The sequence below is a fragment of the Luteimonas sp. RIT-PG2_3 genome, assembly GCF_054902115.1.
In genome coordinates this window covers 1-57474 of sequence record NZ_JBUBPF010000016.1, presented here as the reverse complement: position 1 = coordinate 57474, position 57474 = coordinate 1, and the positions used below count along the sequence as shown (strand labels likewise).

General features: G+C 68.1%; 48 protein-coding genes (1 of these 48 only partly in view). 15 read left to right on the top strand and 33 right to left on the bottom strand.

Annotated features, from left to right (window positions below):
- The 4 genes in view from ACYX7E_RS17650 to ACYX7E_RS17635 are tightly spaced (at most 43 nt apart) and all read left to right on the top strand, a layout consistent with a single transcriptional unit that may run on beyond the window.
- A protein-coding gene (locus ACYX7E_RS17650) for a tRNA-binding protein (RefSeq protein WP_462081916.1) crosses the window boundary here: on the top strand, window positions 1-179 show its final stretch. It extends 202 nt beyond the left edge of the window; 179 of the gene's 381 nt are visible here — the last part of the coding sequence; the start codon falls outside the window, past its left edge; the stop codon is at window positions 177-179.
- A gap of 43 nt (window positions 180-222) precedes the next feature.
- Entirely contained in the window at window positions 223-1062 is an 840-nt protein-coding gene (rsmA, locus tag ACYX7E_RS17645; RefSeq protein ID WP_462081915.1) for a 16S rRNA (adenine(1518)-N(6)/adenine(1519)-N(6))-dimethyltransferase RsmA, read from the top strand.
- A 35-nt stretch (window positions 1063-1097) separates the two neighbouring features.
- Window positions 1098-1493 (top strand): Co2+/Mg2+ efflux protein ApaG, encoded by a 396-nt coding sequence (gene apaG / locus ACYX7E_RS17640; protein ID WP_462081914.1) that lies wholly within the window; start codon window positions 1098-1100, stop codon window positions 1491-1493.
- Window positions 1494-1507: 14 nt separating this feature from the next.
- Window positions 1508-2467 carry a symmetrical bis(5'-nucleosyl)-tetraphosphatase gene (locus ACYX7E_RS17635; RefSeq protein WP_462081913.1) on the top strand — a complete coding sequence of 320 codons (960 nt, stop codon included), beginning with the start codon at window positions 1508-1510 and terminating at the stop codon, window positions 2465-2467.
- 83 nt (window positions 2468-2550) lie between these two features.
- Here ACYX7E_RS17635 and ACYX7E_RS17630 read toward each other — a convergent pair whose 3' ends face one another.
- The 5 genes from ACYX7E_RS17630 to ACYX7E_RS17610 form a co-directional block, all read right to left on the bottom strand.
- Window positions 2551-3135 carry a dihydrofolate reductase gene (locus ACYX7E_RS17630; protein ID WP_462081930.1) on the bottom strand — a complete coding sequence of 195 codons (585 nt, stop codon included), beginning with the start codon at window positions 3133-3135 and terminating at the stop codon, window positions 2551-2553.
- Window positions 3136-3181: 46 nt separating this feature from the next.
- A complete protein-coding gene (locus ACYX7E_RS17625) occupies window positions 3182-3976 on the bottom strand; it encodes a thymidylate synthase (protein WP_462081912.1) in 795 nt (264 codons plus the stop codon).
- A gap of 74 nt (window positions 3977-4050) precedes the next feature.
- Window positions 4051-4959 (bottom strand): prolipoprotein diacylglyceryl transferase, encoded by a 909-nt coding sequence (lgt, locus tag ACYX7E_RS17620; RefSeq protein WP_462081911.1) that lies wholly within the window; start codon window positions 4957-4959, stop codon window positions 4051-4053.
- Window positions 4960-5013: 54 nt separating this feature from the next.
- A complete protein-coding gene (locus ACYX7E_RS17615; RefSeq protein WP_462081910.1) occupies window positions 5014-5754 on the bottom strand; it encodes a TerC family protein in 741 nt (246 codons plus the stop codon).
- A gap of 54 nt (window positions 5755-5808) precedes the next feature.
- On the bottom strand, window positions 5809-6189 hold the full coding sequence (locus ACYX7E_RS17610) for a diacylglycerol kinase (protein ID WP_462081909.1): 381 nt from the start codon (window positions 6187-6189) through the stop codon (window positions 5809-5811).
- Window positions 6190-6428: 239 nt separating this feature from the next.
- On the opposite strand from ACYX7E_RS17610, the gene ACYX7E_RS17605 reads away from it, so the two are divergent.
- Window positions 6429-7196 (top strand): SGNH/GDSL hydrolase family protein, encoded by a 768-nt coding sequence (locus ACYX7E_RS17605; protein WP_462081929.1) that lies wholly within the window; start codon window positions 6429-6431, stop codon window positions 7194-7196.
- A 77-nt stretch (window positions 7197-7273) separates the two neighbouring features.
- Here the strand turns inward: ACYX7E_RS17605 and ACYX7E_RS17600 are convergent, their stop codons facing one another.
- The 8 genes from ACYX7E_RS17600 to ACYX7E_RS17565 all read right to left on the bottom strand — a co-directional run bounded on the left by ACYX7E_RS17600 (window position 7274) and on the right by ACYX7E_RS17565 (window position 15156).
- Complete coding sequence (locus tag ACYX7E_RS17600; RefSeq protein ID WP_462081908.1) at window positions 7274-7651, bottom strand: VOC family protein; 378 nt, start codon at window positions 7649-7651, stop codon at window positions 7274-7276.
- Window positions 7652-7738: 87 nt separating this feature from the next.
- Entirely contained in the window at window positions 7739-8377 is a 639-nt protein-coding gene (locus ACYX7E_RS17595) for a sigma factor (protein ID WP_462081907.1), read from the bottom strand.
- Window positions 8378-8394: 17 nt separating this feature from the next.
- Window positions 8395-9408, bottom strand: coding sequence for an isoaspartyl peptidase/L-asparaginase family protein (locus ACYX7E_RS17590; protein ID WP_462081906.1), 1014 nt, complete (start codon window positions 9406-9408; stop codon window positions 8395-8397).
- A 157-nt stretch (window positions 9409-9565) separates the two neighbouring features.
- Entirely contained in the window at window positions 9566-10795 is a 1230-nt protein-coding gene (locus tag ACYX7E_RS17585; RefSeq protein ID WP_462081905.1) for an ABC transporter permease, read from the bottom strand.
- Entirely contained in the window at window positions 10792-11502 is a 711-nt protein-coding gene (locus tag ACYX7E_RS17580; RefSeq protein ID WP_462081904.1) for an ABC transporter ATP-binding protein, read from the bottom strand. The genes ACYX7E_RS17585 and ACYX7E_RS17580 overlap by 4 nt, the downstream gene beginning before the upstream one ends.
- Window positions 11499-13028 carry an efflux RND transporter periplasmic adaptor subunit gene (locus ACYX7E_RS17575; protein WP_462081903.1) on the bottom strand — a complete coding sequence of 510 codons (1530 nt, stop codon included), beginning with the start codon at window positions 13026-13028 and terminating at the stop codon, window positions 11499-11501. The genes ACYX7E_RS17580 and ACYX7E_RS17575 overlap by 4 nt, the downstream gene beginning before the upstream one ends.
- 106 nt (window positions 13029-13134) lie before the next feature.
- Window positions 13135-14421, bottom strand: a complete 1287-nt coding sequence (locus ACYX7E_RS17570) for a sensor histidine kinase (protein ID WP_462081902.1) — start codon at window positions 14419-14421, stop codon at window positions 13135-13137.
- A gap of 21 nt (window positions 14422-14442) precedes the next feature.
- On the bottom strand, window positions 14443-15156 hold the full coding sequence (locus ACYX7E_RS17565) for a response regulator transcription factor (protein WP_462081901.1): 714 nt from the start codon (window positions 15154-15156) through the stop codon (window positions 14443-14445).
- Window positions 15157-15373: 217 nt separating this feature from the next.
- On the opposite strand from ACYX7E_RS17565, the gene ACYX7E_RS17560 reads away from it, so the two are divergent.
- The gene (locus ACYX7E_RS17560) at window positions 15374-15721 is read left to right on the top strand and encodes a DMT family protein (RefSeq protein ID WP_462081900.1); all 348 of its coding nucleotides are present in this window, start codon (window positions 15374-15376) and stop codon (window positions 15719-15721) included.
- A 167-nt stretch (window positions 15722-15888) separates the two neighbouring features.
- Here ACYX7E_RS17560 and ACYX7E_RS17555 read toward each other — a convergent pair whose 3' ends face one another.
- The 5 genes from ACYX7E_RS17555 to nudE form a co-directional block, all read right to left on the bottom strand.
- Window positions 15889-16188, bottom strand: coding sequence for an Mpo1-like protein (locus tag ACYX7E_RS17555; RefSeq protein ID WP_462081899.1), 300 nt, complete (start codon window positions 16186-16188; stop codon window positions 15889-15891).
- Between the two features lie 109 nt (window positions 16189-16297).
- Window positions 16298-16621 carry a YnfA family protein gene (locus ACYX7E_RS17550; protein ID WP_462081898.1) on the bottom strand — a complete coding sequence of 108 codons (324 nt, stop codon included), beginning with the start codon at window positions 16619-16621 and terminating at the stop codon, window positions 16298-16300.
- Window positions 16618-17436 carry a nucleoside triphosphate pyrophosphohydrolase gene (gene mazG, locus ACYX7E_RS17545; protein WP_462081928.1) on the bottom strand — a complete coding sequence of 273 codons (819 nt, stop codon included), beginning with the start codon at window positions 17434-17436 and terminating at the stop codon, window positions 16618-16620. Before mazG ends, ACYX7E_RS17550 begins: the two co-directional genes overlap by 4 nt.
- Before the next feature lie 185 nt (window positions 17437-17621).
- A complete protein-coding gene (gene cysQ / locus ACYX7E_RS17540; RefSeq protein WP_462081897.1) occupies window positions 17622-18464 on the bottom strand; it encodes a 3'(2'),5'-bisphosphate nucleotidase CysQ in 843 nt (280 codons plus the stop codon).
- Window positions 18454-19005 (bottom strand): ADP compounds hydrolase NudE, encoded by a 552-nt coding sequence (gene nudE / locus ACYX7E_RS17535; protein ID WP_462081896.1) that lies wholly within the window; start codon window positions 19003-19005, stop codon window positions 18454-18456. Before nudE ends, cysQ begins: the two co-directional genes overlap by 11 nt.
- Before the next feature lie 110 nt (window positions 19006-19115).
- Between nudE and bioA the strand changes: the two genes are divergently transcribed.
- Together bioA and ACYX7E_RS17525 are read left to right on the top strand one after the other, a co-directional pair.
- On the top strand, window positions 19116-20519 hold the full coding sequence (bioA, locus tag ACYX7E_RS17530; protein ID WP_462081895.1) for an adenosylmethionine--8-amino-7-oxononanoate transaminase: 1404 nt from the start codon (window positions 19116-19118) through the stop codon (window positions 20517-20519).
- Window positions 20510-21247 (top strand): 16S rRNA (uracil(1498)-N(3))-methyltransferase, encoded by a 738-nt coding sequence (locus ACYX7E_RS17525; protein ID WP_462081894.1) that lies wholly within the window; start codon window positions 20510-20512, stop codon window positions 21245-21247. The genes bioA and ACYX7E_RS17525 overlap by 10 nt, the downstream gene beginning before the upstream one ends.
- Window positions 21248-21316: 69 nt before the next feature.
- Here ACYX7E_RS17525 and ACYX7E_RS17520 read toward each other — a convergent pair whose 3' ends face one another.
- The 7 genes from ACYX7E_RS17520 to pilG all read right to left on the bottom strand — a co-directional run bounded on the left by ACYX7E_RS17520 (window position 21317) and on the right by pilG (window position 34084).
- The gene (locus ACYX7E_RS17520) at window positions 21317-21799 is read right to left on the bottom strand and encodes a chemotaxis protein CheW (protein ID WP_462081893.1); all 483 of its coding nucleotides are present in this window, start codon (window positions 21797-21799) and stop codon (window positions 21317-21319) included.
- Window positions 21796-23991: a chemotaxis protein CheB gene (locus ACYX7E_RS17515; protein ID WP_462081892.1), complete on the bottom strand. Its 2196-nt coding sequence runs from the start codon at window positions 23989-23991 to the stop codon at window positions 21796-21798. Before ACYX7E_RS17515 ends, ACYX7E_RS17520 begins: the two co-directional genes overlap by 4 nt.
- Window positions 23984-30589: an Hpt domain-containing protein gene (locus tag ACYX7E_RS17510; protein WP_462081891.1), complete on the bottom strand. Its 6606-nt coding sequence runs from the start codon at window positions 30587-30589 to the stop codon at window positions 23984-23986. The genes ACYX7E_RS17515 and ACYX7E_RS17510 overlap by 8 nt, the downstream gene beginning before the upstream one ends.
- A 103-nt stretch (window positions 30590-30692) precedes the next feature.
- Window positions 30693-32714, bottom strand: coding sequence for a methyl-accepting chemotaxis protein (locus ACYX7E_RS17505; RefSeq protein WP_462081890.1), 2022 nt, complete (start codon window positions 32712-32714; stop codon window positions 30693-30695).
- A gap of 42 nt (window positions 32715-32756) precedes the next feature.
- Window positions 32757-33302, bottom strand: coding sequence for a chemotaxis protein CheW (locus ACYX7E_RS17500; protein ID WP_462081889.1), 546 nt, complete (start codon window positions 33300-33302; stop codon window positions 32757-32759).
- Window positions 33299-33670, bottom strand: a complete 372-nt coding sequence (locus ACYX7E_RS17495) for a response regulator (protein WP_462081888.1) — start codon at window positions 33668-33670, stop codon at window positions 33299-33301. The genes ACYX7E_RS17500 and ACYX7E_RS17495 overlap by 4 nt, the downstream gene beginning before the upstream one ends.
- A 12-nt stretch (window positions 33671-33682) precedes the next feature.
- Window positions 33683-34084: a twitching motility response regulator PilG gene (gene pilG / locus ACYX7E_RS17490; RefSeq protein WP_462081927.1), complete on the bottom strand. Its 402-nt coding sequence runs from the start codon at window positions 34082-34084 to the stop codon at window positions 33683-33685.
- Window positions 34085-34282: 198 nt separating this feature from the next.
- Here pilG and gshB point away from each other — a divergent pair, with 198 nt between their 5' ends.
- Both gshB and ACYX7E_RS17480 read left to right on the top strand, forming a co-directional pair.
- Window positions 34283-35245, top strand: a complete 963-nt coding sequence (gene gshB / locus ACYX7E_RS17485; RefSeq protein WP_462081887.1) for a glutathione synthase — start codon at window positions 34283-34285, stop codon at window positions 35243-35245.
- 34 nt (window positions 35246-35279) lie between these two features.
- Window positions 35280-36176 (top strand): energy transducer TonB, encoded by an 897-nt coding sequence (locus tag ACYX7E_RS17480; protein ID WP_462081886.1) that lies wholly within the window; start codon window positions 35280-35282, stop codon window positions 36174-36176.
- Window positions 36177-36236: 60 nt separating this feature from the next.
- On the opposite strand, the gene lepB is transcribed toward ACYX7E_RS17480, so the two are convergent.
- The 5 genes from lepB to mrcB form a co-directional block, all read right to left on the bottom strand.
- On the bottom strand, window positions 36237-36896 hold the full coding sequence (lepB, locus tag ACYX7E_RS17475; protein ID WP_462081885.1) for a signal peptidase I: 660 nt from the start codon (window positions 36894-36896) through the stop codon (window positions 36237-36239).
- A gap of 59 nt (window positions 36897-36955) precedes the next feature.
- On the bottom strand, window positions 36956-37675 hold the full coding sequence (tsaB, locus tag ACYX7E_RS17470) for a tRNA (adenosine(37)-N6)-threonylcarbamoyltransferase complex dimerization subunit type 1 TsaB (protein ID WP_462081884.1): 720 nt from the start codon (window positions 37673-37675) through the stop codon (window positions 36956-36958).
- A gap of 124 nt (window positions 37676-37799) precedes the next feature.
- Complete coding sequence (locus tag ACYX7E_RS17465; RefSeq protein WP_462081883.1) at window positions 37800-39878, bottom strand: ATP-dependent DNA helicase; 2079 nt, start codon at window positions 39876-39878, stop codon at window positions 37800-37802.
- A gap of 569 nt (window positions 39879-40447) precedes the next feature.
- Window positions 40448-41044: a tetratricopeptide repeat protein gene (locus ACYX7E_RS17460; RefSeq protein WP_462081882.1), complete on the bottom strand. Its 597-nt coding sequence runs from the start codon at window positions 41042-41044 to the stop codon at window positions 40448-40450.
- Window positions 41045-41057: 13 nt separating this feature from the next.
- Window positions 41058-43490 carry a penicillin-binding protein 1B gene (mrcB, locus tag ACYX7E_RS17455; protein WP_462081881.1) on the bottom strand — a complete coding sequence of 811 codons (2433 nt, stop codon included), beginning with the start codon at window positions 43488-43490 and terminating at the stop codon, window positions 41058-41060.
- A 125-nt stretch (window positions 43491-43615) separates the two neighbouring features.
- Here mrcB and ACYX7E_RS17450 point away from each other — a divergent pair, with 125 nt between their 5' ends.
- Window positions 43616-45718, top strand: coding sequence for a glycosyltransferase (locus ACYX7E_RS17450; protein WP_462081880.1), 2103 nt, complete (start codon window positions 43616-43618; stop codon window positions 45716-45718).
- A gap of 42 nt (window positions 45719-45760) precedes the next feature.
- On the opposite strand, the gene ACYX7E_RS17445 is transcribed toward ACYX7E_RS17450, so the two are convergent.
- Both ACYX7E_RS17445 and ACYX7E_RS17440 read right to left on the bottom strand, forming a co-directional pair.
- On the bottom strand, window positions 45761-47176 hold the full coding sequence (locus ACYX7E_RS17445) for a hypothetical protein (RefSeq protein ID WP_462081879.1): 1416 nt from the start codon (window positions 47174-47176) through the stop codon (window positions 45761-45763).
- 337 nt (window positions 47177-47513) lie between these two features.
- The gene (locus tag ACYX7E_RS17440) at window positions 47514-49682 is read right to left on the bottom strand and encodes a RelA/SpoT family protein (RefSeq protein WP_462081878.1); all 2169 of its coding nucleotides are present in this window, start codon (window positions 49680-49682) and stop codon (window positions 47514-47516) included.
- A 117-nt stretch (window positions 49683-49799) separates the two neighbouring features.
- Here ACYX7E_RS17440 and ACYX7E_RS17435 point away from each other — a divergent pair, with 117 nt between their 5' ends.
- Window positions 49800-50345 (top strand): hypothetical protein, encoded by a 546-nt coding sequence (locus tag ACYX7E_RS17435; protein WP_462081877.1) that lies wholly within the window; start codon window positions 49800-49802, stop codon window positions 50343-50345.
- A 62-nt stretch (window positions 50346-50407) separates the two neighbouring features.
- Here the strand turns inward: ACYX7E_RS17435 and hrpA are convergent, their stop codons facing one another.
- Entirely contained in the window at window positions 50408-54643 is a 4236-nt protein-coding gene (gene hrpA, locus ACYX7E_RS17430; RefSeq protein ID WP_462081876.1) for an ATP-dependent RNA helicase HrpA, read from the bottom strand.
- 89 nt (window positions 54644-54732) lie between these two features.
- On the opposite strand from hrpA, the gene ACYX7E_RS17425 reads away from it, so the two are divergent.
- The 3 genes from ACYX7E_RS17425 (at window position 54733) to ACYX7E_RS17415 (ending at window position 57447) form a co-directional block, all read left to right on the top strand.
- Complete coding sequence (locus ACYX7E_RS17425) at window positions 54733-55326, top strand: Dps family protein (protein WP_462081875.1); 594 nt, start codon at window positions 54733-54735, stop codon at window positions 55324-55326.
- A gap of 92 nt (window positions 55327-55418) precedes the next feature.
- The gene (gene recQ / locus ACYX7E_RS17420) at window positions 55419-57221 is read left to right on the top strand and encodes a DNA helicase RecQ (protein WP_462081874.1); all 1803 of its coding nucleotides are present in this window, start codon (window positions 55419-55421) and stop codon (window positions 57219-57221) included.
- The gene (locus ACYX7E_RS17415) at window positions 57181-57447 is read left to right on the top strand and encodes an ArsR/SmtB family transcription factor (protein WP_462081873.1); all 267 of its coding nucleotides are present in this window, start codon (window positions 57181-57183) and stop codon (window positions 57445-57447) included. The genes recQ and ACYX7E_RS17415 overlap by 41 nt, the downstream gene beginning before the upstream one ends.
- Window positions 57448-57474: the final 27 nt, after the last annotated feature.

Here is a 57474-nt window from a genome sequence, read left to right as displayed (position 1 = left end):
CGCTGTACACCCCCGAGCAACTGGTGGGACGACTGGTCGTGGCCGTGGTGAATTTTCCTAAGAAACAGATCGGCCCGCTGATGTCGGAATGCCTGGTGACCGGCTTCCACGATGCCAACGGACACGTCGCGCTGTGCATTCCCGAGCAGGACGTGCCGCTGGGCACGCGCCTGCTGTGACCCTTTGCCCGACAACGGCCGACAGCGGACAACAAGCAACCCGATGAAACGCAGCCCAGACACGCGCGCGACGCAGCCGGCAGGCACCGGTGGATTCAAGGATCCGCCGAAGAAATCGCTGGGCCAGCACTTCCTGCACGACCGCGGCGTCGTCGACATGATCGTGCAGGCGGTCGATCCCCGGTCCGGCGATCGCCTGGTCGAGATCGGCCCCGGCCAGGGCGCGATGACCTTCCCGCTGATGGATCGCCACGGCAGCCTGACCGCGATCGAGTTCGACCGCGACCTGCTGCAGCCGTTGCAGCACGCCGCCGCCGCGCACGGCGAGCTGACGCTGATCCACGCCAACGTACTGGACGTCGACCTCGGCGCGCTCGCGGGCGACACGCCGATCCGACTGGTCGGCAACCTGCCCTACAACCTGTCCTCGCCGATCCTGTTCCATGCGCTGGAACACGCCGCGGGCGGCGCCAGCATCCGCGACATGCACTTCATGCTGCAGAAGGAAGTGGTCGACCGCATGGCGGCCGGCCCGGGCAGCAAGGTCTACGGTCGCCTGAGCGTGATGCTGCAGGCCTGGTGCGAGGTGACGTCACTGTTCGACGTCGGGCCCGGCGCTTTCCGTCCACCGCCGAAAGTGGACTCGGCCGTGGTCCGGATGGTGCCGCGCGCCGCCGGCAGCGTGCAGATCCAGGACCGCACCCACTTCGCCGACATCGTGCGCGCCGCGTTCGGGCAGCGCCGCAAGACCCTGCGCAATGCACTGGGCAAGACCCTCGACAGCGCGGTCATCGTCGCCGCCGGCATCGATCCGCAATCGCGCGCAGAACAGCTGGATGTGGCCGATTTCATCCGCCTGTCGAACCAATCCGGCGCCTCGTAGTCGAAGCCTTCATGGCTTGGGCTTACACTGCGCATATGGACAGGACCATACAAGACGTCAGCGATTACACCATCGAGATCCAGATCTCGACCCGTTTCGTGGACGAGGAATCGACACCCGACGAAGACCGGTACGTGTTCGCCTACACCATCCGCATCCGCAACCTGGGTCGTCTGCCGGCGCAACTGGTCTCCCGTCACTGGATCATCACCGACGCCAACGGCAAGGTCGAAGAGGTGCGTGGCGACGGCGTGGTCGGCGAACAGCCGCGGCTGGAACCGGGCGAGCATTTCACCTATACCTCGGGCGCGGTGCTGGAAACCGTGGTCGGCACGATGCAGGGCAGCTACGACATGGTCGGCGACGACGGCGTGCGTTTCGCCGCCCCGATCCCGCCGTTCACGCTGTCCGTGCCGCGTACGCTGCATTGAGGCCGCACTGACGCATGGCCACCTGGGCAATCGGCGACCTGCAGGGCTGCTACGACGCGACGCGACGCCTGCTGGACCGCATCGCATTCGATCCCGCACGCGACCGCCTGTGGTTCTGCGGCGACCTGGTCAACCGCGGCGGCGAATCCGTGCAGACGCTGCGACTGGTGCATTCGTTGCGCGACAACGTCGCCTGCGTGCTGGGCAACCACGACCTGTCGTTGCTGGCGATCGCCGAACGCACCCCCGACGACCAGCGCAAGGTCAATGCCGACCTGCAGGGCGTGCTGTTCGCCGACGACCGTGACGTGCTGCTGGACTGGTTGCGCAACCAGCCGCTGCTGCACGTCGACCGTGCGCTGGGCTGGATGATGTGCCACGCCGGGCTCGCGCCGAAGTGGACCACGGCATTGGCCGAGAAGCACGCCGCCGAGATCGAGCAGAAGCTGCGCGGGAAGGCCTATCGCAAGTTGTTGAAGAACATGTACGGCGACCAGCCGGCCTGGTCGCCGAAGCTGACCGGCCCCGACCGCGATCGCGCGATCATCAACGTGTTCACGCGGATGCGCTACTGCTCACCGCGCGGACGGATCGCGTTCGAGGAAAAAGGCGCACCCGGCACCCAGCAGCCCGGCCTGTATCCCTGGTACGAAGTTCCCGGCCGCGCCGAGCGCGACCTCAAGATCGTCTGCGGACACTGGTCGACGCTCGGACTGTTCATCGGCAACGGCATCCACGCGCTCGACACCGGTGCGGTCTGGGGCGGCAAGCTGACCGCACTGCAGCTCGACAGCGAAGAGCTGCGGGTCGTGCAGGTGGTGGGACGCGACGTCCCACCGGGCTCGAAGCCGGGCAGCAAGTCCGGCGGCGCCCGGCGCCCCGCACACGGCAAGCCGCATCGCCATCCGCAGACCCCTGCCGTGACCGCGAACGCCGCCAGCACGCCCGACACGACCGGCACGCCAACGGGCTGATCTTGACGGACTGATCCAAGCGACTGATCGCAGTGGACTGATCCTCAGCCCGATCCGCACAGGTGGCCGCGTGTTCCGCCGTCTCAGGCCTGCAGGCTGTCCGTCGCTTGGCCGCCGGTGTTGGCAGCGCCACCGCCCGGCGCGAACCGCTGGTAGTCCACGAAAGTGAAGGCATGCGCATGCCGGTCATCGGCCGCATGCGGCTGGCGATCGACGACCGTCCATTGCGCGGAATCGAACAACGGGAACCAGGTATCGGCCTGCGCCACGGCGGCCTCGACATGGGTCAGGAACATCCGGGTCGCCAACGGCAGCGCCAAGGCGTAGATCTCGGCCCCCCCGATCACGCAGAGCTCGCAGATCCCATCGGTCCCAACCCCTGCCCCGGTGGCGATCGCATCCGCAGCCGCGAAGTCGATCGCCTGCTGCAACGACGACACCGCCTGCATGCCATCGAACGGCACCTGCCCCGAGCGGGTCATCACCAGGTTCCTGCGCTTGGGCAGCGCGCGCCCCAGCGACTGCGCGGTCTTGCGTCCCATCAGCACCGGCTTGCCCAGTGTCAGCGCCTTGAAGCGCTTCAGATCGTCGGGCAAATGCCACAACAGCGCATTGTCATGGCCGATCGCGCGTTGGCGGTCCAGCGCCGCCAGCAGGCTCAGTTGCACGGTCATGCGCGCGCGCCGCGTCCCGGACCGGATCGCCGCCGCCGGCTCAGACCGCCACCGGCGCCTTGATCGCCGGCCACGGATCGTAGCCTTCGATCGCGATGTCGTCGTAGGTGAATCCGAACAGGTCGGTGACCTCCGGATTCAGCCGCAGCCGCGGCAACGCGCGCGGCGCGCGCGACAACTGCTCGCGCGCCTGGTCGTAGTGGTTCGAATACAGGTGGGCATCGCCCAGCGTGTGCACGAAATCGCCGACGGCCAGGCCCGTGGCCTGCGCGACCATGTGCGTCAGCAGCGCGTAGCTGGCGATGTTGAACGGCACGCCCAGGAAGATGTCGCCGCTGCGCTGGTACAACTGGCAGCTGAGCTTGCCGTCGATCACGTAGAACTGGAACATCGTGTGGCACGGCATCAGCGCCATCTTCGACAGGTCGGCCACGTTCCAGGCCGACACGATCAGCCGCCGCGAGTCGGGATTGCGCTTGATCTCCTCGACCACCCACTTGATCTGGTCGATCTCGCCGCCGTCGCCGGTGGACCAGCGCCGCCATTGCTTGCCATAGACCGGCCCCAGCTCGCCGTCGGCATCGGCCCATTCGTCCCAGATGCTGACCTTGTTGTCCTTGAGGTAGGCGATGTTGGTGTCGCCTTTCAGGAACCACAGCAGTTCATGCACGATCGAGCGCAGGTGCAGCTTCTTGGTGGTCACCAGCGGGAAGCCGTCGGCCAGGTTGAAGCGCAACTGCCAGCCGAACACGCTGCGCGTGCCGGTCCCGGTGCGGTCGGCCTTCTCGGCGCCGTGTTCGAGCACGTGCTGCAGCAGATCAAGATACGGCTTCATCGTGGCATCCCGGGAAAGTAACGCGAGGGGGGAAATTTCAGGACAGGGGGTGGCGTATCGGTGGGGAACCCGGCTCAGGATGCCGCCGGCAGTCGCGGCTGCAGCGTCGGCTCGCGCTGCGAGCGCCACAACCAGTACAGGCCCAGCGCGATCAGCGGCAACGACAGCACCTGCCCCATCGTCAGCCAGCCGAAGGCCAGGTAACCGTTCTCGCCCATCTGCGCATCGGGCACGCGCACGAACTCGACGATGAAACGGAACACGCCATACAGCAGCGCGAACAGGCCGCTGACGGCATAGCGCGGCCGTGGCCGGCGCGAGAACCACCACAGCACGCAGAACATCACCAGGCCTTCCAGGAAGGCCTGGTAGAGTTGGGACGGATGCCGCGCGAAACGGTCGAGCGCACCGGACGCGAACTGCGCCTGCAACTGCTCAGCGCTCCAGCCGGCGAACGCCGGATCGGTGGGGAACACCACACCCCAACCGGCCTGCGTGTACTTGCCCCACAGCTCCGCACCGATGTAGTTGCCAAGCCGTCCAAAGCCCAGACCCGGCGGCACCCACGGCGCCACGAAGTCCATGACGTCGATGAAATGCAGGCCCTGCTTGCGCGCCCACAGCCAGGCGGCCACCAGCACGCCGAGCAGGCCGCCATGGAAGCTCATGCCGCCATCCCAGACCCGCACCAGCATCAGCGGGTTGGCCAGGAAATCGCCGAACGCATAGAACAGCACGTAGCCGATGCGACCGCCGAGGATCACGCCGAGCATGCCGTTGAACATCAGGTCGCCGAAACGCTCGACATCCACCCCCGGCAGGCGCCCGGCCAGGATGCGGCTGCGTCCCAGCCACCACGCGGTCAGGAAGGCCAGCGCATAGGCCAGGCCATACCAGTGGATCGCCGGCTGGAACTGGCGTCCGAAGAGTTCGAACGCCGGGAAATGAACCGCGATCGGATCGATCTGGTGCAGGCGGATCATGCCTTTACCCCGGTGTTCATGCAGTCACCCCGGTGCCGTTCCGATCGCGTTCGTTCACAGCGTTTCCCCGCGACGTGCGGCGTTGCGCTTCATCCACAGGTTCAAGGCCTCGACCAGCACCGAGAAACCCATCGAGCCGTAGATGTAGCCCTTCGGGATGTGCAGACCGAACCCGTCCAGCAGCAGGTAGGCACCGATCAGCAGGATGAAGGCCAGCGCCAGCATCTTGACCGTGGGGTTGGCGTCGATGAACTGGCCCAACGGACGCGCTGCCAGCAGCATCACGCTGACCGCGATCAGGATCGCCGCCACCATCACCGGCACGTAGTCGCCGGCCATGCCGACCGCGGCAATCACCGAGTCCAGCGAAAACACGATGTCGATGACCGCGATCTGCGCGATGACGCCGCCGAACGACACCGCCGCCTTGGTCGCGCCGGACGCGTCCTCGTCGTGGCCGCCGCCGACCATGTCGCGGATTTCCATCGCGCCCTTCACCAGCAGGAACAGGCCGCCGAGGATCAGCACCAGGTCGCGCACCGAGATGCCCTGGCCGAAGATCGTGAACAGGTCGTGCGTCAGCCCGGCCAACCAGGCCAGCGTCAGCAGCAGCAGGATGCGGGTGATGCAGGCGACTGCGATGCCGAACTTGCGCGCAAACTCGCGCTTGTCCGGCGGCAGCTTGCTGACCGCGATCGAAATGAACACCAGATTGTCGATACCCAGCACGATCTCGATCGCGCTCAACGTAAACAACAGGATCCACACCTGCGGATCGGTCAACAACTCAATCATTGGTCCACTTTCCTTTTCAAAATCAGGGAGACACCCGTGGCGATCGCCCGGGTGTTACCACCAGCGCGGGAGCAGGATCAGCCCCCAGACCAGCAGCACATTCATCATCAGCACGAACACCGCCGCCGACCCCATGTCCTTGGCGCGACCGGCCAGCTCATGGTGTTCCGGGCCATAGCGCTCGATTACCGCCTCGACCGCTGAGTTCAGCAACTCGGCCGACAGCACCAGCAGGCAACTGCCCAGCAGCAATGCACGTTCCACGCCATCGCTGCCCAGCCACAACGCCAACGGCGCCATCACTGCCAGCAGGTAGACCTCAAGCCGGAACGACGACTCGTGGCGCCATGCCGCGCACAGGCCCTGCCACGACCAGCGCGTGGCCAACAGGATACGTGCGGGACCGCGCGGAAGATGTCCGGTCTGGTCAGCCATCGTGGGTCAGCCCATCCCGCGCGAGGACGTCATGTCGGGTGGAAGACCTGCGGCACGGCCGAAGGAGAGCCACAACGGTGGGGATTGCATGGGAACCGGGCTGGGGCACGCGAAGTGCGGATAGCGCCAATTTTGCCACAGGCGCCGCCGGAATCCGTGCAGGCCGCGGATGCCCGGTTTGCACCCGGCCGGCACCTTTGCTTCACTGGGCCGCCCGCCCGGAGCAGCGCATGCCGTTCATGTTCGAGCGCCCCCTTTGCCTTCCCCGCCTGTTGGCCGCCCTGGCCACGACCACGCTGCTGGCCGCGCTGACGGCCTGCAACACGCCGCCTGCAGCCTCCTCACGAGCGCCCTCACCCGCGCCTGCCAGCGCCGGCTCCGCGCCCACGGCGACGGCGACGGCGGTCGATCCGGTGTCGCAGGACTGGCAGGCCGACATGGCCAGGTTCGCGGCGCTCGACGTCACCGAGCCGCCGCCCGCCAACCCGGTGGTGTTCACCGGCAGCTCCTCGGCCCGCATGTGGACGACCCTGGCCCAGGACTTCCCCGGGGTACCGGTGCTCAATCGCGGCTTTGGCGGCTCGCAGGTGCGCGACGCGCTCTGGCATGCCGACCAGGTCGCGATCCGCTATCGCCCGCGCCAGGTGGTCCTGTACGCCGGCGACAACGACATCGATGCCGGCCGTAGCCCGCAGCAGGTGCTGGCCGACCTGCAGGCGCTGGTGGCGCGCCTGCGCCAGGACCTGCCCTCGGTGCGCATCAGCTACCTGGCGATCAAGCCCAGCCCGCTGCGGATCGACCAGCTCGACCGCCAGCGCGAGGCCAATGCGCGGGTCCGGACCTGGCTGTCGACCCAGCCGGACACCGATTTCATCGACGTGGCCACGCCGATGCTCGACGCCCGGGGCCAACCCCACGAGGAGCTGTTCATCGGCGACCGCCTGCACATGAGTCCGGCCGGCTATGCGCTCTGGCGGCAGCTGGTCGCACCCTACCTCGTGCGTTGACGCCAGGAGAGGCAGGCGGTCACCTCATACGAGCCGCGCCTGACGAGACGAGCCTGGCCAGCCGCTGGCCGCCCCGCTCAGCGCCGGCGGGGCGCCTGGCCGGACTGGTGGACGCTCAGCACGTTGCGGTCGGGGTCGAGGAAATCGAAGGTCAGGCCGCCATCGGGCGCATCGCTGACCGGCGTGACGATCTCCACGCCCTTGGCCACCAGCGCATCCAGGCAATCGTCGATGCCGTCATCGATGCTGAACACCGGGATCGGACTGTCGCCGATGCGCGCAGGCTGCGGAATGAAGACCAGCGAGACCGCACCGGCCTGCGCGGTGGCGATCGGGCCGTCGTGGCTGTCGATCCTTTCGACCGCCAGCCCCAGCACATCGCGATAGAACGCGATGCTGCGATCGAGCGTTGAGACGAGAAAGACAAGGGTTTCGAGTCTGGCTTGGCCGAGCATGGGCAGTTCCCTGAGCGTGGATGGTCCCGGTCTGTTGCCGCGAGGGACGCAGGTGTGAGCAGTGGGAATAAACGATGGCTGCCCGGCTCAACGCCGCAGCAGCAGGGGATGTCCATCCGCGTCGTGCGTACCCAGGCCATCCATCCGGCGCGCGGACGCCAGCAGCGCACGACGCAGCACGCCGCGCTCCAGCACCATGTCGCGCGCCGGATCGATCCGCAGCGACAGCGGACGCAAGGCCTCGCGCACGCTGTCGGGCAGGGTCGCGACGCCACGCCGGACCACGGTCAGCCGTTGACGGAACGCAGCGGCGCGCAGTTGCAACAGCCATTGGATGTCCGCGGCCGACAGCCCGTGCAACACCAGCACCACGATCCGTCGCGCGGACGGCGGCAGGCACGCAAGCAACGACGCGAGCGCGGCGGATGACGGCGCATTGTCGTCGATCGATTGCCCGGGACAGCGGGACAACGCCCGCGAACCGTGCAGGTCGGCACCGAATCGGGTGTCGCGCTGCCGGCGCCGGCGAGCGCCACGGACCGCGAACGCCGCCTGTCGAGTCATCACCGCGTTGAGCCAGGCCGGTTCGCCCCGGCCCGCCTCCCAGGCGATCACCAGCACGTCCTGCAGCAGGTCCTCGGCCTCCTCGCGGCGCCGGGTCAGGCGCAGCGCGCGCGCGCGCAACTGCGCGACAAGTTCACCGCTGACGCCGGTGTACATCGGCATGCGGCCAAAGGTGCGGGTCAGTCGGTCTCGCCGAAGATCGCGGTGCCGCGGCTGCCATCGGGCTTGACCCAGCCCCGATACATGCCTGACGTGTTGAACGGCATCGCGATGTTGCCCTGGCGATCGAGCGCGATCGCGCCGCCGTCGCCGCCCAGCTCGGGCACGACCTTCATGATGACCTCGTCCGCGGCCACCTTCAGGCTGTCGCCGGCGTACTTCACGCGCGCGCAGATGTCATGGGCGACCGCATTGCGGATGAAGAACTCGCCCCAGCCGGTGCCCGACACGCCACATTCGACATCGGCCCATGTGCCGGCACCGATGATCGGCGAGTCGCCGACCCGGCCCCACTTCTTGTTGGTCATGCCGCCGGTCGACGTCGCTGCGGCAATATGCCCATGGACGTCGAGTGCGACTGCGCCGACGGTGCCGAAATACTTGCCCTTCAGGTTGCCGGCGTCCGCCGAGTGCGCTTCGCGTTGTTCGCGCGCCTGCGCGTCCTGCAGCTGCTTCAGTCGGGTCTCGGTGTCGAACCAGGTGTTGGGCACACGTTCCAGCGCCGGCTGGGCATCGGCGAACTGTTCGGCACCGGCACCGATCAGCATCACGTGTTCGGAATGCTCCATCACCGCGCGCGCCAGCTTGATCGGATTGCGGATCGTGGTGACGCTGGCGACCGCGCCGGCGCGCCGGGTGTGACCCTCCATGATCGAGGCATCGAGCTCATGCTTGCCCAGCGCGTTGTAGACCGCGCCCTTGCCGGCATTGAACCGCGGGTTCTCCTCGAGCGTGACGACGGCCGCCTGCACCGCGTCGAGTGCCGTGCCGCCGGCCGACAGCACCGCCTGGCCTGCCTGCAGGGCCTGGTCGAGCGCAGCGCGGATGTCGCGCTCCTCGCCGGCGCTCAGATCCTTGCGTTCGATGACGCCGGCGCCGCCATGGATGACGAGGGCGGTCGGGGAAGCAGGCTTGTCGGCGGCGTGTGCATTCATTGCGATCAGTACCAGGAAACAGGTGGTCAGCATGCGCATGTCGATGCGCTCCTCACATGGGTGAAGCGGCAGAGGATACCTGACCTGCCGTGCGTCCAGCGCACGCCGCTCCGTGCCTGGGCACGGAGCGGGGGCGGGGCGACCTGTATCGCCTGATGGCGCGGCCATCGCCGGGCCGCGGCCGTGGCAGCGCGCCCTACTGCTGGCGCAGCGCCTCGATCGGATCGAGCTGGGACGCCTTGCGCGCCGGGTAATAGCCGAAGAACAGTCCGGTGGCGATCGAGAATCCCGCCGCCAGCGCGATGATCTTGCCGTTCAGTTCGGTCGGCAACTCGCTGTAATGCCCGACCAGCAGGGCCCCGAGTACGCCGATCAGGATGCCGAGCGCACCGCCGATCAGCGAGATCAGCATGGCCTCGGCCAGGAACTGGCGCTGCACGTCCGAAGGCCCGGCGCCGACCGCCATGCGCAGGCCGATCTCGCGGATGCGCTCGGTCACCGACACCAGCATGATGTTCATGATCCCGATGCCGCCGACGATCAGCGAGATCGTCGCCACGGCGCCGAGCAGCAGCGACATCAGGCGCGTGGTCGCGGTACGGGTGGCGACGATCTCGGCCATGTTGCGGACCTGGAAGTCATCGGGATCGGCCGGACCGATCCGATGGCGCTGGCGCAGCAGCGATTCGATCTCGCCCTGCGCATAGGAAATGTCGTCGGCATTGGTCACCGCCAGCGAGATTTCCATGACCGCACGCGGCGGCAGCCCCATCGCTCCCATCAGGCGACGGCGTCCGGTTTCCAGCGGCACCATCATCACGTCGTCCTGGTCGCGGCCCCAACTGCTCTGGCCTTTGGGGCTCAGCGTGCCGACCACCGTGAACGGCACGCGGCCGATGCGGACGGTCTCGCCGATGCCGTTCTCGTCACCGAACAACTCGCGACGCACGGTTTCGCCGATCAGCACCACCTTGTCGTCGCCACCACCGGTATCGAACGCCTCGCCGTCGGCGACGGTCCAGCCATTGATGACCAGGTAGTCCGGATCCACGCCCTGCCAGCTGCTGGACCAGTTCTTCTCGGCATACACGACCTGGCTGCTGCCGCGCAGCGAGCCGGAGATGTACTGGACCTCGGGCACTTCCTCGCGGATCGCGTCCACGTCGGGCTGGCTCAGCGTGTAGAAGCTGCTTGCGCTCATGCGCACGCCGCCGGTGCTGCGCGGCACGTTGGGCGAGATGTCGAGCCGCTGCGAACCCAGGCCCGACACCATCTTGTCGATTTCCGCCTGCGTGCCCTGCCCGACCGACACCATCACGATGACCGCAGCGATGCCGATGATGACCCCCAGCGAGGTCAGGGCGCTGCGCATCCAGTTGCCGCGCAACGCGAAGATCGCCGTCCGCAGCACGTCGATGAAATTCATGCCGCGGCTCCTTCTACGTGCAGTTCGCCATCACGCATGACATAGGTACGATCGGCATGCGCCGCGACTTCGGCGTCATGGGTGATCAGCACCACGGTATGGCCATCGTCGCGCAGCCGCTTGAACAGCGCGAGGATCTCTTCGCCGGTCCTGGAATCCAGCGCACCCGTGGGTTCGTCGGCCATCAGGATCGGCGGGCTGTTGATCAGCGCGCGCGCGATCGCCACGCGCTGCTGCTGTCCGCCCGACAGTTCGCTGGGGCGATGGCCGGTGCGCGCGCCCAGGCCGACTGCCGTCAGCGCGACCTCGGCACGCCGCCTGCGCTCGGCCGGCGGCACCTGGGCATAGCCCAATGGCATCGCCACGTTCTCGAGCGCGCTCATGCGCGGCAGCAGGTTGAAGCCCTGGAACACGAAGCCGATCTTGTCGCGGCGCAGGATCGCCAGGTCTTCCTTGTCGAGCGTCGCCACGTCGACGCCGTCGCAGTGGTAGCTGCCCGACGTGGGCGTATCCAGGCAGCCGATCAGGTTCATCAGCGTCGACTTGCCCGAGCCGGACGGGCCCATGATCGCGACGAACTCACCGCGCATGATGCGCATGTCGACGCCACGCAGCGCGATCACTTCGGCCTCGCTGCCGGCGGCGTAGACCTTGCCCAGCGCACGGGTTTCGATGACCGGCACGTCGTTCGCAGGCTGCGGGATCATTTGACGGCACGCTCGCCGGTGATGACCTCGTCGCCTTCATTGAGTCCGCCAGACACTTCGGAACTGGTGCCGTCGCTGGCACCCACGCGGACCGGGACCGCCTCGCGCTTGCCGTTGACCAGGCGATACAGCGTGGTCCGGGTCGCGCCCAGCGAAGACGCCAGCGCCCGGTTCCACTGGCCCCGCTGCTCATCGCTGAGCAGTGCGGTGAAGTCGGCGAAGTCCTGCTGGAAGCGGTCCATCATGCGCTGGCGCATCTGCGCCTGCAGGTTGGCATCGCCGGAGCCGGCACGGATCACCATCGCACCGGGAGGACCACCGGGGCCCGGGCCACCGTTCGGGCCCGCCGAGGCGGCGCGCTCGCGCATCGCCTGCTGACGCTCGCGCAAGGCGGCGGTCGCGGCATCGAAGGCGGCCTGCTGCTCGGTCGAGAGTTTCATGCCGGACGCGACCTGCGCGAGGTCCTCGAGCATGCCGCCACCGCGCGCACCGCCGGCACCAGCCCCTGCACCCGGGGCCGCAACGGCCACGGTCTCGCTGTCGAGCGGCTTGTAGCGCATCGCGGCGTTGGACACCTTCAACACGCCCTTGCGGTTGCTGACCTCGATCTCGGCGTTGACGGTCAGGCCCGGCAGCAGGGTGCCATCGCTGTTGTCGACGCTGACCACGACCGGATAGGTCACCACGTTGTTGGTGGTGGTCGCCGACAGCCGCACCTGGTCGACGACGCCACGGAACTGGCGGTCCGGGAAGGCATCGGCGGTGAACGACACCGTCTGTCCGTTCTTGACCTGGCCGATGTCGGATTCGTCGACGGCAAGTTCGATCTTCATCTTGGCCAGGTCTTCGGCGATCTGGAACAACTCCGGCGCGGTCATGCTGGCCGCCACCGTCTGTCCGGGCTCGATCGAGCGCAGCAGCACGACGCCGTCCACCGGCGAGCGGATCACGGTGCGGTCGAGGTTGACCCGGGTCGTCTGCGTGGATGCGGTCTGCTGGCGGATCTGCGCTTGAGTGGCGTTGACCTGCGCACGCGCCTGGTCGAGCGCGGCGCGGGCCAGGTCGATGTCGCTCTGCGCGACCAGCCGCTGGTTGCCGAGGTCGGACTTGCGGCTGAAATCGAGTTCGGCATTGCGCAGTGTGGCGCGGGCCTGCGCCAGCGACGCCTGGGCGCTGGCGATCTGCGCCGAGCCCTGTTCGATCTGCGCCTGGTAGGTGCTGGGATCGATCCTGGCGATGATCTGGCCCTTCTCGACCTTGTCGTTGAAGTCGGCCAGCACTTCGGTGATCTGGCCGGAGATCTGGCTGCCGACGGTCACCGTGGAAATGGCCGACAGCGTACCGGTCGCGGAGATCGCCACCCGGATGTCGCCCTTCTCGACCTTGACGGTGCGGTAGGTCGACGCCTCGGTGGCATCCTTGGTCTTGAGCCAGTACCAGCCACCGGCGGCCAGTGCTGCAATGACCACGACGGGGACGAGAATGCGGGAAATGGTGCGCTTGCGGTTCGGCTGGCGGCTGCTCATGGGGCTCGACTGGATGGGCTGTCAGGCAGACTAACGCGCCGGCACCGATCCAGTTGACAGCAGGCCGCGCATCTTCGCAAAAAACCTGGCGAGCGACAGTCGCCGGTCAGCTGGCCAGTGCCGGGACGAAACGGATCGTCGCCGTGGTGCCTTTGCCGGGGGTGCTCTCATGGTGCACCGGCCAACCGAAGCGGTTGCCGAGGCGGCGGACGATGCTCATGCCCATGCCCTTGCCGAGCGGATTGAATTCGTCCGCGCGGAAGAACGGATCGTAGAGCCGCTCCAGCGTGTCGGCGCTCATGCCGATGCCGGTATCGCGCACGACCAGCCGGTCGGCCAGCAGTTCCACTTCCACCGACCCGCTTTCGGTGAACACACAGGCATTGCTGATCAGGTGCCCGATCATCACCGCCATGACGCCGGGCGGGGCCATCAGCCGTGGCGAGGCGGTTTCCACGAAACGGATCTCCACCGGCTTGCAGGCCAGCGACGGCCGCGCCTTTTCAATCTCGTCGAGGACGAGGTCGCGCAGATCGAACTCCTCGCTCTGTGGTGCGATGCCGCGCTCGCGCGCCAGGATCAGGAAAGCATCGATCAGCGATTCCATGTCGCGTCCGGCCTGCTGGATCCGCTGCAGCGAGCGCCGGGTATGGTCCGGGATCGCCGGATCGGACAGGGTCATGTCGGTGGCGACACGGATGACCGTCAGCGGTGTCCGCAGCTCGTGGCTGGCATCGCGGGTGAAATCGCGTTCGCGCTGCACGAAGCGCGACATGCGGCCGGCCAGTCCATGCAGTGCGTTCGACAGCGAACGGACTTCCTTGCTGCCGTCGCTGGCCAGCGGGAACGGCAAGGGCTGGCTATCGTCGTGCCGGGACGGATCCCAGGCGGCGACGTCTTCGGCCAGCCGGTTGATCGGCAGCACCATCCCACGCGATTGCCGGTAGGTCATCACGGTGATCAGGCCCACCAGCACCAGGCCGACGCCCATCAGCCCGAAGGCGGCCAGCCAGAACACGCGGTCGATCCGAGGCATCGCCAGCGACAGGTACAGGGTGCCGCCGGGCTGGCTGGTCACCAGCGCGGTCGTGGCCCCGCCGTCGACACGCGACAGCCCTTCCGACAGCGCGCGCAGCTTGGCCGGCACCGCCTGGTTGCTGGCATTGGCCGGCAGGAAATAGCCGTCCAGCAACGCGGTCCTGCTGAAACGGTGGCTGCTGTCGGTGGCCTGGGCGGCCCAGAAGCCGGAGGCCTCGGCCTCCAGCATTTCCTCGACCAGTGCGTTGCGCGCCAGCCAGGCCGTCAGCAGCACGCTGACGACCACGGCCACGAACGCCAGCAGTGCCTGACGGATGAAAGCGACGCGAATCCGTCGCGGCAGGCCCTGGGTCATCGATACACTCCGGCAGTCAGTTCAGACCGGCGTCTGGTCGATGTCGGCGATACGGTAGCCGGCACTCTGCACGGTATGCAGCAGCTGCTTGTCGTACGGCTTGTCGATGACCTTGCGCAGGTTGTAGAGATGGCTGCGCAGGGTATCGGAATCGGGCAGGCCGTTGCCCCAGATTTCGCGCTCGATCTCCTGCCGGTTGACCACCCGCGGCGACTCGCGCATCAGGATCGTCAGCAGTTTCATGCCGATCGGCGACAACTGCAGTTCGGTCCCGCCGCGGGTCGCACGCATGCTGGCCGGGTCCAGCACCAGGTCGGCCACCTTCAGGACCTCCGAACCCACCTGGCGACGCTCGCGACGGATCAGCGCGCGCAGCCGGGCTTCCAGTTCCTGGATTGCGAACGGCTTGGTCAGGTAATCGTCGGCACCCGACGACAGTCCGCTGAGCTTCTCGTCCAGCGTGTCGCGCGCGGTCAGCATCAGCACCGGCGTCGACTTGCGGGCCTCCTCGCGCAGCCGCTTGCAGACCTCGATGCCGTCCAGCCGCGGCAGCATCAGGTCCAGCACGATGACGTCGTAACTGTTCTCGACCGCCAGCCGGTAGCCATCCAGGCCATCGGACGCATAGTCGACTTCGAAGCCCCGGCTTTCCAGATATTCGCCGACCATCTCCGAGATATTGCGGTTGTCCTCAACGATCAGGACCAGCCCCCCCGTTTCCTGCATGGAACGCATCACCCACCTCCTCCACGAATCAGTCGAATCTTCAGCTTTGTGAAGACTGCCGGGAAGGGGGTGCACGGTGCGTGAAGACGCCATGGCGTGCACATCGCAAGGCGCGGTGGGCAGCGCAGACGGCAGGCAGGAAAGTCCTGCCGATGCGGGCGGGATCGCACCCGGGTGACCGCGAAACGCCTATCCTGCTTGCCGCCTCCACATCGCGCATTCCGCCATGTCCCCGATGATCGAACGCCTGCTGCCCATCGTCCTGCTGCTGGGCTCCAACCTGTTCATGACCTTCGCCTGGTACGGGCACCTGAAGTACAAGTCCTCGCCCCTGCTGCTGGTGATCATGACCAGCTGGGGCATCGCGTTCTTCGAGTACTGCCTGATGGTGCCGGCCAATCGCTGGGGCAGTGCGGTCTACTCCGCGCCGCAGCTCAAGGGCATGCAGGAAGTCATCACCCTGATCGTGTTCGCGGGCTTCTCGGCCTGGTACCTGGGCCAGCCGCTGAAGTGGAACCACTGGGCAGGCTTTGCGCTGATCGTCGTGGCGGCCTGGCTGATCTTTCTGGAGTAGGCGCGGGCGGCCGGGAATGGCGAACGATCCCGGCTTGCCGGTTCAGAACCTGATCCGGCCGGTGAGGATGCCCTTGAACATCACCCCGCCCTACATCGCACATCCCAACCGCGATGACGAATGCCGCGCGGGCGGCCGGGAATGGCGAACGATCCCGGCTTGCCGATTCAGAATCTGATCCGGCCGATGAGGATGTCCTTGAACATCACCCAATCCCCCACGAACGAATACAGCGGATGCTTGAACGTCGCCGGGCGATTCTTCTCGAAGAAGAAGTGGCCGACCCAGGCAAAGCCGTAGCCGCAGACCAGCGCCGCCAGCAACCACCAGCCGTTGCGCTGGAACAGCGCCGTCGCCAGCAGTACCAGCACGCCGCAACTGCCGATGAAGTGCAGCCGCCGCGAGACCCGGTTGCTGTGCTCGCTGAGGTAGAACGGATAGAACTCGCGGAAACTGTTGAAGCCCATGGCCTGCCTCTCCCGTATCGAGAACCCGCTGTATCGAAACCGTGTTGTACCACCGCGACGCGCGCGATTCGAGTCGGAGCCGAGGTCCGCGCGGGCGCGGGCAGCCGCGTCAGCCCACGCGTGGCGCGAACATGATCACCGCCATGCCGGCCAGGCACAGCGCCACGCCGAGCAGGTCCCAGCGCGAAGGCTTGATCGCATCGACGATCCACAGCCAGCCGAGCGCGATCGTCACGTAGACGCCGCCATAGGCGGCATAGACGCGGCCGGTGGCGGTCGGGTGCAGGGTCAGCAACCAGACGAACAGGGCCAGGCTCGCGGCGGCCGGCAGCAGCAACCAGGGGCTGCCCTGCTTGCGCAGCCACAGGTACGGCAGGTAGCAGCCGACGATCTCGGCCAATGCGGTCAGCGCGAACAGCAGCAGCGTCTTCACCGGTCGTCGCCGGCGCTATCGCGCTCCTGCGCCGATGCCTGCAGGCCCTGTTTGACGCGCTGCCAGTAGGCTTCCTGCTGGTCCAGCGTCAATGCCGCCAGCGTGGTGCCCTCGGCGGCGGCCATCGCTTCCATCGCGCGGAAGCGCTGCTCGAACTTGCGGTTCGCGCGACGCAGCGCGGCGCCGACATCCACCTTGGCATGCCGCGCCAGGTTGGCGGCGACGAACAACAGGTCGCCGATCTCGTCCTCGAGACGATCGCGTGCGGCCAGGTCGTCAGGATCGGCGGCGCAGGCAGCGAATTCCACGCGGACTTCTTCGATCTCCTCGTGCAGCTTCTCGATCACCGGCGCCGGGCCCGGCCAATCGAAGCCGGTGCGCGCGGCGCGGTTCTGCAACTTCACCGCACGCTGCCACTCGGGCAGGCCGCGCGTGATCCCGGCCAGCGCCGAGGTATCGACCTCGCCGGCGTCGCCGCGCTCCGCACGCTTGATGTCCTCCCAACTGCGCCGCACCGCCTCGGCATCGTCACGGTCGGCATCGCCGAACACGTGCGGGTGCCGGCGCAGCATCTTGTCGCTGATCGCGGCGACCACGTCGGGGAATGCGAACGCATTCTGCTCCTGCGCCATCTGCGCATGGAACACCACCTGCAGCAGCAGGTCGCCCAGTTCGTCCTTCAGTGCCGGGAGGTCCTGGCGGTCGATGGCATCGGCAACCTCGTAGGCCTCTTCGATGGTGTAAGGCGCGATGGTGCTGAAATCCTGCTGGATATCCCAGGGGCAACCGGATTGCGGGTCGCGCAGGCGCGCCATGATCGCCAACAGGCGCTGCAGGCTGCCTGGCGCCTCGCCATGGATGAACTCGTCTGTCGCTGTCTGCTGCACGCCGTGCTCCCGCAAAACCGTCATTCCGCATCGGTGTCCAGTATGCCGCAGCACCTGCTGCATCGAGGCGCGGAGAGACCGCGCACCACAACCGGGAAACGATCGTGCAGCGTCTACGCCGCGGCAGGCGGTCCCGCCAGCCAGTCGCGCCAGGGCAGCGCGGTATCGCCGAGCGCAAAGAAGTCGCCATTGAGCACGGTGTCGCGCTGGTTGTAGCGGAACGGCCGCCCATGTGGATCGAGCACCGCGCCGCCGGCCGCTTCGAGGATCGCCTGCCCGGCGGCGGTATCCCACTCGCTGGTCGGGCCGAAACGCGGATAGACATCCATGCCGCCCTCGGCCAGCCGGCAGAACTTCAGCGACGAGCCCAGGCCGATGCTCTCTACCTCGCCGATCCGCTGCATCAGCGCAGCGGTCCGCGGGTCCAGGTGCGAGCGGCTGGCCGCCACGCGCAGCGGCGCCGTTGCAGGCGTGCGGACATGGATCGCGCGCACGCCGTCGGCGTCGCAACGAAATGCCCCCGCGCCCGGCGTGCCATGCCACAGCACGTCGCCGACCGGCGACTGGATCACGCCGAACACTGGGACGCCGTGGTCGATCAGCGCGATGTTGACGGTGAACTCGCCATTACGCTTGACGAACTCGCGCGTGCCATCGAGCGGGTCCACGACCCACAGACGCGGCCATTGCCGGCGCCGGTCCGCGGTCACGGTGTCGGCCGATTCCTCCGACAGCACCGGGATCCCGGGCGTCAGCACGGCCAGTCCATCGACGATGCAGTGATGCGCCGCAAGATCGGCCGCGGTCAACGGGCTGGCGTCGGCCTTGCGCACGACGTCGAAATCGCTGTCGTAGACCTTCAGGATCGCAGCCGAGGCCTGCCGCGCAATGGCGATGACGCCGTCGCGGACGCCTTCGGCCAGCAGGCGGTCGATGGGCGTGCGCTCAAACGGCATGGTGTTTCAGGTAGTCGCGGACGATGAACAACGCAGCGATCGAGCGGCCTTCTGAAAAATCCTCGCGCAGGATCAGTTCGTGCAGCGCATCCAGCCGCCAGGGCACGACCTCCAGTTCCTCGGGCTCGTCACCGGGCAGCCGCTCGGGATACAGGTCGCGGGCCAGCACCAGCGTGGTCTGGTGGCTCATGTAGGTCGGCGCCAGCGTCAGGCTGCGCAGTGCCAGCAACTGGTGCGCGCCGTAGCCGGCTTCTTCCTTCAACTCACGGTTGGCGGCTTCGAGCGGGGTCTCGCCGGCATCGATGCGCCCCTTGACCAGTCCCAGCTCGTAGCGATGCACGCCGGCTGCGTACTCGCGCACCAGCAGGACGGTGTCGTCGTCGATCATCGGCACCACCGCAACCGCGCCGTGGCCGCGACCATGCAGGCGCTCGTACCGGCGGCGCTCGCCATTGGCGAACTCGAGGTCGAGCCGCTCCATGCGGTAGGGGCCGGCGTCGTGCTCGGTGATGCCGTGGATCGTGGGCAGGCGACGGGTCATGCGCAGGCGCCTGTGGTCGGACTCGAATCTGGATTCGGCGCCATCGCCGGCATACGGCCAGCGCGCGGCGCACCGGAGCAGGCCAGCCCGGAGAAGGGGATAATGCGGGGATGACAGACAAGTCTCACGATGCCTCCATTCTAAACGACAGCGACCGCTGGCGGTCGCGCGACCTGGCGGTGCTGTGGCACCCCTGCACGCAGATGCGCGAGCATCCCGACCCGCTGCCGTTGCTGCCGGTCGCCGGTGCCCAGGGTGCCTGGCTGCTGGGCCACGACGGCAGCCGCACGCTGGACGCGGTCAGCAGCTGGTGGGTCAACCTGCACGGGCATTCCGAGCCGAGGATCGCCGACGCCATCGCCCGCCAGGCGCGGACACTGGAACATGTGATCCTGGCCGGCTGCAGCCACGAGCCGGCGGTGGAACTGGCCGAACGCCTGCTGCAGATCGCGCCGCGCGAGCCGGGCCGCGCACCGCTGTCGCGGGTGTTCTATGCCGACAATGGCTCGGCCGCGGTCGAAGTCGCGCTGAAGATGGCGTTCCAGTGGTTCGGCAACCGCGGCGACGAACCGCGCCGCACCAAGTTCGTCGCCCTGCAGAACGGCTACCACGGCGAAACCATCGGCGCGCTGTCGGTCGGAGATATCCCGCTGTACCGCCGCGTCTATGCGCCGTTGCTGATCGAAGCGCTGTTCGCGCCATCACCGGATGCCTACCTGGCCCGTCCCGGCCAGAGCGCGCAGGGCTGTGCCGAAGACGCCGCCGATGCGCTGGCGCACCTGCTCGATGAGCATGCCGGCGAGATCTGCGCGTTGATCCTCGAACCGCTGGTGCAGTGTGCGGGCGGCATGCGCATGCACGACCCGGTCTACCTCAAGCGTGTGCGCGAATTGTGCGACGTGCACGGCATCTTCCTGATCGCCGACGAGATCGCCGTCGGCTTCGGCCGTACCGGCCGCATGTTCGCGTTCGAGCATGCCGGCGTGCAGCCCGACCTGCTGTGCCTGTCGAAGGGATTGACCGGCGGCTTCCTGCCACTGTCGGCGGTGCTGGCCACGGAGGCGATCTACGAAGGCTTCCTCGACGATTCGCGCGAACGCGCCTTCCTGCATTCGCACAGCTACACCGGCAACCCGCTGGCCTGCGCCGCCGCGCTGGCATCGCTGCGGATCTTCGACAGCGACGACGTGCTGGCGCGCAACCGGGGCACGGCCAGCAAGATGGCCGCCCTGGCGGCCCCGCTGGCCGCGCATCCGCATGTCGCCGAGGTCCGCCAGACCGGCATGATCCTGGCCATCGAACTGAGCCAGGACGGCAACCGCGCCACCCCGTTCGACCCGGCCCGCAGGATCGGCCTGCAGGCCTATCGCACGGCGATGGCCAACGGCGTGCTGCTGCGTCCGCTGGGCGACATCCTGTACTGGATGCCGCCGTACTGCATCGACGACGACCAGCTCGAGTTGCTGGCCAGCGTCACCGCGACCGCCATCGACGGAGCATTGGCATGCGCGTGAACCGCGTGCATGTCGCACTGCCGCTGGCCGTTGGCCAGCACCTCGCACTGCCCGAAGCCGCCGCCAATCACCTGGTCCGCGTGCTGCGCCTGCGCGAAGGCGACAGCTGCGTGCTGTTCAATGGCGACGGCCACGATTTCGACGCCCGCCTGCACTCGGTCGGCAAGCGCGAGAGCAAGGTCGAGATCGTCGGCCGCCGCGCCATCGACAACGATTCCCCGCTGCGCATCACCCTGCTGCAAGGCATCGCGCGCGGCGAGAAGATGGACCTGATCCTGCAGAAGGCCACCGAGCTCGGCGTCGCACGCATCGTGCCGGTGTTTGCGGAACGCACCGAAGTCCGCCTCGATGGCGAGCGCTTGCTGAAGCGCTCCGCGCATTGGCAGAGCGTCGTGGTGTCGGCCTGCGAACAGAGCTGGCGCACGCGCCTGCCACGGCTGGATCCAGCGACCGACCTGTCGTCGGCCGTCGTCGGCAGCGACGCCTCGTTGCGACTGCTGCTCGACCCCGAGGGCGAACACGCGCTGGCCACGATGCAGGCGCCGGTCGACGCGCAGCTGGTAGTCGCGATCGGTCCCGAAGGCGGCTGGTCTCCTCGCGATCGCGACGTGCTGCAGGCAGCCGGCTTCACCGGCCTGCGCCTGGGCCCGCGCATCCTGCGCACCGAAACCGCGGGCCTGGCGGCGATCGCCGCACTGCAGGCCAGGTTCGGTGATCTGGGGATCTAGCGCGGCAAGCCACCGCGCCGACCTGGTGCCGACCTGGCGCTGGGCTGCCCGCGCCAAATGCACCGCCGCTCAGGCCGACAAGGCCGCCTTGATCGAGGCTTCGATGCCATCGACATCGGGCACATAGGCCGGATTGTCGTTGAGGCGCACGCGGGCCAGCACGCCCGCCGGCAGTACCTCGCCGGCATCGGTCTCGTCGATCAGCGATGCGCGCGAGATCGTGACCAGGCGCGGGAATCCCTTGATCAGCAGCGCGAAGTACGGCACCAGCGCATTGCCCGACAGCGCCTTGAGCACGATGACCTTGCTGCCCAGCCCGCCCTGCTCCGCGCCCAGCTCGGCCAACGGCGCAAACGCCACCAGCGGCAAGCGCCAGCCGCGCCAGCGCAGGCGTCCCAGCAGCCAGTCCGGCGCGTTCGCGACCGGCTCGGGATCGGCATAGGACAGCACTTCGGAAATCGTCGCGTTGGGCAACAGCAATTGCGCCGCCTCGGTCTGGATCACGACACCGCGGATGTCGGTGACGGCTTCGGGCGATGTCAACACGGTCACCATGTCAGTTCCTCGGGCGCGCTGCGACCGGGGGCGTTCGGCGACGGCCAGCGATCGAACAGCAGCTGTGCCAGCCCCGCAGGCGATGCCGACGCACCGCCACGCGCCGCCAGTGCCTGCGCGGCGGTGGCGTCGTAGCAGCCTTCTTCGCTCTGCCCTGCCACCAGCGCCGCCTGCCAGTCGTCGCTGGTGGCCTGCGCGACCAGGCCGACATCGCTTCCACTGAGGAACAAAACCGCAGTGTCCTGCGCCGGCAGCGCCACCGGCAGGCCCGAGGTGTCCACGCCGTCGTCGACGCGCCGGAAGACCAGTTCGGACTTCTCGCGCTGCAATGCGAACTCCGGCGTCAGGAAGTAGATCGTGCCGGGCTCCGCCGCCAGTCCCTGCTGGGCCAGCAGCACCGGCAACCGCGCCGCACGCTCCATCTGGGTGACGAGGCGGTCGTAGCGGCCGCCATCCAGGCGCAGACGGACGAACACCGGGCGTGGAAAGCCTTCCGGAATCTCCGCCAGCAATTGCCGCACGGCATCCGGGCCACCGAGTCCGGCTTCGACCAGCACGCCACCACGCTGCGGTCCATGGCCATAGCTGTCGACATCGACCAGCGACAGGCCGGACAGCAGGCCGTCGAGTGCGGGGGGCGGCGCAGCCTGAGCGGCCGGTGTGGTTGCGGCAGGCGCCGCGGCATCGTCCGCCAGGCTCAAGCCGCTGAGATCGAACTCGCGGACGACGCGCGCGATGGCACTACCGCCGAACGGGGCATCGCCATCGATGTCGGCGAGCTGCAGTCCGCCTGCGGGTCGACGCGCTTGGCCAGATGCGCCTTGACCAGGTGCTTCTGGACTATGTGCCTGCTGGCCTTGCTGCGCCGGCGCGCGGTCATCAGATGCAGTGTCATCGGCCATGCGGTCATCCGCGCTGCGCGAGGTGGGCTCTGTCGGCATGTCGTCGTCATCCCTTGCTGCGATCGCGGGCACGTCGTGCCCGTCCGTCTCTTCCCGCGCCTGGAACGCCAGGCCGGCCACCGCCTCGATCAGCCCGGCATCCAGCCCCGACGTGGCGGGGTCGTACTCCGGCGCGACGTCATCGACCAGCTCCAGGGGTGCCAGCCCGGCTGGCGCATCCCAGGAGGACACCGGGATCGCGTCGACCTGCGACCCCGTAGCCGACCGCGCGCCGGCGTCATCCGGGGACGTGGCGGCGACAGGGTGCTGGAGCGCATCGACCACGGCATCGCGCGCCTCGCCCGCAATATCCGTGTCGGCATCCGCCAGTTGCCAGTCGCTCCATTCGAATTCGCCGAAACGGCTGGGTGCGAGCGCGCCCGCATCGTGGTCGCCGGCATCTGCGTCTGCGTGCGCGCTCCCGGTGTCCGTCTCGATCCAGTCGCCACGTTCGAGGACGATCTGGTCGGGTTCGAGTGCAGCGGGCTCAAGCGGGTCCGAGGCGACGAGGCCGTGCTCGACCGTGCCTGTTTCAGTCGTGCCTGCCTCGATCGCATCGGCTTCGATCGCGTCGGTTTCAATGGCATCGGGCCTGCCTGCGTCGAACGCGCTCTGTTCCAGCACGCTGCGATCGAAGGTGATGCCGGCGGGAACCGGCAGGATCGATGCCGCCGCGTCGTCGCCGGACGGATCCGGTTCGTCGCGCAGCATCAGGCCATCGTCCAGCAGCCCCTGAACACCTGCGACGCCACTGTCGCGCGGGACGTCGCCGGCATGCTGCTGGGCCTCGTCGGCGAACGCCGCGATCGCGCCGGCAAGGTCGGCGACTTCCGCGCGTGGCGGCAGCGGACCCGGCGAAGGCCGCAGGTCCTGCTCGAGGTCCGCACCGGGCGGCAGCACATCGTCATGCCGATGCAGCTTGGCCGACAGGTGTCGCAACCAGCGCGCGGCGTCCCAGCCGACGCGCTGCATCGCCAGCTCGGCCTCCTCGAAGATCACCATGTAGGCCGGCTCGGCCAGCAGGCCCTCGTATCGCTCCAGTGCATCCTCGATCGACGCATCCAGTGCGACCAGGATCGCCTGTGGCGTCGCGTCGCGAACCTCGTCCGGTGAGCTGTGCCGGGGGTCGGCCATGATCACCACTTCGGCACCCGCTTCGCGCAGCGCCTCGCCGATGCGGTCGCGGGCATCGCCCTCGCGCGCCAGCAGCGCGACGCGCGGGCCCATCTCGGAGATCGCATTATTCATCGCCGCGTCCCATGCCCAGCATTTCGAACACGTTCCGCAACAGTTCGTTTTCCTGGTACGGCTTGCCGAGGTAACGCTCGACGCCGATCTCGAAGGCGCGCTGGCGGTGCTTCTCGCCGGTCCGCGAAGTGATCATCATGATCGGCACGTCCCGCAGCAGCGGCTCGCCCTTCATCTCGATGGCCAGCTCGTAGCCGTCCATGCGCGGCATCTCGATATCCAGCAGCACCAGGTCGGGCACGCGCTCGGCCATGCGCTCGAGGGCATCGACGCCATCCTTCGCGGTCACCACCTCGAACTGATGGCGCTCGAGCACGCGTCCGGTGACCTTGCGCATCGTCACCGAATCGTCGACCACCATCACCAGCGGCACGCGTTGCGGCGCAACCTCGACCTCGGCGACCGGCGCGATGTCGCGCGGCTGCAGGATCTGGCGGCGCACCAGCGGTGCCACGTCCAGGATCACCACCACACCGCCGTCGCCCATGATCGTCGCACCGAAGATGCCGGGCACCGACGCCAGCTGCGGGCCCGCCGGCTTCACCACGATCTCGCGGTTGCCGACGATGCTGTCCACGGCCACCGCCGCGCGCAGCTCGCCTGCGCGGATCAACAACAGCGGCATCTGCAACTGCCCGTCCGCCTTGACCCCGGCCTGCCCGACCAGGTGGCCGAGGTCGTGCAGCACGTAATCCTCGCCACCGTAATTGAAGCTACTGTCGGCCTGTTCGAACTGCGCGCGCGAGATACGGCCGACGCCACGCACCGAGGCGATCGGCACCGCGAACTGGGTTTCGCCGATCCGCACGAACACCGCCTGCGTGACCGCCAGGGTCTGTGGCAGGCGCAGCGTGAACGTGGTGCCTTCGCCGCGGCGGCTGGCGATATCCAGCGATCCGCCCAATTGCCGGACTTCGCTGGCCACCACGTCCAGGCCGACGCCGCGTCCCGCGAGACGGCTGACTTCGCTGGCGGTGCTGAAGCCAGGTTCGAAAATCAGCGCATCGAGTTCGCCTTCACTGGCCGTGGCATCGGCGCGGATCAGGCCACGCTCGATCGCACGCAGGCGGATCGCGTCGCGATCGAGCCCGGCGCCGTCGTCGGCGATCTCGAGCACGACTTCAGAGCCTTCGCGGCGGACCGCGACACGGATCGCACCTTCCTCGGGCTTGTCCTGCCTGCGGCGCTCGTCCGGATGCTCCAGGCCGTGCGCGACCGCATTGCGCAGCATGTGCTCCAGCGGCGCGGTCATGCGTTCGAGCACGTTGCGATCCAGCTCGCCCTGCGCACCCTCCAGGCGCAGTTGCACCTGCTTGCCGGTCTCGCTGCTGGCCTGGCGCACCACGCGGCGCAGTCGCGGCACCATGGTCTCGAACGGCACCATGCGCGTGCGCATCAGGCCTTCCTGCAGGTCCGAGCTCACGCGCGACTGCTGCAGCAGCAGGGTTTCGTACTGGCGCGTCAGGTCGTCCAGGGTGCCCTGCAGACTGACCAGGTCGGTCGACGACTCGCCCAGCGCGCGCGACAGCTGCTGCAGGTTGGAGAAGCGGTCGAGTTCGAGCGGATCGAACGTGGGGTCGGCGGTGTCCTGCTCGCGCTGGTAGCGGGCGACGATCTGCGCTTCGGTTTCGATGTCGAGGCGGCGCAACTGGTCGCGCAGACGGGTATTGGTCTGCTCCATCTCGGTCATCGCACTGCGGAACGCACCGACCTGCTGCTCCAGTCGCGCGCGATAGATCGCGACTTCGCCGGCATAGGTCACCAGGCGATCCAGCAGGTCGGCACGGATACGGACCTGCTCCTGCGGTGTGCGTGCACTGATGTCGTCATCGTCGAGCGACAGGCTGTCGTCGATCGGCTGCGACAGCGGCTTGAGTTCGACGCGCGCCTGCTGCGCGGGCTGCGGCGTTTGCGGCTGTGGCTGCGGTGACGCCTGCGCAGCTGCCGGCTGCAGGGAAGACGGCGGTGGCGCCGTCTCGGCCTGCATCTGTGTGGCTTGGCCTTGCGTGGCCTGCGTGAACGGCTGGCCGTCCGCGTCGACGCCACGCGAGCGTGCGTCGAACCACTGGCTCAGCGCATGCGAGGCACCGACCGCCTGGCGCGCCGCCACCCGCGTGGTCATCGCATGCAGCCGGTCGAAGCCACGTTCGAGCAGCGGGATGCCGTCGCGGCCCAGCTCGCAACGCTGTTCGACAACGGCCTCGAGCAGCGATTCCATTGCATGCCCCAGCTCGCCGATGGCGAAGATGCCAGCCATGCGCGCGCCACCCTTCAGCGTATGCAGGTCGCGCTGCAGGCCGATCAGGGGCTCGCGTTCGCCCGGGGATTGCTGCAACTGCGCGATCATGCCGTCGGCATGATCGAGTAGGTCGAAGGCTTCCTCGACAAAGATGTCGACCAGTTCAGGGTCCAGCCCGGTAAGGTCGAGCGGCTCATCGGGATCTTCCGGCGACGCCGGCAACGCAGCGGCGATGCTGCCATCCGCCGTTGGAGCGGTGACGACATCGGCGGCCGCGTCGGCATTCGCAGATACGATGTCAGCATCGCTTGCCGCAGGCGCGCCGGGGGACCCGGCATGCCCTGCTTCGCCCACCGCTTGCGCAGTGGCGTCTACGGCCGACAAGTCGTCCGCCGCAGCCTCTTCAGCAGCGGCGAGCGCGACCAGCGCCAACCGCTCCTCCTCCATCCGCAACATGTCCTGGAATTCGCGCTCGCGCAGTGCGGCGAGGCGCTCTGCTTCAAGACGATCTGCTTCAAGACGATCTGCTTCAAGACGATCTGTTTCAAGACGCTCGGTTTCAAGGCGCTCTGCCTCGACGCGCTCTGATGCAGGACGTGCCGCTTCGCGCTGTCCCGCTTCAAACTGCGATGCTTCAAGCTGTGATGCTGCGTGCTGTTGTTCGGCGAACTGCTGCAACGCCAGTCGCCCGGCCTCCAGTTCCCCGGCCTCGAAGCGCTCGGATTCGAGGCGTGCAAGTTCGAGCTGCGCGATCTCGATGCGGTCGTTGTCGGGCTCGCGTGCATCCTGCGAGGCCGCCGCCGGAGACGCGTCCTGCGCCACCGTGTGGTGGTCGGGCGCGGGCTCTGCCAGATCGTCGGCAAGGTCCTGCCCTGGCGCGGGATCGCCGAAGTCCACAAGCGCGCTACCTGCCCGCGCATCGAGCACGGCGACCACCTCATCCAACGCGTCCTGCTGCAGGCCTTCTGCGGGCGTGGCCTCCGGCGGCACAGCAACCGCATCCGCAACGCCATCCGCCACCGGCTCAGTCGTTGAATCGTCTGGCGATGATTTTGCTGGCGCCTCGGTCAGGTCTTCCGCCAGATCGAGCGTCAAGTCGTCCAGCAACAGGCCGTCGAGCACTGAGGCTGCGTCGATATCGGTCAGCGCAATGCTGTGGTCGAGTTCGTCATCGTCGTCTTGGTCGGCGTCCTCGTCCAGATCCAGCCCGGAAGCCAGCCCCGAATCCGGATCGCGCGCAAAGTCTGCCCGCGCGTCGAAGCGCTCGTCGGCGCCCTCGTCAAGCACGCGGCCTTCAAACACGCTGTCTTCAAGCACGCGACCTTCAAACACGCCGTCGTCCAACATGCCGTCGTCCAACATGGGCTCGTCGGGCATCCGCGGCGAGGACCCGTCCTCGTCGATGTCCATCGGCATCGAGTTCGACACTTCCGGCAGGCTGTCGCGCAATGCGGACAGGCGCTCCGCCAGCGGATCCTGTGCGGCCAGCGCGGGCGAGGCTTCGTGCAGGATGGCCAGCGTGTCGCGCACGACCGTGCTCAACGCCGCCAGCGCGGACACCGCTTCATCGCTGGCCTGTCCGGACGACGCCAGCAGGCGTCTTGCGTAGGCTTCGGCCGGGCCCAGCACACTGTTGATGACCGGCACTTCGGTCATCGCGAACGCACCATTCATCGTGTGCAGCGCGCGCAGCAGGCCGTCGCTGCCGGCCGCGCTGCCTTCGCGCGCCCCAGCCAGCCATGCGTCGACGGTCTGCAGGTGGCCGGTCACCTCGGCATCGAGGATCTCCAGCAGCATCGCATCGACCCTGGCCGGGATCAGTTCCGCAGCAGGCGACGCCAGCGCGGCCGCCTCCGCCGCGACCACGGCCGCCGCGGCCATGTCGGCGGCCACCACCGCGGCGCCCGCCGCCTGCACGGCATCCATCGCCGCCTGCGCAGCACGCACCGGCTCCACCGGCATGCCCTCGTCGCCAGCCGCGATGCGCTCGGCCGAGGCCTGCATGGTGTCGAGGTCGACGGTGATCGCCGCTTCGCCACGCAGCGCCGACTGCAGTTCCGGCAAGGTGTAGAACGCCTGGTCCACCATCGCGACAACCGCCGGGCTGGCCGGACGCTTGCCGTCGCGGACCTGGTTGAGCATCGCCTCGATCTTCCAGCTGAACTCGCCCAGCACGTCCGCGCCGACCAGGCGGCCGCTGCCCTTCAGCGTATGGAACACCCTGCGGATCGGCAGCAGGCGTTCCATGTTGTCGGGTTCCGCACGCCAGGGGGGCAACAGGCGGTCGAGGTTGTCGATCTCCTCGGCGAACTCTTCGAGGAAGACTTCGCGGATCTCATCGTCGATCTCGTCGCCGGTCTCGGCGAAGCCGCCGCGCGCCGGGACGGCTGCGGCCGGCGTCGCGGGGAGTGGATCAGCGGATGCCTGGCGGTCATCCGTCTGTCCGGGATGCGATGCCTCGGCCGAGCCGGCACCCGCCGCGACACCTTCACCCGCTTCAGGCGTTGTCGTGGGTGCAACGGCATCACCCGCATCTGCGATGGCGGCCGCGTTGCGCTCGCCGCCCTGACCGGTGGAAACAACAGGCGTGTCGTTGACCGAAGACGCAGCAGATGGCGCCGGTGCCATCGCGACATCCGCCTCGGGCAAGGGCCAGTAACCCAGCGTCTCCAGGCTCTGCCGGGTGATGTCGAGGATGTCGTTGCGGTTGCCGCGTTGTTCGCGCAACGCTTCGAGGTAGTATTCTAGGCTCGCCAGCGCATCGGCGAAGGTGTCGAGCTGGCGCCCGTTGGGCACGCGACGGCGCGCCAGCAGTTCGCGTTCGGTGTACAGGCGCACGGCCGTCAGGTAATCGGCAGCGACCGGCAGCTCCAGCATCGTCAAGGCGCCCGACACTTCCTGCAGCAGTCGCGGCACCTGGACCAGCTCGTCATGCTTCCAGCTGGTCTCAACGAAGGCGACCAGCGCGTGGCGGGCATCGGCGAAATTGGCGATCGCCTCGCGCACGATGACCTCGACGATGCGCTGGGTCTCGGCGGCTGCAAGGTTCTGGCTGTCGCTGTCTTCATCGCTGTCGACCAGCCGCTCGACCTGGTCGTCGAGCGTGGCATCGACGTACAGCAGCGCGCCCGCGACATCCAGCAGTGCATTCTCGTCGGCCGGCTTGTGGCCATTGACGATCGCCTGCATCGCGTCGCGCTGCTGCTGCACGACGCCACGGGCCACGCCCAGGCCGAGCATGCCCAGCGTATCGGCGACGCGTCCGAGCGATTCGATCTGCGGCACCAGCACTTCGGTGTCGTCCGCGCCGGTGCGCAGGTGCAGGTCGAGCGCATCCTTGACGCGCAGCAGGTCCTCCTTGACCGCCGCCGACACCGTATCGAGCAGCGCGCGATTGCGCCCGCTCAGGCTGCCGCGGGCATGGTCGATCTCGGATGCCGTTGGCAGCACGTCGGACAGATCGAAGGTCCGCCGCAGTTCCGTCAGTGCAGGATGCGCGGCGTCGCTGTGGGCCACGTGGTACAGCAGTTGCCGCGTCGGTTCGAGCGCCGATTCGGCGCGTGGCAGGCCGAAGCCATCGTCTTCGAAGATGCGGCGCGCTTCGCGTTCGACGCTGGCGAAGATGGTCTGCAGTTCCGCGGTGACCGGCACAGCGCCGGCGCCGATCGCGCGTGCGACCTGCGCGCCGACCCACAACATGCGCCGCGTCGGCACCGCCTGCACGTGTGCCATCAGCGCGTCGAGGGCATCGGCCAGAACACCGGCATCGGCCGGGCCGTCCGACTCCGACCACGTCGAGACCTGGGCATGCACGCTGGCCAGCAGCGACTGCAGCGCCTGGTCGGGCTGGGCGTCGGACGCTGCAGGGATTGCGGCGGCCCCGTCGACGGAGGGCAAAGCGCTGGACGGCAACGGGCGTTCCAGGTCCGGCGAGAACAGCATGCTCTCGCTGAGCCCGGTCTCGCCGCGCGCGGCGCGCAGTTCGTTGAGCAGCGGCAGCAGGACGATCGGGATGTCCTTGTGGCCGCTGTGCAGGCGCTCCAGGTAATCGGGCAACTGGAACACGCCGCGCAGCAATGACGCGCAGGCAGCCTCGCGATCGTAGACCTTGTCGTACTGCAGCGCCTTGGCCAGCAGCTCCAGTTCCTCGGCCACCATCGCCGGCGCATACAGTTCCACCATGCGCAGCGTGCCCTGCACCTGGTGCAGGTAACCGGCGCAGAACCGCATCCGGCTGGTATCGCCGGGATCGTCGACGAAGCCCTCGAGTTCGATCCGCGCCTGGCGCAGCGTCTCGTCGAGCTCGGGCTTGACCCAGCCAAGCGCGGTGTAGTCGATGGCGTCGCGCAACGCGGTCATCGAGGCCCCCTGCCGGGCAGGAAGGCGGGGCAATGCACGCGGATGCGCATCGACGGCATACGGCCTGGAGACATCGGGATCATCGCCCTGTCTGCTCCGAGGCTCAGGCCGGCAGCTTGAAGTCGGCGACCGAGCGGCGCAGGTCGGACGCGAGCTGCGCCAGCGTGCCGATCGACTCCGCGGTGTGGTTGGCGCCCTGCGACGTCTGCGCGGTGATCGACTGGATCGTGTTCATCGCACTGGTGATGTTGCTGGCGGCGGCCGACTGCTGCTGGGCCGCACTGGAGATGCCTTCGATGAGGTCGGCCAGGCTGGTCGACACGCTCTCGATCTCGCCCAGCGCGGTGCCGGCGTCCTCGGCCAGGCGCGCGCCGGCGACGACTTCGGACGTGGTCTGCTCCATCGAGCTGACCGCTTCGTTGGTATCGGCCTGGATCGTCTGCACCAGGGTCTCGATGCGCTTGGTCGCGCTCGAGGCGCGTTCGGCGAGCCGCTGCACTTCGTCGGCCACCACCGCGAACCCGCGTCCGGCCTCGCCGGCCGAAGCCGCCTGGATCGCGGCATTCAGCGCCAGAATATTGGTCTGCTCGGAAATGTCGTTGATCAGTTCGACGATCGAGCCGATTTCCTGCGAGCTCTCGCCGAGGCGCTTGATGCGCTTGGAGGTTTCCTGGATCTGGTCGCGGATCGAATCCATGCCGGCGATCGTCTCGCGCACGACCCCCGCGCCCTTGGTCGCGATCCGCACCGAACGCTGGGCGACGTCCGCCGACTCGGCGGAGTTGCGCGAGACCTGGTTGATGCTGGTCGCGATCTCGCTGATGCGGTCGGTCGCGGAATTGATTTCCTGCGCCTGGTGTTCCGCCGCCTCGGCCAGGTGCATCGCCGTGGCCTGGGTCTCCTGGGCGCTGGACGCCACCTGCACCGAGGTGTCGTTGATCGTCTGCACCAGGCTGCGCAGCTGTTCGACCGCGAAGTTGATCGAGTCGGCGATCGCGCCGGTCATGTCCTCGGTCACCGTCGCCTTGACCGTCAGGTCGCCTTCGGCCAGCGAGCCCATTTCATCCAGCAGGCGCATGATCGCCTCCTGGTTGCGGTTGTTGAGCTCCATGGTGTTCTCGTAGCGCTCGCGCTGCGAACGGCCCAGCGACAGCCACAGGCCGATGCCGGCGATCAGTGCGAGCAGGCCCGAACCGATGCTGATCCACAGGTTGCCCAGCAGGCTGGTGTCCTTCAGCGAACCGAAGGCGGTCACCGCGGCCAGCAGGTCGGCACTCTGCGACAGCAGCGTGTTGGAGCCGGCGGTCAGCGACGAGGCCGCCGACTGCGCGCCGAACAGGTTGGCCGAGCTGCCCAGGATCGCATCGAGATCCTTCTTGGCGCCCTGCCATTGGGACTCGGCCTGCGACAGCGCCGACAGCGCGCCGGCATTGCCCAGCGCCTGCACGTTCATCGCCTGGTCGCCGCCGCGCAGGCCCGCCAGCACCTGCTCGAACACGCCGGCATCGCGGGCTAGCGCGTCGCCGGCCATGCTGGCACCATCGCCGCCGGCCTGGATCTCGGTCACCCGGCGCGCCATGTTGCCGGCCAGCACCACCTGCCGCAGCGCGATGTACACCTGCGAGGACGGCGAACCGCTGGCCGACATCGCACGCACCACTTCATCGAGCTGGGCCTGCAGCTGCGGCACCTGCTGGCTGAAGCGGGTGGCGTGGTCGGACAGCGACAGCACCGACGATTCGCTGGCGACCACCTGCTCGGCCTGCTTGCCCAGCGTCGCCCAGGTCTCGCTGACGGTGCGGATCGGCCCGGCGACATCGGGGGTGGTCCCGAAGTTCGCATTGAGGTCCTTGACGTCGCCGTCGATGCTGGCCTTGGTGGCCTTGAACTGGGCGAACGCCGCGGCATCGCCGGCGACCGCCTCGCGGCCCTGATTCGCCAACCGCTGCGAGTTCACCTGCAGGTTGGACGCGGCCGTGCTGGCGCCGCCGACCCGCGAGGCCTTCAGCGTGCCATAGGCGGTGTTGGCCAGCAGCACCAGGCCCGCGACGATCAGCAACGTCACCCAGAACTTCACGCCCAGGGAGCGGCCCCTGCCTGCGATTGTGTCGACCACGCTGCTCATGCTTCGCCTCTTTGACCTGCGTCTTGTAGCTGGATGCGGCGCTTACGCCGCGGCTTGTCTGAATTCCGGAGTGCGTGCGAGCCGATGCAGGCTGAACACCCCCCAGATCTGATCGTCGACCCGGAAGGCGCGATCGATGAAATGCCCGTAGCGGCCGTCGGCGACCGGACCGGCCGGGGCCGCGTCGGCTTCCTGGAAGCCGCGCTGGCCGAACAGTTCGTCGATGGTCACCGCGACATCGCCGCCGGGCTGGCGCACGATCAGCACCCGCTGCGATTCGCTGACGACGGTGCGCTCGCCTTCCAGAAACAGCTTGAGGTCGACCACCGGCAGCAGGTTGCCGCGGATGTTGGAGACGCCCAGCAGCCAGGGCTGCGCGCCCGGGACCGGCGTGACCTGCGGCAGCGGCAGGATCTCGACGACCTCCTCGAAGTCCGACGCCAGCCGGTGCCGCCCGACGCGATAGCCCAGGCCACGCCACAGGCCGGGCGCATCCAGTTGTTCCGGCAGACCGGCCACGTGCGCCAGGCTGCGGCGCTCGTAGTCGGCCAGCAGGTCGAACGGATGCGCGCGATCGTGTGCGCTCATGCCACCCCGCCCAGCAACTGGCTGATCTCGCCGATCAGGGCCTGCTCGTTCGGCGGCTTGACGATGTAGCCGCGCGCGCCCTGGCGCAGTCCCCAGGCACGATCGGTGTCCATGCCCTTGGTGCTGACGATCAGCACCGGGATCTCGCTGGTCTGGCTGTCGCGCGACAGCGCGCGGGTGGCCTGGAAGCCGTTCATGCCCGGCAGCACGACGTCCATCAGCACCACGTCGGGTCGCTCGCGCTTGCACAGCGCGATGCCGTCCTCGGCATTGAGCGCGGACAGCACCTCGTGGCCGTAGCGTTCCAGCAACAGGGTCAGCACCGCGGTATCGGTCGGAGAATCCTCGATCAACAGAATGCGTGCCATGGCCGGCTCCGATCAGGCGTGGACGTGCGTACGGATCGCGGCGAGCAGTTCTTCGCGCGTGAACGGCTTGGTGACGTACTGCTCGGAACCGACGATGCGTCCGCGCGCCTTGTCGAACAGGCCATCCTTGGACGACAGCATGATCACCGGCGTGTGCTTGAAGACATGGTTGTTCTTGATCAGGGCGCAGGTCTGATAGCCATCCAGGCGCGGCATCATGATGTCCACAAAAATGATCTGGGGGCGCTGGTCGGCGATCTTGGCCAACGCCTCGAAACCATCCGTCGCCGTCACGACCTGGGCCCCCTCGCGCTTGAGCAGGGTCTCGGCGGTACGCCGTATGGTTTTCGAGTCGTCGATCACCATCACCCGCAGACCCGAGAGGCTGCCAGTGCCGTTGTCGTCTTGCGTCATCTTGGTCTTCCCCTGTGCGCGATGCTTCGTGACTGCCGACACCGCTGCAATCGCTCTTATATCCCAGTCCGGCGCGGCACTGTCAAGTTTGGACCCGCAGGATTGCATACGCCGTCCTGGTTGCGGGTTAAGCGGGCGCGATGACCCGACATGCGGATCGACTGTTAACATCCCTGCACCTCCACGTTGGCCGCCGGCATGCCCCTTGATGTCATCGTCGTGATGGATCCCATCGGGTCCATCAAGATCGCGAAGGACTCCACGTTTGCCATGCTGCTCGAGGCCCAGCGCCGCGGCCATCGGCTGAGCTATGTGCTCCCCGGCGGCCTGTCGATGGGCAGCGACGGCGCGCGCGCGATGCTGGCACCGCTGCGCGTGACCGACGACCCCAAGGGCTGGTACGAACTGGGATCGGCATCACAGCGTGCGCTGGGCGCCGGCGACGTGGTGCTGGTCCGCACCGATCCGCCGGTGGACGCCGACTACATCCACAACACCCAGCTCCTGTCGTTCGCGCAGCGCCAGGGTGCGCAGGTGGTCAACGACCCGCAGGGCCTGCGGGACATGAACGAGAAGCTGACGGCGCTGGAATTCCCGCAATGCTGCCCGCCCACGGTGGTCAGCCGCGATGCCGCGACGCTGAAGGCCTTCGTGGCCGAGCATGGCGATGCCGTGCTCAAGCCGCTGGACGGCATGGGTGGGCGTTCGATCTTCCGCGCCAGGGCCGGCGACGCGAACGTGAACGTGATCCTGGAAACCCTGACCGACGGTGGGCGCCACCTCGCGATGGCGCAGCGTTACCTGCCCGAGATCGTCGACGGCGACAAGCGCATCCTGCTGGTCGACGGCGTGCCGGTCGACTACTGCCTGGCCCGGATCCCGCAGGGCGACGAGTTCCGCGGCAACCTGGCGGCCGGCGGTCGTGGCGAAGGCCGCCCGTTGAGCGATCGCGACCGCTGGATCGCGGCCCAGGTGGGTCCCGAGATGGTCAAGCGCGGCATGCGTTTCGTCGGCTTGGACGTCATCGGCGACTACCTGACCGAAGTCAACGTCACCAGCCCGACCTGCATCCGTGAGCTCGACGCCCAGTTCGGCCTGAACATCGCCGGCCTGCTGTTCGACGCGATCGAACGCACGCCCGAGCGCACGCCCAGTCGGTAACCGCGACGACCGGCGGCAACCCCAGGCCACGTCCATGTCCGCGCCGACCGCCCAGTCCCCGCCTCCGCCGCTTGTCGGACCCCGGATCGGCGAGCGTGAGCGCCTCAGCGCGACGATGGTGCTGTCCCTGCTGCTGCACGGTCTGCTGGTACTGGGTGTCGGCTTCGCGCTCGACGACGCCGCCCCGGTGCTGCCGACCCTGGACGTGATCCTGACCCAGACCAGCAGCCCGCTGACACCAGCGCAGGCCGATTTCCTGGCGCAGGCCAGCAACCAGGGTGGCGGCGAGCAGGACCGGACCACCCGGCCCAGGGACGCGCAGATCGGTCTGGTCGCGCAGGCCGAGGCCGGCCAGGCGCCCATGGCGGTGCGCGCGCAGTCACCGGCACCGCAGCCGGCACCGGAGGCGCGGCTGATCGCCAGCCAGCGCGGCGAGACCTCGCTGCCGGCGCCGCGGGCCGCGCCGGAGACCGATCCCGACCTGCTGGCCCAGGGCGATGAGAAAATCGAGCGCGACCTGGCGATGGCCCGACTGGCCGCCGAGATCCACCTGCGTTCCGAACGCTACGCCAAACGGCCCAAGCGCAAGTTCGTGTCCGCCAGCACGCGGGAGTACGCCTATGCCGGCTACCTGCGCAGTTGGGTCGACCGGGTCGAACGCGTCGGCAACCTGAACTACCCCGACGAGGCGCGCCGGCGCCGCCTGTCCGGCGAACTGGTCATCAGCATTGCGATCCGCCGCGACGGATCGGTCGAGCGCGCCGACGTGATCCGCTCCAGCGGCATCCGGCTGCTCGACGATGCAGCCCTGCGTATCGCCCGGCTGGCCGAGCCCTATGAGCCGCTGCCGACGGTCGAGGACAGGATCGACGTGCTGCACGTGACCCGGACCTGGCAGTTCCTGCCCGACGGCGCATTGATCGACCAGTAACAGCGCGCGATGCGGCGCCCCTGTGTGGCCCCGCATCGCGAATCGCGGCCGTGGCCGCGGCTACAGTGGTTTCCAGACCGGCCCCTGGCCGCTGCGCCAGTAGACGCCGAGCGCCCTGGCATACAGGTCGTGGCTGCGCACCAGCCCGAAATAGCGCCCATCGGCACTGCGGCCGCGGTGATCGCCGAGCACCAGCGCCATACCGCCGGGAATCACCAGCGGCGCGATGTCGGGCCCACCCCCATCGCTGAGGTCGAGCTGGATCTGCTTGCCGTCGAAGCGCTCGAGATCCTGCCCCGCCTCCAGTGCCCGGCCATCGATCCACAGGCGTCCGTCCACCAGCGCGACCCTCTGCCCGGCCACCGCCACCACGCGCTTGATCAGCCGGGTGCCGTCGTCGGGCGACTTGAACACCACGACATCTCCCGGTGCAGGTTCGGCGTGGCCGGTCAGCGCGATATCGGTGAACGGGATCCGCAGGCCGTAGGCACGCATGTCGACGACGACGCGGTCGCCGGGCTGCAGCGTCGGTTGCATGGATCCGCTGGGGACCTGGTAATGATTGGCGAACGAGCTGCGCGCCACGAACAGCAGCGCCAGCATGACCAGCAGGGGCGTCGCCTCGGCACGCAGCCAGTGCAGCACGCGTGCCCACCGGTCCGGGGCATCGGGCGCGGCTGGCGCCGGCAAGCCCGGCTCGGCAGAGGATGTCTGAGGCATCGCGGCGGAACTCCTGGTCAGGCGGACAGCCTCTTCAGACCATGCGCACGCCGCTTGGTTCAGCCGCGCGCCTTGGCCTCACGCAATGCGTGCTGCTCGACCAGGGTCAAGGCCACGTTGTCGCGCAGATAGGCCGGGGCCAACTGCTCGGCGGCCACGGCCTCGCCCCGCGCGAATGCCGCGGCAGCCAACCGGGCCACATCCGCCGCATGCGGCAGCACGGCCGCATCGACGTGCGCCCAGCGCCCCGGCAAAGCCTGCAGCAAGGCGCCCTCGGCAGCGCCGAAGCCGGTGCCCAGTCCCTGCCAGCCGGCGTCATCGTCAGGCAGCGCCACCGTCGCCGGCGCCGCCACATATTCATGCGACAGCGCCTGTACGCCATCGGCAGTGCGCAGGAAGGCGGCCGCATAGATCTCGCCCATGCGGGCATCGATCGCCGCCAGCACGCGACCCGGCGCGTCCGGCCCGGCCTGGCCCTGCATCGCGATGGCCGCAAGCGTCGACACCGGCAACACCGGCCGGTCCAGCGCCAGCGCAATGCCCTGCGCCAGCGCGATCGCCAGCCGCACGCCGGTGAACGCGCCAGGGCCACGCCCCACCGCGATCGCATCGAGCTGCGACTTGCGCAGCCCGGCCTCGGCCAGCAGCGCCTCGGCCCACGGCAGCGCCAGCTCGGCATGCCGGCGCGGGGCGATCTCGAAACGCTCCAGCAATGCGCCATCGTCCCAGACCGCAATGGAACAGGCTTCGGTGGAGGTTTCGAACGCGAGCAGTTTCATCGGCAGGGCATCGGCAAGGCACAAGGGAGTCGGCTGGCGCGCGCACTGTCGTCGCGGCTGCGGCGAAGGATACGCCGGACGCAGTGGACGGGCATGCCCTCGCGCGGCATCGGCGTGCCCGGAGTCACACCGTGTCGCTTGGATCGGGCCACCCGACATAGGCCTCGATGTCGAGGTCAGGGTCGTCGAGCCCGACGGCGGCGGGCCCTTCGCCGCTCGGAGACTCGAGAGCCGGCACCCCGAAGAACGCCTGGACATCGGCCAGCCGGCGCGTCAACGCAAATGGCGGCAACGAGTCGAGAAACACCCGCCCATAGGATTTTCCGGTCAGGCGCGGGTCGCACAGCACCAGCACGCCACGATCGGATTCGCTGCGGATCAGGCGGCCCACGCCCTGCTTGAGCGCGATTACCGCCTGCGGCAGTTGTTCGTCGCGGAAGGGATTACCGCCGGCATGGCGGATCGCATCCAGCCGCGCCTCGAACACCGGGTCATCGGGCGCGGCAAACGGCAGTTTGTCGATGACCACGACACTCAGGGCCTCGCCAGCGACATCGACGCCCTCGCGGAAACTGGCCGCGCCGAGCAGCACGCCATTGCCCGATTCACGGAATCGCTGCAGCAGCACATGCCGGGGCGCCTCGCCCTGTACGAACAGCGGCCAGGGGCACGCGCGCGGACCATCGCGCATCAGGCCCGCGGTCTCGCGCAAGGCGCGATGCGATGCAAACAGCACGAACGCGCGACCGCCCGACGCTTCCAGCACCGGCCAGACCGCGTCCAGAACGGCGTCGGGATAGTCGTAGGACGCCGGTTGCGGCATCCGCGCGGGCAGGTAGCACAGGGCCTGCCGGGGCCAGTCGAACGGACTGGGTGCCAGCAGCGTCTCCGGTGCGTCCAGGCCCAGCCGCGTGGTCAGATGGCCGAAGTTGCCATCGACAGCAAGCGTGGCCGACGTGAACACCCACGCCGCCCGCGATTGTTCGCGATGCGCGCGCAACGGCGCGGACACGTCCAGCGGCGTGCGCTGCAGCCGGAAACCGCGCGGCGACAGCTCGTACCAGCGCGCGTCGTCGTCCGGGCCATCGCCGGTGCCCAGGCTGCCCTCGAGTCCGCCCGGGCGACGCTCGACATGCCAGCGCGCCAGCCGCGACAGGAACTCCTGCGCGCGCGCATGGCAGGCGTCGAGTCCGGGCGCAGCCTCGCGCAATGGCGCCAGCCTGTCGCGCAGTCCCACCAGGCTGTCGGCCAATGCACGCATGCCCTCGCCGAAGCGCGGATCCTGCAAGGCCCTTGCCTGTGTGCCCCGGGACGGCAGGTCTTCCATGAAGGCGCGGATCGTGCGCGTCACGTGCTCGAGCTGGCGCGCAGGATCTTCGATGATCGCGACCGCGCCGTCGACCTGGCGACCTTCCAGCAGGACATCGCGCGACAACTCGACCAGCGGCCTGGCCGACAGGCTCTCGCCGAAGAACTGCGTGGCCAGCTCAGGCAACTGGTGCGCCTCGTCGACAACGAAGGCCTGCGCACCGGGCAGGATCTCGCCAAAGCCCTCCTGCTTCAGCGCGAGGTCGGCCAGCAGCAGGTGGTGGTTGACGACGACCAGGTCGGCCGTCTGCGCGCGTTGCCGCGCCTGCACGACGAAGCACTCGCCCCAGAACGGACAGTCGTTGCCCAGGCAGTTGTCGGCGGTCGACGTCACCATCGGCAACAGCGGCGAATCGTCGGCCAGGCCATCAAGTTCGGCCATGTCGCCGAACCGGGTCCGTCCCGACCACGCCACGATCCGCTGGAACTGGCTGATCTGCTCGCGCGACGAGAACCGGGGCTCACCTTTCGCACGCTCGACGCGGTACAGGCACAGATAGTTCGACCGTCCCTTCAGCAGCGCGGTGCGCAGGCCAGTGCCCAGCGCATCGCGAACGCGCGGAAGATCGCGATGATAAAGCTGGTCCTGCAGCGCGCGCGTGCCGGTGGAGACGATGGTCTTGAGGCCCGACAGCAGCGCCGGGACCAGGTAGGCGAAGGTCTTGCCGGTGCCGGTGCCGGCCTCGGCCAGCAGCACGCCGCGCTGCACGAAGGCATTGGCGATCGCCTGCGACAGCTGCTGCTGCGCGGCGCGCGGCTGGAAGGCCGGGATGTTGTCCGCAAGCAAGCCGCCCTCGGACAGTGCGCCCTGGCACTGGTCGGCCAGCAACGACATCAGCGACGCGCGCGCATGCGATGGGAGGTGGCGCAGGATGCGATCAGCATCTGGGACACTTGCCTCAGAACCTGTTCAAAGTCTTGCTGCGCTTGCCATCTGGCGCGCGTGCGGTGCTCGAAAGAACCGCCAAGAGCGGTTCTTGACATCGCGCCAGCGATGGCCCGAAGGGTGGCCACCACGGACGGTGGCCACAAACGCTCATGAGCGCGTTGATGGATAGGCACGTACACTGCGCTTTCTGCCCGCTCTCCTGGTATGCACGCCACGCGCCACCTGACTGCGGTCGCGACAGAATTTGAACAGGTTCTGGGAAAACGTCATCGGCCACAGGATGCCACAGGCCCTCGCCGTATTCCGGGACGCGGCATACGTCGATGGCGTCTGGGCCTGTCATCCATTGCCGGATGGCCCGCGCCGCTTGCGTGCGTGTTCGCGGCAAGGAAGAGCGAGGGAATGGACGTCCGTCCACGACCAAGCGATGACGCGCCAGCGGGCACGCACGCGAGCGGCCCTCCGGGTTGGTCCCTGTGAGCCAACGCAGGCTATTCGGCAATGGACGACAGGCCCTAGTAGCGCGCAGGTCCTTCGACCTTGCAGGCTTCGATCTGGGCACGCGCGGCGGCGGCGCCTTCGGCATTGCGTTCGAGCAGGCGCACCTGTTCGAGCGTGGTCCAGTGACGCCGACACAGCGGCCCCACCTGGGCGCCAAGCGCATGCGCACGTTCGGCCAGCGACGCGGCCTGGGCCGGCTGCTGCTGCAGCAATGCGATCTCGGCACGCTCCTGGAGCAGCGCCGGATCCTCGGGCGCGATCTCCAGCGCCTGGTCGAGCGCACGCGCCGCGGCGGTGACATCGCCCTGCTGCTCGGCGCGCTCGGCCTGCTCGCGCAGGTCCTCGACCATCGAATCGCGCAGCGGCCTCACCGCCAGCTCACCCTCGCCATCGCCTTCGGCGGCGCGGATCATCGCCACCATCTCCTGCGGGCTGGCCGTGGTCAGCGGCGGCGCCGTCTCGACCACCGGTGCAGGCGTCGTCGTGCAGGCCGACAAGGCCAGCAGCAGGGCCAGCACGGGCGTCGCGGGCATCGCCACGCGCGCCATCGCGGGCGTCAAGGGCATCGCGCTGGCGGCGGATGGATGGCTCGGTCGGGTGCGGATCGTCATGGTCATCGGTTCCTCAGCGCACCGGAGCCGGCGCAGGCTCGGCCGGCGGCGCAGGTTGGGGCTCGGCCGGCGGCTTACGCTCGCCGATGCCGAAGAATTCGCGCCAGCCGCCCCGCGTCTCTTCCTGCGGCGGTGCGAACGGATCGTTCGGATCGGAGGTTGCCGGCGCGTAGGCGCAGGGTTCGTAGGGCGGTGCGAACCCGGCCACGAACGCGAACCGGCGGACGCCCGGGCATTCGGCGTCGGTGCTGATCGATTGCGAGACCCACTGCCAGTCGAGTCCCTTGTCGCCGACCTCCAGCCGTGACGACGGCAGGCGGCTGAAGATGCCCGACCACACCCGCATCGCGCCGGTCGCGCCATACAGGCCGGTGGACTCGTTCTGGTCGTTGCCGACCCAGACCACCGCCAGGTGATCGCCGGTCCAGCCGGCAAACCAGCTGTCGCGACCATCGTTGCTGGTACCGGTCTTGCCGGCGGCGCTGAGCCGCCCCAGGCCGTCGTTGACCAGTTGCCGGCCGGTGCCGGAACTGACCGCATGCTGCAGCGCGATCGTCACCAGCCGCGCGGCGATGGCATCGCCATCCTGCGCGGGCGCGGGCGCGGTGTCGTAACGCTTGACCGCTTTGCCTTCGGTATCGAGCACGCCGCGCACGACATGCAGGGTCTGCACCTCGCCACCCGACGCCAGGAACTGGTACAGCTGCGCCATCGCGTACGGACTTTCGTCGGCCGACCCCAGGATCAGCGACGGATTGGCGGTGGCGCGGATACCGGCCAGCTTGCGCACCAGATCGGCCAGGCGCTCGGGGTCGACCTGCATACCGATGCGCACCGTCGACTGGTTGTAGGAATTGCCGAGCGCATCGATCAGCCGCACCGTCCCGTGGCTGCGGCCGTCGGAATTGCCCGGATTCCAGCGCCGTCCGTTGGACAGCGTCACCGAGATCGGATCGTCGCTGACCCAGCTCGCCAGCGAGTACTGGCTGGGCTGCGCCAATGCCAGCAGGTAGACGAACGGCTTCAGCAGCGAACCGACCGGACGACGGGCCTCGATCGCGCGATTGAACCCGTGCACCGCCGGTTCGCGGCTGCCGACGGCGGCGACGACTTCGCCGCTGTGGACGTCGGTGACCACCAGGCCGGTCTGCAGCGGCGGACGCTTGCCGGTCTGCAGGGATTTCAGCGTGCGCGTGACCGAGCCTTCGGCATAGCCCTGCGCCGCCGGGGACATCGCCGTCATCACGCTCAGGCCAGCGCCCTGCAACGCATCGGCGGGATAGTCGCGGGCCAGCTGCCGCCGGACGAGGTCGACATAGGCCGGGAAACGGTTGGCCGCGATGCTGCCCGGCGTGCTGGTGATGCCCAGCGGCGCCTTGATCGCACGGTCGTGCTCGGCCTGCTGGATCAGCCCGGTCTCGAGCATGTTGCCGAGCACGAAATCGCGACGCGCCTTCGCGCGCTCGGGGTGCTTGCGCGGATCGTAGTGGGACGGGCCACGGACCATGCCGACCAGCAGGGCGACGTGCTCGGTCTCCAGGTCCTCGAGCCGGCGCCCGAACCAGAATTCGGAGCCGGCGGCCACGCCATGGATCGCCTGCGCGCCGCGTTGCCCCAGGTAGACCTGGTTGAGATAGGCCTCGAGGATCGTGCCCTTCTCGTAGCGTGCCTCGATCAGCAACGCGTACAGGATCTCGTTGAACTTGCGCTTGAAGGTCTGCTCGCGGCCGATGCCGAGCAGGCCGCTGCGCGCCAGCTGCTGGGTCAACGTGCTGGCGCCCTGGCGGGTATCGCCGGACTTGAGGTTGACGAAGGCCGCACGCAGGATGCCGCTGAAATCGATGCCGATGTGATGCGCGAAATCGCGGTCCTCGACCGCCTGCAGCGTATCGGTCAGCAGGTGCGGAACCTCCTCGATCCGGACCAGCCGGCGCTCTTCCTGCTTCTGTCCATACAAGGTGGCGATGCGCGCCGCATCCAGGCGCGCCGACTTGATCGCGCGCTTGCCGGCGACATCGCGCAACCCGGTGACCTGGCCGCCGCCCAGCGACGCCTCGATCCGGCTCGGTCCGACCACGCCGTCGACGTCGCGGAAGCCGCGGCTGGCGATCGTCCACTTGCCGCCCTCGCGGTGATAGGTCCCGGGCTTGATGCCATCGCCCTCGCGATAGGCCGCCGCATCCAGCTCGGTCTTCAGCGTCTGCGCATCCATCGCCAGGCCACGCCCGAGCTCGAGCGGCCGGGCATAGACCCGGGTCGGCACCTGCCACCGCAACTCACCAAAACGCTGGCTGACCTGGTGGTTCAGGTAGATCGTGTACGGGACCAGGAAGCCGAGCCCCAACCCTACGGCCGCAAGCCCCCACGTCAACAGACGACGGCGCCATCCCGGCGACGGATCGCCGTCGTCCTCGTAGTCGTCTTCGTCGTACTCGATCTTGGCCATGGATTTCTCGGGCCTGCTCCGGCAGGCTGCGTAGGGATGCGACAATAGGTCTCGCCGAGTCTAGCGCAGCCTGTTCAGGGGGCGCTGCTCACGGGCTTTCACCAGTCAGCTGGAGTTGCGAAGCAATGTCGTTTTCGTTGTCTGATGCGCGCTATCGGCTGGATCGTGCGCTCGGGCTGTTGCGGCGCGGAATGACCAGCCTGCGGACTCGTGGATGGCGCGCGACCTGGCAACGCGTCTCGGGACAACTGGGCATTCCCGTCGCGACGCGGATCGAGCTGTTGCAGGCCGACACGCGCCCGTTCGCACCCTTCGGTATCGCGACAAGCCCGGATCCACTTGCGAGCATCATCATTCCGGTCTATGGCCACTTCGACCACACGCTCGCCTGCCTGCGGGCGATCGCTGCACATCCGCCCAGCGTCGCGTTCGAGATCATCGTCGTCGACGATGCATCCGCTGACGGCAGCCTCGAAACACTGCGGATGATCGACGGCTTGCGTCTGTTGGAGCGTCCAAGCAATGGCGGCTTCATCGCCACCTGCAACGACGGAGCGCTCGTCGCCAGGGGCGATTATCTGGTCTTTCTCAACAATGACACCGTGCCGCAACCAGATTGGCTCGATGCCTTGCTGCGCACGTTCTCAGACCACGCAGGCGCCGGGCTGGCAGGATCGCAATTGCTGTACCCCGATGGGAGACTGCAGGAAGCCGGTGGTGTTGTCTTCAACGACGGGAGTTGCTGGAACTACGGACGCTTCGAATCGCCTGACGATCCACGATACACCTACGTCCGCGATGCCGACTACATCAGCGGCGCCGCCATCGCATTGCCCCGCGGACTGTTCCATGAGCTTGGGGGATTCGACACACGCTATGCCCCGGCATATTACGAGGACACCGATCTTGCGTTCGCCGTCCGCGCATCCGGCAAGCGAGTCGTCTATCAGCCAGCTTCGCGCGTCGTACACGACGAGGGCACGACAGCCGGCACGAGCACCGCAAGCGGCCCTAAGTCGGGGCAGGTCCGTAACCAGCTGATATTCGCAGCCCATCGCGCGCAAGCACTCGCGCAGCAACCTCCCGCTGGCAGTGTCCCCTCGCCGGCATTGCTCCACGCCGGCCAACGCCAGATTCTGGTGGTGGACTCGTACGTACCAACGCCGGATCGTGATTCCGCGTCGTTGCGGCTGGTGAACCTGATGAGGATGCTGCGGGACGAAGGTGCACACGTCGTGTTCCTGCCTGCAAACCCGGCCTCCGCGGGCGTCGACACGTCGCGGCTGCAGGCCATGGGGATCGAAACATGGCATGCGCCTCATGCCAACCATATTCCGGCATGGTTGCGCGACAACGGCGCGCGCTTCAGCGCGGTGATGGTCAGCCGCCACTACGTCGCCCGCGAACTTCTGCCGCAATTGCGGCGGCATGCGCTACAGGCATGCATCGTGTTCGACAGCGTCGACCTTCATTACCTGCGCGAAATGCGCGCCGCGACCCTGGCCAACGACCCTTCCCGCGTTCGCGAATCGAACAGGACACGCACGCTGGAACTGGACGTGGTCGCGCGTAGCGACATCACGCTGGTGGTCAGCGCGCATGAGCGCGAACTGCTGATCCAGGATGCCCCGGGCGCCAAGGTGGCCGTGTTGTCGAATCTGCACGCAGTCGCCGGCGTTGGCTGGGCATTCGAACAACGCGAGGACCTGGTGTTCGTTGGGGGGTTCCGGCACCCCCCCAACGTCGATGCCATGCTGTGGTTCGTCAATGACGTTTTTCCGCTGATCCGACAACGTGCACCCGACATGCAGTTCCACTGCATCGGCGGCGATGCTCCGGCGGATATCCGGGCGTTGTCTCAACATGCCGGCGTCGTCATCCACGGCCACGTGCCGGACATCACGCCGTACATGGATCGCTGCAGGGTGGCGGTGGCTCCCTTGCGCTTTGGTGCCGGCGTCAAAGGCAAGATCAATCTCAGCATGGCGCATGGTCAACCGGTCGTCGCCACCAGCGCGGCTGCCGAAGGCATGCATCTGTGCGATGGCCATGACATTCTGGTCGCGGACACTCCACAGGCATTCGCAGACCACGTACTGAACCTCTACAACGATCGCGAGATGTGGATGCGTCTCAGCAAGCACGGCCATGACAACATCTCACGTCATTTCTCCGCCGATGCTGCGCGCGGCACGGTGCGAGAGGTGTTCTTCGATCAGCAAGCCTGAGCCGTTCCGGCAGAAGAACCGTTGACACCATGATTCACTGACTCATCGATCGGCCGCCAGCAGGCGTTGCGCGAACGAGTCGATCCCCGGCGCCGCAGGATCCATGTCGCGGGCCGAGCGCAGCGCGGCCGTGGCGCCGGGCAGATCGCCGCCGCCGAGCCGCTCATCGCCGATGTCAAGCCAGCGTTGCGCCAGTTGGCGACGGCCGCTGGACACGTCGGCAATGCCTTCACCCAGCGCACTGCGGGCATCCAGGCAATCGCGTGCGCGCGCAAGGTTGTTGGCGGCCATGCCGGCCTCGAAACACTGCCGTGCAGCGGGCAGCAGCCGCGACACCGCGCGCAGCACCTCGGGATCGCGCGGCGACAACGCCAGCGCAGCACGCAAGTTGTCGTAGGCACTGTCGCCGGGGGGGGTCAACAGTTGTCCCCGCTGCTCGGCGGTGCGGGCCTTCTGCAGCAGATCGGCGACCCGCCGCTTGCGCTCGGCAAGCGGCATGCGCGGCGCCAGTTGCGCCTGCGTGCGCCGCGCGCGTTCCAGATGCATCGCGGCATCGCGGACCGCCGGGCTGTCCGGCGCCAGTGCCGTGGCCATGCGCAAGGCCTGTTCGGCATCGGCAAACTGGAAATCGCCGGCCAGGCGCTGGGCGCGCGCGGCGTGCGCCAACGCAGCCTGCTGCAGGCCGCGCAGTGCATCGGCATCGCTGTCGTCCAGCGCCAGCAACGCGCGCCAGCCGGTGACGGCCCGGTCGATCCTGCCCTGCGCGAGGTCGCCGGCCGCACGTCGGCGCAGCGCGTCGCGCTCCTCGGTAAATCGGGCCTCGGTATCGGGCAGGTCGACGTGGCCCGCATCAAAATCGCGCGCCACCGCGATCAGCTGCGCGGCCTCCTCGAGACGGCCCGCCCGCATGTGGTCGCGGGCCTGCTCCAGCATGGCGCTCAGCGCATCCTCGCGTCCGCGCAGGGCCTCGGCCCGATCGGGCTGCAGCGTCAGGATGCGCTGGTACAGCGGCAACGCATCGACCATGCCCGATGGCGCGCCCGGGACAGACAGATACCTGCCGTCGAGCCTGGCCTGCTCGGCCTGCGCGACCAGAGCATCGATGCCGGCATGCGCCGATTCGCGGCTGCGCAGGCGCTCGGCGACCACATCGGCCTGGGCACGCGGCACCTGCAGTTGTTGCGCCAGTTGCAGATGCTGCCGCGCCTGCTCGAAGCGGTTGCCGGCGGCATCGCTGTCGGCCTGCCGGAGCGCGGCCTGCGCGACCTTGGCCAGGCCCGAGCTCGGCTCGGAAAAATCGGGATCGATCGCCTGCGCCGCCTCGTAGAGCTGGCGCGCACCAGTGCCGTCACTCGCACTGAGATGCCCGCGCGCCAACGCGGCGTCGGCCTGCTGCATCAGTGCCTGCGCGCGGTTCTGCGGCCACAGCGTGTCGCCGAGCGGCTGTCGCAGCAGCATGCCGGCCACCAGCACGATGCCGACGCCCAGCAGCCACCATCGTCCCGCGCGGCCACCGGCGTCTGTCGTCGTCGTCGACGGACGGCGACGCAGCGGCGATGTGTCGGGGACGGAAGCCGGGGAACCAGGACTGCTGCCAAAGACGGGTTCGCGCCGCCCGGAAGGATCGATACCGGCCCCCGTCGCAGGCGACGATGGTGGCGCTGACGCTGACAGTGGCGGGTCGCGGTCACGGCTCACCGGCGCAGCATAACGTTATTGCATGAACCAGACCGTGACATGTCCGGCACCGCGATCGCGGCACCGGGGTGCCCCGAGGGCCTGGGCTGCAGCCTCCTCAACTGCGTCGCGTGCGCTCCACGCCGGGCAGGCTGTCGATCTTGCCGAGCAGGCGCGCCAGTTGCTCGTAGTCGCCGATCCGCAGCCGGGCGCGGATCCGCATCTGCGAATGCCGTCCGGGCTCGCTGCGCATCGTCAGCACGTGGGCGTCCTCCTGCGCGAACAGGTTGGTCAGGTCCTTCAGCAGGTGGCGCCGGTCGATCGCGTCGATGACGACGTCGGCCTCATGCCCGCCGCCACTGACGCGTCCCCAGTCCACCGGCAGGACGCGCTGCGGCTGCGCCATCGACAGGCGCAGGAAGGCCGCGCAATCGTGGCGATGCACGGTGACGCCGCGCGAGCGCGTCAGGTAGCCGACGATCGCTTCGCCGGGCAGGGGTTGGCAGCAACGCGCGATCTGCACCAGCAGGTTGCCGACACCTTCCACCGTGAACGCGGACTTCGCGGGCTTGGGGACGCGCCTGGGCTGGCGCGGCGCCAGCTCGGAATCGTCGACCTCGCTCCCCGTCGATGCCGCCCGTTCGCTATCCAGCAAGGCGCGCGCCACCTGGTGCGGACCGACGTCGCCCAGGGCGACCAGCACCTGCAGATCATCGACACTGGCGACATTGAAACGCGTCAGCACCGGCTGCAGGTCCGCGTGCAACAGGCCCAGCCGGCGCAATTCCTTGTCCAGCAGTTCTCGCCCGGCCTGCAGGTTGCGCTCGCGGTCGAGCTTGTGGAACCAGGTCCGCACTTTCTCGCGCGAGCGTGCGCTGGCCAGGAAGCCGTTCGCGGCCACCAGCCAGTCGCGCCGCGGTTCCGCGGTCTTGCCGGTCAGGATCTCGACGCGGTCGCCGCTGCGCAGCACGTGATCGAGCGGCACGATACGGCCATCGACCTTCGCGCCGCGGCAGCGATGCCCGACCATCGTGTGCACGTGATATGCGAAATCGAGCGGCGTCGCGCCGTGCGGCAGGTCGATGACCTCGCCCTTGGGCGTCAGCACATAGACCCGATCCTCGATCAGCTCGGTGCCCAGCCCGCTCGCCAGCCCGGCGTCGTCGCCATCGGCATGGCTTTCGAGCAGGCGGCGCATCCACTCGATGCGCCGATCCATCGCGGCATTGCTGGCGCTGGAGCGCTGCGAACCACCGCTTTCCTTGTAGCGCCAGTGGGCCGCGACGCCCAGCTCGGCCTGCGCGTGCATCTCGCGGGTCCGGATCTGCACTTCCAGCGTCTTGCCTTCCGGCCCGACCACGGCGGTATGCAGGGAGCGGTAGTCGTTGTTCTTGGGCCGCGCGATGTAGTCGTCGAACTCGCCGGGCACCGGTGCCCACAAGGCATGTACCACGCCCAGCGCGGCATAGCAGGCGGGAATGTCGTCGACCAGCACGCGCACCGCGCGCAGGTCGTACAGGCCGTCGATCGACACATCCTTCTTCTGCATCTTCTTCCAGATGCTGTAGATGTGCTTCGGCCGCCCGGCGATGTCGCCGACGATGCCCTGTTCCTGCAACGCCTGGCCCAGCATGCGCGTGACTTGAGCGATGAAGGCCTCGCGACCGGTGCGCTTGTCGTCGAGCAGGCTGGCGATGCGGCGGTAGGTCTCGGGATCCAGATAACGGAAGGCGAGGTCTTCCAACTCCCATTTCAGCTGCCAGATGCCCAGCCGGTTGGCCAGCGGCGCATGGATGTCGCGGGTCAGTTGCGCCAGCGCCCGGCGCTCGTCGTCGGTCCAGGCATTCGCGGCGCGCATGCGCGCCAGTTGCCGGGCCAGCAGGATCGGCACAACGCGCAGGTCGCGCACGATCGCCAGCAGCAGGCGACGCAGGCCTTCCGGATTGCCCTGGCGGGGATGCTCGGCATGCAGGGCCCAGACCTGGGTCGCGGCACGTTGCCCCTCCAGCAGGGCCAGGACCGAGGCGTGCTGCGGTGGCAGCGTGGCCTCGACCAGACTGGTCCAGGCCGGGATCGCATCGAGGATCGCGGCGCAGACACTGTCGCCGTCCGCGCCCAGCAGGGCCAGCGCGTCCAGCGTGTCGCGCAGTACCGGGAGCGGCTCGGTCGCGACCGCCTCGACGCCTGCGCGCGCGGCCGCCTGCTGCAGGCAGGCGCGCAGCTCCGGGCCGACGACAGCCGCGGCGGGCAGCGACAGAAGGGTCTCGATGTCGGGAACGGCGGACACGGTTGCGCTTGCGGAATGGACGTGGGATGCGGGCTGGGGGAGTCGTGCAGCGTCGGGGCTTGCGATGTGCAAACCGACAGCGTCTACACTAGCCCGGTCTGGCCCCGAGGAACACCCATGGCTCTTCCGACACCCGTACTGCGTTGCCTTGCGATCCTTGCACTGCTGGCCGGACTGGCGCCCGCCTTAGCGCAGCAGCCCGTCCCGGAGCCGACCCGGCTCAAGCAGCAGATGAGCGCCGACGACTTCAAGGCCGCCGGCCTCGACAAACTCAGCGGCGCGGAACTGGCCCGCCTCGAAGCCTGGTTGAACCGCGAAGTCAGCGCGCAGGCTGCGGTCGCGGTTGAGCAGGCCGTTGCGCAGGTCAAGGACGCTGCGCGCGAGGAAGGCCGGCAGGAAGTGATCGTGAAGAATCGCGGATTCTTCCACTTCGGCTCAGACGAGCCGATCGAAAGCAGGATCTCCGGCGAGTTCAACGGCTTCGGCAAGGGCCGCAGGTACACGCTCGACAACGGGCAGGTCTGGGAACAGACCGACAGCGCGGCGTTGCCCGGCGTGCGCAGGAGCAACCCCGGCGTGCGCATCCGTCCCGGCGTGCTCGGTGCGTGGTGGCTGAAGATCGACGGTTACAACACGCAGGCCAAGGTCCAGCGCGTCGAGTAGCGCCGACGGCGATCACGCTTCGCCGCGATCGACCCGGCGCCGCCTCACGCGCCAGCGCACGCTCAAGCCGACAGTGCGGCCAGCCGGGTCGCGAGTTTCTTGGCCGACACGCCACCGCGGGCGCCCAGCTCCTGTGCGAACAGCGACACCCGCAGTTCCTCGAGGTCCCAGCGCAGCGACTGCCAGCGCGGATCGTCGATGGCGCCCTCGATCGCCGCCTGCTGGATCGCATCGGCGAATGGCTTGATCTCAAGCATGCGCTGCTGGTCGCGGGTCGGATCGCGCAGGGCGCGTTCGCCGCGCAGCAGCAACGCTTTCAGGTAGCGCGGATAGGATTCCAGTGCAGCCCCCGGTGTGTCGCACAGGAACCCCGGCCCGACCAGTCCATGCAACTGCGCGCGCATGTCGTCGAGATTCGCGCGCGCCCAGCCGATCAACTTGCCTTCCAGGATCGCGCGGATATCGGCCACCGTCGACAGCACCGTTTCGGCCAGGCGCAGCCGCGCCATCGCTTCGCCGAACAACTGCCGGCCGATCTCGTCCCTGCGCTGCGCGAAGGCCTGCGCCGAACGGATATCGTCCCCACCCTGCGTCAGCAGCGACGCCAGCGCGCCATCGACGAGATCCTCGCGCAGGCGATCGCCGTCCTTGCCCGGGCGGGGCGCCGCGGATTCGATCGCGGCGTACAGCAGGGCGAGCTTCGGCTGCACCGGCAACTGCTTGCGTGCATGGCGGATCCTGTCCTGCAACGCGATCAGCAACAGGCGGCGCACGCCCTGCGGATGCATCCGCCGCGCCGCCGCACGTTCGGCATGGACCACCAGCGACACGCTGTCGCCAGCGTCCTGCAGCGCGGGCCATGCGGGGATGCCGCCAACCCCGGCGACCGATTCCGGAATCGGCGTATCCGGGAACTCGCGCAGCCCCTGCCTGGCCATGCCCTGTGCCGCACGCAGCGCGAATGCTTCGGCAGCCTGGGCGCCATGCTGCAGGCGGAGCACATCAAGATCGCGCGACTCGGCCAGCACCTGTCGCCCCTCGCTGGCGAGCAGCCGCAGGTTGACGCGCAGATGCGGCTCGAGGGCGCCTTCGTCGAAATCGCTGGCGGAGATGTCGACACCCGACATCCGTTTGAGGAAGCGCGCCAGTGTTCCGACGATCGTGTCGGGCTCGCTCACGTCATGCGCTTCGGCAAACAGGCGTCCGAAATCCGGCGCCGGCACGAAGTTCCGGCGCAATGCCTTGGGCAGGGTCTTGATCAGCGCCGTGGACTTGTCGGAGACAAGCCCCGGCGCCAGCCACGACAGACGCGTGGGATCCAGCGCATTGAGCAAATACAACGGGACCACAACGGTCATGCCGTCGTCGACGGCGCCAGGCTCGAACCGGTACTGGACCGCAAGCCGCGCATCGGCGAGGGCCAGGAATTCCGGGAAGCGATCGGCATCCGCACCCGTGCCGACCAGCAGATCCTCGCGCGACCATTCCAATGCCTGCTGCTGCACGGCGGGAAGCTTGCCGAACCAGGCATCGAGCGAGCGCGCGTCGACGATGTCCGCCGGCACGCGGTCGCGATACCACTGCAGCATCCACTCTTCATCGACGACCAGGCCCGCTTTTCGCTGCTTGGCCTCTTCATCGAGGGCCTTCGCCAGCGTCTTCTGGTTGCTGGCCAGGAAGCGGCTGCGACTGTTGATCTCGCCGGCCACCAGGCCATCGCGCAGGAACAGCTCGCGCGCTTCCTGCGTATACAGGCGTCCGTAATCGATCGGGCGCTTCGGCGCCAGCACCAGTCCGAACAGGCTGATTTGCTCGCTGCCAACCACACGCCCCTGCCCGCGCGACCACCGCGGGTCGTGGTGACGACGCGCCAGCAGATGCGGCAGCTCGTCGATGACCCATTCCGGTTCGATCACGGCATTGGTCAACGCCCAGACCTTCTCGGTATCGAGCAACGTCGCCGACAGCAGCCACGGAGGCGGCTTCTTCGCCAGCGACGATCCGGGGAACAACTGGAACTTGCGACCGCGCGGGCCATCGAACAGGCCGCGGTCCTGCCGCAATCCGATCTGCGTCGGCAGGCCCGCGATCAGGGCGCGATGCAGGCGCGCATAGGCCTGCGACCGGCCGGTATCCGCGCCCTTTGCAAAGGCCGGCGCGGACGTCTGCTCGGTGGTCGACGCCTGCGCCTTCAGCGTCGTGTCGGCAGCGGCATCCGCTCGCGCGCCCCCGCGGCGTCGACGGCGGGATCGACCGGCGTCGGCCGGCGCCTCGGCAGCGCCCTTGCCAGTGGGCGGATCGGCCGCCAAGGGGTCCTCATCCGCTGCGCCCGACAATGACGACGGTGTGGAAGCCGTCTTCCACCCCAGCTCCTCGCATTGCAGCTTCAACTGGCGATGTAGCTCCCGCCATTCGCGCATGCGCAGGAAACCAAGGAAATGACGCTCGCACCACTTCCGCAACTGCGACTGCGTGCCGTCCTCATGGGTCTGCCGATAGGCCTCCCACAGTTTCAGGATCGCCACGAACTCCGAGCGCGGGTCGGCGAACAGCGCGTGCGCGGCATCGGCGGCCCCACGCTGGTCGGACGGACGCTCGCGCGGGTCCTGGATGCCCAGGAACGACGCAATCACCAGCATCTCGTGCAGCACGCCGTGGTGCTGAGCGGCCACCAGCATCCTCGCCAGCTTCACGTCGACCGGCAGTTTCGCCATCGTCCGGCCGATCGCGGTGAGCTGGCGCCGGTCGTCGACCGCACCCAGCTCCGACAACTGCTGCCAGCCATCGGCAACCGCACGCGGGTCGGGCATCTCGATGAAGGGGAAGTCCTCGATCAGGCGACTCGTCGATACGGCCTCGACGTCCTTCGCCTTTCGCCCTGCGCCGGCCCGAGACCCGCTATCGCCCAGTCCCAGCGACAGCATCCGCAGGATCACGCCGGACAAGGCCGCGCGCCGGATTTCCGGATCGGTATAGACGCTGCGCGACAGGAAATCGGCTTCCGAGTAGATGCGATAGCAGATGCCCGGCGCGATGCGGCCGCAGCGGCCCTTGCGCTGCTCGGCGCTGGCCTGCGAGACCGGCTCGATATGCAGGCGATCGAGCTTCTGCCGCGGACTATAGCGCTTGACGCGCGCCAGCCCGGGATCGATCACGTAGTGGATGCGCGGCACCGTCAGCGAGGTCTCGGCGACGTTGGTGGCCAGCACGATCCGCCGTTGCGGCCCGGGGTTGAATACGCGGTCCTGGTCGCGTACCGACAGGCGCGCATACAGCGGCAGCACCTCGGTGTGACGGTACTTGCGCCGTTCCAGCGCCTGGTGCACGTCGCGGATCTCGCGTTCGCCGGGCAGGAAGATCAGCGCATCGCCGGTGCCGCCGCCACGGCCGGCGAAAATCTCGTCGCAGGCGCCGACGATGCCGTCGGTGATCGTGCGGTCGCCATCGTCATCGCCCTCGCCTTCCAGCGGCCGGTAGCGCACCTCGACCGGGTAGCCGCGGCCCTCGACGCTGACCACCGGGGCGTTGTCGAAATGCTCGGAAAAGCGCGACGTATCGATGGTCGCCGACGTCACGATCAGCTTGAGGTCGGGACGCCGCCGCAACAGCTGCTTCAGATAGCCGAGCAGGAAGTCGATGTTGAGGCTGCGCTCGTGCGCCTCGTCGATGATGATCGTGTCGTAGGCCGACAGCCAGCGATCGGAGGTCATCTCCGCCAGCAGGATGCCGTCGGTCATGAACTTGATCGCGGTCTCGTCGCTGACGTTGTCGTTGAAGCGCACCTGGAAGCCGACGACCCCGCCGAGTTGCACCCGCAGCTCGTCCGCGACCCGGCGCGCAACCGCCCGCGCCGCGATCCGCCGAGGCTGGGTACAACCAATCATGCCGGCCGCGCCGCGCCCAGCGGCCAGGCAAAGCTTCGGCAACTGGGTGGTCTTGCCCGATCCGGTCTCGCCAGCGATGACCACGACCTGGTGCCGCCGGATCAGCTCGACGATGCGGTCGGCTTCGGCGGCAATCGGCAGGTCGGGCTGCACGCGGGGTTCGGGCAGGCGTGCCGCGCGCGTGCGACGGGTCGTCACCGACGCCTGCAGCGCCGTCGCGAACGCGTCGGCGGCATGCGGATCCGTCGGCTGCGCGTTCCACCGCGACCATAGCCCCTGCAGGCGTCCGCGGTCGCGCGTCAGCGCGCCGTCGATCCCCTGCCGGGCCAGTCGCGGGTCGCGTGACGGGGTATCGACGGAAGCGGGCGTCGGCGCGGGAGCGGTTCGGGAGGCGTCGGGCGTGGAGTCGGTCATCGGGGTACTTGCAATCGCATCACAGGATCACATATCTGCAACGCTTGAGTGCCTATTGTCCCAAAGTCCCAGTCCTTCGGAGTGAACCCATGGCCAAGTCGAAACCCGGAACCAGCAAGTCCAAACCCAGCACCGAGAAGAAGTCCGCCCCCGCCAGTGCTGCCGCCCCCGCACCGGCCGCATCGCCGGGCCCCTCCGACAGCGGCCCGAAGATCGACATCGGGATCTCCGACAAGGAACGCCAGAAGATCGCCAAGGAGCTGTCGCGGTTCCTCGCCGACGCCTACACGCTGTACCTGAAGACCCACAATTTCCACTGGAACGTCACCGGGCCGATGTTCAATTCGTTGCACGTGATGTTCGAGGCCCAGTACACCGAGCAATGGGCAGCACTGGACGAGATCGCCGAGCGCATCCGCGCCCTCGGCTTCAATGCCCCGGGCTCCTACGCCGAATTCGCCAAACTGACCACGATCAAGGAAGAGCCCGGCGCGACCCGCTCCCAGGACTGGCGCGAACTGGTCCGCCAACTGGTCGAAGGCAACGAGGCTGTCTGCCGCACCGCCCGCGACGTTCTGGAGACCGCGGACGACGCCGACGATGCGCCGACCGAGGACTTGGCCACGCAGCGCCTGCAGATCCACGAAAAGTACGCCTGGATGCTGCGTTCGCTGCTGCAGTGACCGCCATCGGCTGATCCCCGCAACGCCCGGCCCCGCGCCGGGCGTTGTCGTTTCGACAGCGGCCCTACGTTCGGCCGCGGTATCCTGTCACCATGTCTAACTCCCCACGGGACGTGCTTCAGCGCGTCTTCGGCCATGCCGCCTTCCGCGGCGAACAGGCCGCCATCGTCGAACACGTCGCCGCAGGCCAGGACGCCTTGGTGCTGATGCCCACCGGTGGCGGCAAGTCGCTGTGCTACCAGGTTCCGGCCCTGCTGCGCGACGGCGTCGCGATCGTCATCTCGCCGCTGATCGCCCTGATGCAGGACCAGGTCGATGCCCTGCTCCAGCTCGGCGTGCGCGCGGCCTGCCTGAACTCTTCGCTGGATGCCGCCACGGCGCAGGAGGTCGAGCGCCAGTTGCGCGACGGCGAGCTCGACCTGCTGTACGTCGCCCCGGAACGGCTGCTGACGGGTCGCTTCCTGTCGCTGCTCGATCGCAGCCGGCTGGCGCTGTTCGCGATCGACGAGGCGCATTGCGTCTCGCAGTGGGGCCACGATTTCCGTCCCGAATACCGCGAACTGACGATCCTCCACGAACGCTGGCCGGACGTCCCGCGGATCGCGCTGACCGCCACCGCCGATCCACCGACGCAGCGCGAGATCGCCGAACGCCTGCAACTGCAGGATGCGCGGCGCTTCGTCAGTTCGTTCGACCGCCCCAACATCCGCTACACCGTGGTGCAGAAGGACAATGCCAAGCGGCAGTTGCTCGAGTTCCTGCAGGCCCACCGCGGCGATGCCGGTATCGTCTATTGCCTGTCGCGGCGCAAGGTCGACGAGACCGCCGAGTATCTGAAATCCCAGGGCATCGACGCCATTCCGTATCACGCCGGCATGGAAACCGAAGCGCGCATCCGCAACCAGCGCCGGTTCCTGCGCGAGGAAGGCGTCGTCGTGGTCGCGACGATCGCCTTCGGCATGGGCATCGACAAACCCGACGTGCGTTTCGTGGCGCATATCGACCTGCCCAAGTCGATCGAAGGCTACTACCAGGAAACCGGACGTGGCGGGCGCGACGGCGAGCCGGCGAACGCCTGGATGTGCTACGGCCTCGGCGACCTGGTGCTGCTGCGCCAGATGATCGCGCAATCCGAATCCGGTGAGGAACGCAAACGCCTCGAACACCGCAAGCTCGACGCGCTGGTCGGATACTGCGAGTCGATGCGCTGCCGGCGCCAGGTGTTGCTGGCCAACTTCGGCGAAAGCTATACCGAAGCCTGCCGCAACTGCGACAACTGCCTGCAACCTCCCGAAGCCTGGGATGCGACCATCGCAGCCCAGAAGGCACTGAGCTGCGTCTATCGCAGCGGACAGCGCTTTGGCGCCGCCCACCTGATCGATGTGCTGCGCGGCAGCGAGAGCGAACGTGTCCGCCAGTTCGGCCACGACCGGCTGAGCACCTACGGCGTCGGCACCGACATCGATGCCAACACCTGGAAGGGCGTGTTCCGGCAACTGGTCGCGCATGGCCTGCTGGAGATCGATGCCGAGGGACATGGCGCCCTGCGCCTGACCGAAGCCAGCCGCGGCGTCCTCAAGGATGCGCAGACAGTGATGCTGCGCAAGGTCGCGCCGAAATCGGAACGCTCGCGCGGGGAACGCAGTGCCCAGGTCGCGACCTCGGTCCCGCAGGAAGACCTGGGCTTGTTCCAGGCGCTGCGCGGCCTGCGCGCACGCCTTGCGAAGGAGCAGAACGTCCCCGCCTACGTGATCTTCCATGACTCGACGCTGCGCGATATCGCGATGCAGCGGCCCACCACCAGTGGTGAACTGGGCCGCGTCGGTGGCGTCGGCAGCGGCAAGCTGGAGCGCTATGGCGAGCTTGTACTCGAGACGATCCGCGAACAGGGCTGATCCGCGCGGCGGTCTGGCGCGTGTCGATGCCGCGTCCTGCGGCGAACTGGATGGCGGGCGGCCAAAGTCGACCGTCTCCCATCACTTCAAGGTCCTGCGTGAGTCCGGCCTGGTCCATACGGAAAATACCGGCACCCTGCACATAAACACCTTGCGTCGCACCGACATTGAAAGTCGTTTCCCTGGATTGTTGAGCGCGATACTGGCGCAGCCGGCGTCCTGTTAATCGAGCTGTTAACCAGCCTGTTAATCC

Coding starts and splice junctions, on each gene's coding strand:
- rsmA (WP_462081915.1), top strand. CDS start 223: ATGAAACGCAGCCCAGACACGCGCGCGACGCAGCCGGCAGGCACCGGT.
- apaG (WP_462081914.1), top strand. CDS start 1,098: ATGGACAGGACCATACAAGACGTCAGCGATTACACCATCGAGATCCAG.
- ACYX7E_RS17635 (WP_462081913.1), top strand. CDS start 1,508: ATGGCCACCTGGGCAATCGGCGACCTGCAGGGCTGCTACGACGCGACG.
- ACYX7E_RS17625 (WP_462081912.1), bottom strand. CDS start 3,976: ATGAAGCCGTATCTTGATCTGCTGCAGCACGTGCTCGAACACGGCGCC.
- lgt (WP_462081911.1), bottom strand. CDS start 4,959: ATGATCCGCCTGCACCAGATCGATCCGATCGCGGTTCATTTCCCGGCG.
- ACYX7E_RS17615 (WP_462081910.1), bottom strand. CDS start 5,754: ATGATTGAGTTGTTGACCGATCCGCAGGTGTGGATCCTGTTGTTTACG.
- ACYX7E_RS17610 (WP_462081909.1), bottom strand. CDS start 6,189: ATGGCTGACCAGACCGGACATCTTCCGCGCGGTCCCGCACGTATCCTG.
- ACYX7E_RS17605 (WP_462081929.1), top strand. CDS start 6,429: ATGTTCGAGCGCCCCCTTTGCCTTCCCCGCCTGTTGGCCGCCCTGGCC.
- ACYX7E_RS17600 (WP_462081908.1), bottom strand. CDS start 7,651: ATGCTCGGCCAAGCCAGACTCGAAACCCTTGTCTTTCTCGTCTCAACG.
- ACYX7E_RS17595 (WP_462081907.1), bottom strand. CDS start 8,377: ATGCCGATGTACACCGGCGTCAGCGGTGAACTTGTCGCGCAGTTGCGC.
- ACYX7E_RS17590 (WP_462081906.1), bottom strand. CDS start 9,408: ATGCGCATGCTGACCACCTGTTTCCTGGTACTGATCGCAATGAATGCA.
- ACYX7E_RS17585 (WP_462081905.1), bottom strand. CDS start 10,795: ATGAATTTCATCGACGTGCTGCGGACGGCGATCTTCGCGTTGCGCGGC.
- ACYX7E_RS17580 (WP_462081904.1), bottom strand. CDS start 11,502: ATGATCCCGCAGCCTGCGAACGACGTGCCGGTCATCGAAACCCGTGCG.
- ACYX7E_RS17575 (WP_462081903.1), bottom strand. CDS start 13,028: ATGAGCAGCCGCCAGCCGAACCGCAAGCGCACCATTTCCCGCATTCTC.
- ACYX7E_RS17570 (WP_462081902.1), bottom strand. CDS start 14,421: ATGACCCAGGGCCTGCCGCGACGGATTCGCGTCGCTTTCATCCGTCAG.
- ACYX7E_RS17565 (WP_462081901.1), bottom strand. CDS start 15,156: ATGCGTTCCATGCAGGAAACGGGGGGGCTGGTCCTGATCGTTGAGGAC.
- ACYX7E_RS17560 (WP_462081900.1), top strand. CDS start 15,374: ATGTCCCCGATGATCGAACGCCTGCTGCCCATCGTCCTGCTGCTGGGC.
- ACYX7E_RS17555 (WP_462081899.1), bottom strand. CDS start 16,188: ATGGGCTTCAACAGTTTCCGCGAGTTCTATCCGTTCTACCTCAGCGAG.
- mazG (WP_462081928.1), bottom strand. CDS start 17,436: ATGGCGCGCCTGCGCGACCCGCAATCCGGTTGCCCCTGGGATATCCAG.
- cysQ (WP_462081897.1), bottom strand. CDS start 18,464: ATGCCGTTTGAGCGCACGCCCATCGACCGCCTGCTGGCCGAAGGCGTC.
- nudE (WP_462081896.1), bottom strand. CDS start 19,005: ATGACCCGTCGCCTGCCCACGATCCACGGCATCACCGAGCACGACGCC.
- bioA (WP_462081895.1), top strand. CDS start 19,116: ATGACAGACAAGTCTCACGATGCCTCCATTCTAAACGACAGCGACCGC.
- ACYX7E_RS17525 (WP_462081894.1), top strand. CDS start 20,510: ATGCGCGTGAACCGCGTGCATGTCGCACTGCCGCTGGCCGTTGGCCAG.
- ACYX7E_RS17515 (WP_462081892.1), bottom strand. CDS start 23,991: ATGAATAATGCGATCTCCGAGATGGGCCCGCGCGTCGCGCTGCTGGCG.
- ACYX7E_RS17510 (WP_462081891.1), bottom strand. CDS start 30,589: ATGACCGCGTTGCGCGACGCCATCGACTACACCGCGCTTGGCTGGGTC.
- ACYX7E_RS17505 (WP_462081890.1), bottom strand. CDS start 32,714: ATGAGCAGCGTGGTCGACACAATCGCAGGCAGGGGCCGCTCCCTGGGC.
- ACYX7E_RS17500 (WP_462081889.1), bottom strand. CDS start 33,302: ATGAGCGCACACGATCGCGCGCATCCGTTCGACCTGCTGGCCGACTAC.
- ACYX7E_RS17495 (WP_462081888.1), bottom strand. CDS start 33,670: ATGGCACGCATTCTGTTGATCGAGGATTCTCCGACCGATACCGCGGTG.
- pilG (WP_462081927.1), bottom strand. CDS start 34,084: ATGACGCAAGACGACAACGGCACTGGCAGCCTCTCGGGTCTGCGGGTG.
- gshB (WP_462081887.1), top strand. CDS start 34,283: ATGCCCCTTGATGTCATCGTCGTGATGGATCCCATCGGGTCCATCAAG.
- ACYX7E_RS17480 (WP_462081886.1), top strand. CDS start 35,280: ATGTCCGCGCCGACCGCCCAGTCCCCGCCTCCGCCGCTTGTCGGACCC.
- lepB (WP_462081885.1), bottom strand. CDS start 36,896: ATGCCTCAGACATCCTCTGCCGAGCCGGGCTTGCCGGCGCCAGCCGCG.
- tsaB (WP_462081884.1), bottom strand. CDS start 37,675: ATGAAACTGCTCGCGTTCGAAACCTCCACCGAAGCCTGTTCCATTGCG.
- ACYX7E_RS17465 (WP_462081883.1), bottom strand. CDS start 39,878: ATGTCGTTGCTGGCCGACCAGTGCCAGGGCGCACTGTCCGAGGGCGGC.
- ACYX7E_RS17460 (WP_462081882.1), bottom strand. CDS start 41,044: ATGACGATCCGCACCCGACCGAGCCATCCATCCGCCGCCAGCGCGATG.
- mrcB (WP_462081881.1), bottom strand. CDS start 43,490: ATGGCCAAGATCGAGTACGACGAAGACGACTACGAGGACGACGGCGAT.
- ACYX7E_RS17450 (WP_462081880.1), top strand. CDS start 43,616: ATGTCGTTTTCGTTGTCTGATGCGCGCTATCGGCTGGATCGTGCGCTC.
- ACYX7E_RS17445 (WP_462081879.1), bottom strand. CDS start 47,176: ATGCTGCTGCGACAGCCGCTCGGCGACACGCTGTGGCCGCAGAACCGC.
- ACYX7E_RS17435 (WP_462081877.1), top strand. CDS start 49,800: ATGGCTCTTCCGACACCCGTACTGCGTTGCCTTGCGATCCTTGCACTG.
- hrpA (WP_462081876.1), bottom strand. CDS start 54,643: ATGACCGACTCCACGCCCGACGCCTCCCGAACCGCTCCCGCGCCGACG.
- ACYX7E_RS17425 (WP_462081875.1), top strand. CDS start 54,733: ATGGCCAAGTCGAAACCCGGAACCAGCAAGTCCAAACCCAGCACCGAG.
- recQ (WP_462081874.1), top strand. CDS start 55,419: ATGTCTAACTCCCCACGGGACGTGCTTCAGCGCGTCTTCGGCCATGCC.
- ACYX7E_RS17415 (WP_462081873.1), top strand. CDS start 57,181: ATGGCGAGCTTGTACTCGAGACGATCCGCGAACAGGGCTGATCCGCGC.